At 66.7% G+C, this 55703-nt stretch carries 60 protein-coding genes and 1 tRNA gene (2 of these 61 cut by a window edge); 25 read left to right on the top strand and 36 right to left on the bottom strand.

All coding sequences use genetic code 11. The annotated features are described in order from the left end of the window. Both ROP_RS20305 and ROP_RS20300 read left to right on the top strand, forming a co-directional pair. Positions 1-122 carry the final stretch of an RDD family protein gene (locus ROP_RS20305; RefSeq protein WP_012691286.1) on the top strand. It extends 484 nt beyond the left edge of the window, so 122 of the gene's 606 nt are visible here — the last part of the coding sequence; its start codon lies beyond the left edge, outside the window; it ends in the stop codon at positions 120-122. Between the two features lie 130 nt (positions 123-252). Further along, positions 253-981 carry a queuosine precursor transporter gene (locus tag ROP_RS20300; RefSeq protein WP_005248717.1) on the top strand — a complete coding sequence of 243 codons (729 nt, stop codon included), beginning with the start codon at positions 253-255 and terminating at the stop codon, positions 979-981. Between the two features lie 43 nt (positions 982-1024). On the opposite strand, the gene tgt is transcribed toward ROP_RS20300, so the two are convergent. Then, positions 1025-2269 carry a tRNA guanosine(34) transglycosylase Tgt gene (gene tgt, locus ROP_RS20295; RefSeq protein WP_012691285.1) on the bottom strand — a complete coding sequence of 415 codons (1245 nt, stop codon included), beginning with the start codon at positions 2267-2269 and terminating at the stop codon, positions 1025-1027. A gap of 106 nt (positions 2270-2375) precedes the next feature. Here tgt and ROP_RS20290 point away from each other — a divergent pair, with 106 nt between their 5' ends. Then, positions 2376-4259, top strand: coding sequence for a sulfatase-like hydrolase/transferase (locus tag ROP_RS20290; protein ID WP_012691284.1), 1884 nt, complete (start codon positions 2376-2378; stop codon positions 4257-4259). Between the two features lie 5 nt (positions 4260-4264). Continuing rightward, positions 4265-5506 (top strand): hypothetical protein, encoded by a 1242-nt coding sequence (locus tag ROP_RS20285; protein ID WP_012691283.1) that lies wholly within the window; start codon positions 4265-4267, stop codon positions 5504-5506. Positions 5507-5548: 42 nt separating this feature from the next. Here ROP_RS20285 and ROP_RS20280 read toward each other — a convergent pair whose 3' ends face one another. The 4 genes from ROP_RS20280 to ROP_RS20265 all read right to left on the bottom strand — a co-directional run bounded on the left by ROP_RS20280 (position 5549) and on the right by ROP_RS20265 (position 12362). Further along, the gene (locus ROP_RS20280) at positions 5549-7495 is read right to left on the bottom strand and encodes an ABC transporter ATP-binding protein (protein ID WP_012691282.1); all 1947 of its coding nucleotides are present in this window, start codon (positions 7493-7495) and stop codon (positions 5549-5551) included. Next, complete coding sequence (locus ROP_RS20275; protein WP_012691281.1) at positions 7492-9225, bottom strand: ABC transporter ATP-binding protein; 1734 nt, start codon at positions 9223-9225, stop codon at positions 7492-7494. The genes ROP_RS20280 and ROP_RS20275 overlap by 4 nt, the downstream gene beginning before the upstream one ends. A gap of 129 nt (positions 9226-9354) precedes the next feature. Next, on the bottom strand, positions 9355-11709 hold the full coding sequence (locus ROP_RS20270; protein WP_012691280.1) for an MMPL family transporter: 2355 nt from the start codon (positions 11707-11709) through the stop codon (positions 9355-9357). Between the two features lie 50 nt (positions 11710-11759). Further along, a complete protein-coding gene (locus tag ROP_RS20265; RefSeq protein WP_012691279.1) occupies positions 11760-12362 on the bottom strand; it encodes a TetR/AcrR family transcriptional regulator in 603 nt (200 codons plus the stop codon). A 121-nt stretch (positions 12363-12483) separates the two neighbouring features. Between ROP_RS20265 and ROP_RS20260 the strand changes: the two genes are divergently transcribed. The 5 genes from ROP_RS20260 to ROP_RS20240 all read left to right on the top strand — a co-directional run bounded on the left by ROP_RS20260 (position 12484) and on the right by ROP_RS20240 (position 16474). Next, positions 12484-13299, top strand: a complete 816-nt coding sequence (locus ROP_RS20260) for a class I SAM-dependent methyltransferase (protein ID WP_012691278.1) — start codon at positions 12484-12486, stop codon at positions 13297-13299. Positions 13300-13439: 140 nt separating this feature from the next. Then, positions 13440-14507, top strand: a complete 1068-nt coding sequence (locus ROP_RS20255) for an aromatic ring-hydroxylating dioxygenase subunit alpha (protein WP_012691277.1) — start codon at positions 13440-13442, stop codon at positions 14505-14507. Then, a complete protein-coding gene (locus tag ROP_RS20250) occupies positions 14504-14731 on the top strand; it encodes a hypothetical protein (protein ID WP_012691276.1) in 228 nt (75 codons plus the stop codon). The genes ROP_RS20255 and ROP_RS20250 overlap by 4 nt, the downstream gene beginning before the upstream one ends. Before the next feature lie 15 nt (positions 14732-14746). Continuing rightward, on the top strand, positions 14747-15706 hold the full coding sequence (locus ROP_RS20245) for a PDR/VanB family oxidoreductase (RefSeq protein WP_012691275.1): 960 nt from the start codon (positions 14747-14749) through the stop codon (positions 15704-15706). 15 nt (positions 15707-15721) lie between these two features. Continuing rightward, on the top strand, positions 15722-16474 hold the full coding sequence (locus ROP_RS20240) for an IclR family transcriptional regulator (RefSeq protein WP_012691274.1): 753 nt from the start codon (positions 15722-15724) through the stop codon (positions 16472-16474). Here the strand turns inward: ROP_RS20240 and ROP_RS20235 are convergent. Further along, positions 16440-16937, bottom strand: coding sequence for an RrF2 family transcriptional regulator (locus ROP_RS20235; RefSeq protein WP_012691273.1), 498 nt, complete (start codon positions 16935-16937; stop codon positions 16440-16442). The genes ROP_RS20240 and ROP_RS20235 overlap by 35 nt on opposite strands. 100 nt (positions 16938-17037) lie before the next feature. On the opposite strand from ROP_RS20235, the gene ROP_RS20230 reads away from it, so the two are divergent. Then, positions 17038-18006, top strand: coding sequence for a sterol desaturase family protein (locus ROP_RS20230; protein WP_012691272.1), 969 nt, complete (start codon positions 17038-17040; stop codon positions 18004-18006). Here ROP_RS20230 and ROP_RS20225 read toward each other — a convergent pair. The 5 genes from ROP_RS20225 to ROP_RS20205 form a co-directional block, all read right to left on the bottom strand. Then, a complete protein-coding gene (locus ROP_RS20225) occupies positions 17938-18621 on the bottom strand; it encodes a YceI family protein (RefSeq protein WP_012691271.1) in 684 nt (227 codons plus the stop codon). The genes ROP_RS20230 and ROP_RS20225 overlap by 69 nt on opposite strands. Before the next feature lie 101 nt (positions 18622-18722). Beyond that, positions 18723-18813 (bottom strand) — tRNA-Ser (locus tag ROP_RS20220). Positions 18814-18869: 56 nt separating this feature from the next. After that, positions 18870-19061 carry a CsbD family protein gene (locus ROP_RS20215; protein ID WP_009477222.1) on the bottom strand — a complete coding sequence of 64 codons (192 nt, stop codon included), beginning with the start codon at positions 19059-19061 and terminating at the stop codon, positions 18870-18872. 138 nt (positions 19062-19199) lie between these two features. Further along, positions 19200-19658: a nucleoside deaminase gene (locus ROP_RS20210; RefSeq protein WP_012691270.1), complete on the bottom strand. Its 459-nt coding sequence runs from the start codon at positions 19656-19658 to the stop codon at positions 19200-19202. 11 nt (positions 19659-19669) lie between these two features. Further along, complete coding sequence (locus ROP_RS20205) at positions 19670-20209, bottom strand: tRNA adenosine deaminase-associated protein (RefSeq protein WP_012691269.1); 540 nt, start codon at positions 20207-20209, stop codon at positions 19670-19672. 49 nt (positions 20210-20258) lie between these two features. On the opposite strand from ROP_RS20205, the gene ROP_RS20200 reads away from it, so the two are divergent. After that, positions 20259-21227, top strand: coding sequence for a prephenate dehydrogenase (locus ROP_RS20200; RefSeq protein ID WP_043825045.1), 969 nt, complete (start codon positions 20259-20261; stop codon positions 21225-21227). Positions 21228-21278: 51 nt separating this feature from the next. Here the strand turns inward: ROP_RS20200 and ROP_RS20195 are convergent, their stop codons facing one another. Then, complete coding sequence (locus ROP_RS20195) at positions 21279-21866, bottom strand: putative glycolipid-binding domain-containing protein (protein WP_012691267.1); 588 nt, start codon at positions 21864-21866, stop codon at positions 21279-21281. After that, entirely contained in the window at positions 21863-22960 is a 1098-nt protein-coding gene (locus tag ROP_RS20190) for a hypothetical protein (protein WP_012691266.1), read from the bottom strand. Before ROP_RS20190 ends, ROP_RS20195 begins: the two co-directional genes overlap by 4 nt. A gap of 180 nt (positions 22961-23140) precedes the next feature. Between ROP_RS20190 and ROP_RS20185 the strand changes: the two genes are divergently transcribed. From ROP_RS20185 to ROP_RS20175, 3 genes are all read left to right on the top strand, one after another. After that, entirely contained in the window at positions 23141-24286 is a 1146-nt protein-coding gene (locus ROP_RS20185) for a DNA cytosine methyltransferase (RefSeq protein WP_012691265.1), read from the top strand. 15 nt (positions 24287-24301) lie between these two features. Then, entirely contained in the window at positions 24302-24709 is a 408-nt protein-coding gene (locus ROP_RS20180; protein ID WP_012691264.1) for a very short patch repair endonuclease, read from the top strand. Between the two features lie 97 nt (positions 24710-24806). After that, the gene (locus ROP_RS20175) at positions 24807-25076 is read left to right on the top strand and encodes a hypothetical protein (RefSeq protein WP_012691263.1); all 270 of its coding nucleotides are present in this window, start codon (positions 24807-24809) and stop codon (positions 25074-25076) included. 6 nt (positions 25077-25082) lie between these two features. Here the strand turns inward: ROP_RS20175 and ROP_RS20170 are convergent, their stop codons facing one another. From ROP_RS20170 to ROP_RS20155, 4 genes are all read right to left on the bottom strand, one after another. Continuing rightward, entirely contained in the window at positions 25083-25895 is an 813-nt protein-coding gene (locus tag ROP_RS20170) for an NAD(P)H-binding protein (protein WP_012691262.1), read from the bottom strand. Positions 25896-25973: 78 nt separating this feature from the next. Continuing rightward, positions 25974-27287 (bottom strand): serine hydrolase domain-containing protein, encoded by a 1314-nt coding sequence (locus tag ROP_RS20165; RefSeq protein ID WP_043825041.1) that lies wholly within the window; start codon positions 27285-27287, stop codon positions 25974-25976. Between the two features lie 102 nt (positions 27288-27389). After that, positions 27390-28958 carry an MFS transporter gene (locus ROP_RS20160; RefSeq protein WP_012691260.1) on the bottom strand — a complete coding sequence of 523 codons (1569 nt, stop codon included), beginning with the start codon at positions 28956-28958 and terminating at the stop codon, positions 27390-27392. Next, a complete protein-coding gene (locus tag ROP_RS20155) occupies positions 28955-30193 on the bottom strand; it encodes a cation:proton antiporter (protein ID WP_012691259.1) in 1239 nt (412 codons plus the stop codon). The genes ROP_RS20160 and ROP_RS20155 overlap by 4 nt, the downstream gene beginning before the upstream one ends. A 184-nt stretch (positions 30194-30377) precedes the next feature. On the opposite strand from ROP_RS20155, the gene ROP_RS20150 reads away from it, so the two are divergent. Together ROP_RS20150 and ROP_RS20145 are read left to right on the top strand one after the other, a co-directional pair. Continuing rightward, on the top strand, positions 30378-30806 hold the full coding sequence (locus ROP_RS20150) for a DUF6325 family protein (protein ID WP_012691258.1): 429 nt from the start codon (positions 30378-30380) through the stop codon (positions 30804-30806). A gap of 28 nt (positions 30807-30834) precedes the next feature. After that, positions 30835-31182 carry an SHOCT domain-containing protein gene (locus tag ROP_RS20145; RefSeq protein ID WP_012691257.1) on the top strand — a complete coding sequence of 116 codons (348 nt, stop codon included), beginning with the start codon at positions 30835-30837 and terminating at the stop codon, positions 31180-31182. Between the two features lie 6 nt (positions 31183-31188). Here ROP_RS20145 and ROP_RS20140 read toward each other — a convergent pair whose 3' ends face one another. Next, a complete protein-coding gene (locus ROP_RS20140) occupies positions 31189-32262 on the bottom strand; it encodes a D-2-hydroxyacid dehydrogenase (protein WP_043825038.1) in 1074 nt (357 codons plus the stop codon). 226 nt (positions 32263-32488) lie between these two features. Between ROP_RS20140 and ROP_RS20135 the strand changes: the two genes are divergently transcribed. Genes ROP_RS20135 through ROP_RS20125 form a run of 3 tightly spaced genes read left to right on the top strand, consistent with a single transcriptional unit; the run spans position 32489 to position 35387 of the window. Further along, complete coding sequence (locus ROP_RS20135; protein WP_012691255.1) at positions 32489-33886, top strand: MFS transporter; 1398 nt, start codon at positions 32489-32491, stop codon at positions 33884-33886. Continuing rightward, positions 33883-34623 (top strand): fumarylacetoacetate hydrolase family protein, encoded by a 741-nt coding sequence (locus tag ROP_RS20130; RefSeq protein WP_012691254.1) that lies wholly within the window; start codon positions 33883-33885, stop codon positions 34621-34623. Before ROP_RS20135 ends, ROP_RS20130 begins: the two co-directional genes overlap by 4 nt. Then, complete coding sequence (locus tag ROP_RS20125; RefSeq protein ID WP_012691253.1) at positions 34620-35387, top strand: SDR family oxidoreductase; 768 nt, start codon at positions 34620-34622, stop codon at positions 35385-35387. The genes ROP_RS20130 and ROP_RS20125 overlap by 4 nt, the downstream gene beginning before the upstream one ends. A gap of 4 nt (positions 35388-35391) precedes the next feature. Here ROP_RS20125 and ROP_RS20120 read toward each other — a convergent pair whose 3' ends face one another. Further along, a complete protein-coding gene (locus ROP_RS20120) occupies positions 35392-36291 on the bottom strand; it encodes a LysR family transcriptional regulator (RefSeq protein WP_012691252.1) in 900 nt (299 codons plus the stop codon). A 101-nt stretch (positions 36292-36392) separates the two neighbouring features. Here ROP_RS20120 and ROP_RS20115 point away from each other — a divergent pair, with 101 nt between their 5' ends. Continuing rightward, the gene (locus ROP_RS20115; protein WP_012691251.1) at positions 36393-36758 is read left to right on the top strand and encodes a YybH family protein; all 366 of its coding nucleotides are present in this window, start codon (positions 36393-36395) and stop codon (positions 36756-36758) included. A gap of 86 nt (positions 36759-36844) precedes the next feature. Further along, complete coding sequence (locus ROP_RS20110) at positions 36845-37318, top strand: hypothetical protein (protein ID WP_050785111.1); 474 nt, start codon at positions 36845-36847, stop codon at positions 37316-37318. Positions 37319-37333: 15 nt separating this feature from the next. On the opposite strand, the gene ROP_RS20105 is transcribed toward ROP_RS20110, so the two are convergent. Further along, complete coding sequence (locus tag ROP_RS20105; RefSeq protein WP_012691249.1) at positions 37334-37693, bottom strand: Rv2640c family ArsR-like transcriptional regulator; 360 nt, start codon at positions 37691-37693, stop codon at positions 37334-37336. A 93-nt stretch (positions 37694-37786) separates the two neighbouring features. Between ROP_RS20105 and ROP_RS20100 the strand changes: the two genes are divergently transcribed. The 4 genes from ROP_RS20100 (at position 37787) to ROP_RS20085 (ending at position 39956) form a co-directional block, all read left to right on the top strand. Next, positions 37787-38260 carry an ArsI/CadI family heavy metal resistance metalloenzyme gene (locus ROP_RS20100; protein ID WP_012691248.1) on the top strand — a complete coding sequence of 158 codons (474 nt, stop codon included), beginning with the start codon at positions 37787-37789 and terminating at the stop codon, positions 38258-38260. A gap of 174 nt (positions 38261-38434) precedes the next feature. Further along, the gene (locus ROP_RS43230) at positions 38435-38608 is read left to right on the top strand and encodes a hypothetical protein (RefSeq protein WP_012691247.1); all 174 of its coding nucleotides are present in this window, start codon (positions 38435-38437) and stop codon (positions 38606-38608) included. A 121-nt stretch (positions 38609-38729) separates the two neighbouring features. Next, entirely contained in the window at positions 38730-39548 is an 819-nt protein-coding gene (locus tag ROP_RS20090) for a tyrosine-type recombinase/integrase (RefSeq protein WP_012691246.1), read from the top strand. A 39-nt stretch (positions 39549-39587) separates the two neighbouring features. Then, positions 39588-39956: a hypothetical protein gene (locus tag ROP_RS20085; RefSeq protein ID WP_012691245.1), complete on the top strand. Its 369-nt coding sequence runs from the start codon at positions 39588-39590 to the stop codon at positions 39954-39956. Between the two features lie 54 nt (positions 39957-40010). Here ROP_RS20085 and ROP_RS41380 read toward each other — a convergent pair whose 3' ends face one another. The 16 genes from ROP_RS41380 to ROP_RS20005 all read right to left on the bottom strand — a co-directional run. Next, entirely contained in the window at positions 40011-41144 is a 1134-nt protein-coding gene (locus tag ROP_RS41380) for a hypothetical protein (RefSeq protein WP_012691244.1), read from the bottom strand. Between the two features lie 4 nt (positions 41145-41148). Further along, a complete protein-coding gene (locus ROP_RS20070; RefSeq protein WP_012691243.1) occupies positions 41149-41586 on the bottom strand; it encodes a hypothetical protein in 438 nt (145 codons plus the stop codon). 77 nt (positions 41587-41663) lie between these two features. Next, complete coding sequence (locus tag ROP_RS40540; protein ID WP_012691242.1) at positions 41664-42071, bottom strand: hypothetical protein; 408 nt, start codon at positions 42069-42071, stop codon at positions 41664-41666. Positions 42072-42327: 256 nt separating this feature from the next. Next, positions 42328-43287: a hypothetical protein gene (locus tag ROP_RS44850; protein WP_012691241.1), complete on the bottom strand. Its 960-nt coding sequence runs from the start codon at positions 43285-43287 to the stop codon at positions 42328-42330. Position 43288: 1 nt separating this feature from the next. Continuing rightward, complete coding sequence (locus tag ROP_RS20060; RefSeq protein ID WP_012691240.1) at positions 43289-43636, bottom strand: hypothetical protein; 348 nt, start codon at positions 43634-43636, stop codon at positions 43289-43291. Continuing rightward, complete coding sequence (locus tag ROP_RS20055; protein WP_012691239.1) at positions 43633-44133, bottom strand: hypothetical protein; 501 nt, start codon at positions 44131-44133, stop codon at positions 43633-43635. The genes ROP_RS20060 and ROP_RS20055 overlap by 4 nt, the downstream gene beginning before the upstream one ends. Continuing rightward, positions 44126-44392, bottom strand: a complete 267-nt coding sequence (locus ROP_RS20050) for a hypothetical protein (RefSeq protein ID WP_012691238.1) — start codon at positions 44390-44392, stop codon at positions 44126-44128. Before ROP_RS20050 ends, ROP_RS20055 begins: the two co-directional genes overlap by 8 nt. An 18-nt stretch (positions 44393-44410) precedes the next feature. Then, positions 44411-45505 (bottom strand): N-acetylmuramoyl-L-alanine amidase, encoded by a 1095-nt coding sequence (locus ROP_RS20045; protein WP_043825031.1) that lies wholly within the window; start codon positions 45503-45505, stop codon positions 44411-44413. Beyond that, entirely contained in the window at positions 45502-46044 is a 543-nt protein-coding gene (locus ROP_RS44250) for a phage gene 29 protein family protein (RefSeq protein WP_148222500.1), read from the bottom strand. Before ROP_RS44250 ends, ROP_RS20045 begins: the two co-directional genes overlap by 4 nt. After that, positions 46019-46681 carry a cutinase family protein gene (locus ROP_RS20035; RefSeq protein WP_012691235.1) on the bottom strand — a complete coding sequence of 221 codons (663 nt, stop codon included), beginning with the start codon at positions 46679-46681 and terminating at the stop codon, positions 46019-46021. The genes ROP_RS44250 and ROP_RS20035 overlap by 26 nt, the downstream gene beginning before the upstream one ends. Positions 46682-46700: 19 nt before the next feature. Further along, on the bottom strand, positions 46701-48467 hold the full coding sequence (locus ROP_RS20030; protein WP_012691234.1) for a hypothetical protein: 1767 nt from the start codon (positions 48465-48467) through the stop codon (positions 46701-46703). After that, complete coding sequence (locus ROP_RS40530; protein ID WP_012691233.1) at positions 48464-49387, bottom strand: hypothetical protein; 924 nt, start codon at positions 49385-49387, stop codon at positions 48464-48466. Before ROP_RS40530 ends, ROP_RS20030 begins: the two co-directional genes overlap by 4 nt. After that, the gene (locus tag ROP_RS20020) at positions 49387-53862 is read right to left on the bottom strand and encodes a transglycosylase SLT domain-containing protein (protein WP_012691232.1); all 4476 of its coding nucleotides are present in this window, start codon (positions 53860-53862) and stop codon (positions 49387-49389) included. The genes ROP_RS40530 and ROP_RS20020 overlap by 1 nt, the downstream gene beginning before the upstream one ends. Before the next feature lie 19 nt (positions 53863-53881). Beyond that, the gene (locus ROP_RS20015) at positions 53882-54289 is read right to left on the bottom strand and encodes a hypothetical protein (protein ID WP_012691231.1); all 408 of its coding nucleotides are present in this window, start codon (positions 54287-54289) and stop codon (positions 53882-53884) included. Between the two features lie 38 nt (positions 54290-54327). Beyond that, positions 54328-54720 (bottom strand): hypothetical protein, encoded by a 393-nt coding sequence (locus tag ROP_RS20010; RefSeq protein WP_012691230.1) that lies wholly within the window; start codon positions 54718-54720, stop codon positions 54328-54330. A 107-nt stretch (positions 54721-54827) separates the two neighbouring features. After that, a protein-coding gene (locus ROP_RS20005) for a hypothetical protein (RefSeq protein ID WP_043825029.1) crosses the window boundary here: on the bottom strand, positions 54828-55703 show its 3' portion. The gene runs 63 nt beyond the window's last position; the window shows 876 of its 939 coding nt (coding positions 64-939); its start codon lies beyond the right edge, outside the window — the gene reads right to left on this strand; its stop codon occupies positions 54828-54830.

Genomic DNA, 55703 nt, shown 5'->3' with positions numbered 1-55703 from the left:
TCCTGTTCGGACTGCTCGGTTTCGTCGCGGCGATCGTCATCGCCGTGACGATCAACGGCAGCCCCACCAAGCAGGGCAAGCACGACGAGCTGGCCGGCGGCACGCGCGTCGTCCAGGGTTAGCCCGGGGGTCGGACCTGGCACGACCGATCCGCGCGGGTGAACGTACCTTTCAACGCCTCAGACCGGACAAAAGGTACGTTCACCCGTTCCTGATTCGCGCCCCTCCCCGTGCAGGTGCTTGGATGGCGGCGTGACAGCCTCAGATCAGCAGACCAAGCCAGACGACCACGCGACGTTCGCGCACGTCAGCCGGGGGTACTACCCCACGTTCGTCGCCCTGTTCACCGCGACGCTGCTGATCTCGAATATCTGCGCGACGAAAGGCGTCGCATTCTTCGCCGATTCGTCGCTCACGATCGGCCCGCTGCAGATCCTGCCGGTCATCACGGACGGCGGCTTCTTCCTGTTCCCGCTGGCCTACATCCTCGGCGACGTGCTCAGCGAGGTGTACGGGTTCAAGTCCACGCGTCGCGCGATCTACCTGGGCTTCGGTGCCCTGATCCTGGCCGCGTTCTGCTTCTGGCTCCTCATCGAGCTGCCGTCCGCCGACTTCTACGAGAACCAGGAAGCGCTGCGGTCCGTCGTCGGCGTCTACCCGCGACTGCTGCTCGCCGGGCTGGCCGGCTATCTCGTCGGGCAGATGCTGAACTCGGTGACGCTGGTCCTGATCAAGGAGCGGACCAAGGAGAAGCACCTGTGGGCGCGGCTCATCGGATCCACCATCGTCGGTGAGTTCGCCGACACCCTCATCTTCTGCTCCATCGCGGCCGGCGCGATCGGCATCAGCACGTGGAGCGATTTCGTCAACTACGTGATCGTCGGCTTCCTGTGGAAGACCCTCGTGGAGGTGCTGGTCATGCCGATCACCTACCGCGTCATCGCGTACGTGAAGAAGCGCGAACCCACCTACCAGCTCTGACCCCCACGTGAGTGGGAAAGTGTCCCCGAGGACGCTTTCCCACTCACGTGCGGTAGAAGCGGCCCAGCGTCTCGGCCTTGAAATCGTCGAAGTAACCGCCCTCGATGCTGGCGCGGATCTGATCGACCAACCGCACCGTGAAGCGTTCGTTGTGGATCGTGCACAACGTGGACGCCAGCATTTCCTTCGCCTTGAACAGGTGGTGGATGTACGCGCGGGTGTAGTTCGCGCACGTGTAGCAGTCGCAGTTCTCGTCGATCGGCGTGAAGTCACGCCGATTCTTGCTGGTGTTGATGTTGAACCGGCCGTCCGGGTGGTAGATCGCGGCGTTGCGCGCCACCCGCGACGGGTTCACACAGTCGAACGTGTCGGCGCCGTTCTCGATGGCCACGAAGAAGTCGTCCGGCTCGCTGATGCCGAGCATGTGCCGCGGCTTGTGCTCGGGAAGTTCCTCGTTGCACCAGCGGACGATGGTGCCCAGGTTCTGCTTCTCGAGCGCACCGCCGATGCCGTACCCGTCGAAGCCGCGTCCGCTCTCCCCCGTGATCGACTCCAGGCCCCGGCACGCCTGCCGTCGCAGGTCCTCGTACTGCGCGCCCTGCACGACCCCGAACAGCGCCTGGTACGGGCGGTGGGACCGCTCGGCGGTGAGCTTCTCGTGCTCTGCGATGCAGCGCACCGCCCACGCCTGCGTCCGCTCCACCGACTGCTCCTGGTAGCCGCGGGTGTTCAGCAGGGTGGTGAGTTCGTCGAACGCGAACATGATGTCGGCGCCCAGCTGATGCTGGATCTGCATCGACACCTCGGGGGTGAACCGGTGCCGCGACCCGTCCAGGTGCGATTTGAACGTGACGCCGTCGTCGTCGACGGTCGCGAGGCGTTCCTTGCCCTTCGCGATGACGTCGTCGGAGCGCACGCCGACCGCTTCCATCGCGAGGACCTTCTTGAACCCGACACCCAGCGACATGACCTGGAATCCGCCGCTGTCGGTGAACGTCGGGCCGTCCCAGTTCATGAACTTGCCGAGCCCGCCGGCCTCGTCCACGATGTCCGGGCCCGGCTGCAGGTACAGGTGGTACGCGTTGGCGAGCAGCGACTGCGCACCCAGTTCCTTCATGCTCTCCGGCAGCACCGCCTTGACGGTGGCCTTGGTGCCGACGGCCACGAACGACGGCGTCGCGATGTCGCCGTGCGGGGTGTGAATGGTCCCGGTGCGGCCCAGCTTCCCGTCGAGTCGGGTGCCGACGGTGAAGAACGGATCGGGCGGGGTCGGGACTACGGCATTCACGGGTGTATCCAATCACGCGCGACGTTTCCGCCGACACATCACTACTTCGTTCGAAAGTGGGTACAGAGAGTGAGACGATCCCATCCCCTCGACCGGAGGAACCGCCATGAGCGACGAGAAGACCGGCCATCGGATCGACAGGCGAACGTTTCTCTCGGGTGCCGCGGTCGCGGGCGGGGTGACCGTGATGTCGGGTCTCTTCGACCGTCGGGCGGACGCGTCGGAGACGCCGCTGCGTCGCCAGCCGAACAATTACGTGCAACCCAACATCGTGTTCATCGTCGTCGACGAGATGCGGTTTCCCCAGGTCTTTCCGGCCGGGATCACCACGCCGGACCAGTTCCTGCAACGGTTCATGCCCAACCTCTACAAGTTGTGGGCGCCGGGGGTGAAGTTCACGCAGCACTACACGGCCGGGGTGGCGTGCAGTCCGGGTCGCGCGTGTTTCGTCACCGGCTTGTACCCGCTGCAGAACTGGATGCTGCAGACGCGGACCGGTAATCGCGCCTCCCCCGTCCCGTCGCCCGCGATGGGCCGGGACTTTCCGACGTACGGCAAGCTGTTGCGGCAGGCCGGATACGTGACGCCGTATGTCGGGAAGTGGCATCTGTCGCCGTCGCCCGACGAGGATTCGGGGCTCGCTCCCGGCTACCTCGAGGAGTACGGGTTCGACGGTCTGACCATGCCCGACATCATTGGACTGAACGGTGAGGGCTTCGAATTCGACGGGCACATCGCCGACCAGGCCGCGGCGTGGTTGTCGACGCGTAAACCCTCCGACGGCCCGTTCTGCCTCACGGCGAGCTTCGTCAATCCCCACGACCAGCAGTTCTTCTGGGCCGGAACGGAAGCGGAACGCTATCAGTCGCTGTACGCGAACAACGTTCCCCCACTCAGCCCGGCCCGGACCTGGTCGGTGACCACCGGCGAGAGCGACCCGCCGCGGCTGGGTTTCCCGTCCGTGCCGCCGAACTGGGAACCCGAGAAGGCGCTGCAGTCGAAACCGAGCACCCAGGTGTTCGCGCGGGAGTTCCAGGCGCTGGTGTGGGGCGGCGTCACCGACGACGTGCAGAATCTGTCGAACTACTACCTCCAGCCGTACGGTCAGGGCACCGATCCCGACCGGCACATCGCGTTCGCGCCGTACACGTACTGGGAACGCGCGCTCGACAGTTACACGAACGTGCTGACGATGGTCGATCACCACATCGGCACGGTGATCGACTCGCTCCCGGAAGACGTCGCCGCCAACACCGTGTTCGTCATGACGTCCGATCACGGCGAATACGCCGGTGCACACGGTTTCGTGGCCGGGAAACTGTCCACCGCCTATGACGAGGCGTTCCACATCCCGCTGATCGTCGCCGACCCCACCGGGCGGTTCACCGGAGACACCGACACCCCGCGCGGGCAGCTGACGTCGAGCGTCGACGTGGTTCCGCTGCTCGCGACGCTCGGCCACGGCGACCGGAACTGGATGTCCGGGGACCTGTTCGCCACCTACGCCGAACGCGCCGACCTCCTGCCACTGCTCCGGAGCAACGCAGCGGCGGGTCGTGACCACGTCGTCCTCGCCACCAACGAGCATGCGCCGCAAGGGGTCAACTGGAACAACTCCCCCACCCATATCTACGTGCTGCGCACCCCCGAGGCGAAGGTCGCGGTGTACTCGAAGTGGCTGGGGCCCACGTCCTTCGTCGACCCCGCGTCGTTCCAGTACGAGTTCTACGACTACGCCACCGAACGGGGCCGCGCCGAACTCGACAACACCTTCGACCACGACCCGCGCGGTCCGGCCATGGCCGCCCAGCTGATGACCCAGTACCTGCCGACTCAGCTCGCCGCGCCGCTACCCCCGGCGTTCGCGCAGCAGAGCGCCGACGCGATGGCGCGCTACCTCGCCTACATCCAGCTCATCAACCGGTACACCCCCGGCGAGATCGACCGCGAAGGCATCGAGAAGCTGACCGCGTTCGGGGAGGTGTTCTGACCGCCATGGCAGGGAAAGTCGTTGCTGCCGTGCTGGTTCTGCTGCTGTGTTCGGGCGTGATGTCGGTCGCGTCCGCGCAGCCGGCCCCGACGGCGCAGTGCGCGTGGCAGTTCATGTCCAACTCGACCGTGCTGAACGTCGCTTTCCCCGACGCCAACGCGACGTACTGGGTTCTGCCCTACGCGTTGGCATCCGGCGACACCATCGAACTGAGCGGCACCTACCCGGCCGCCCGCTACTTCTCGCTCAACACGTACGGGACGAACTTCGACACCGTCGACACGTTGCGCGACAACCAGATCGGCCCCGACCCCGGCAGCGGAAACCCGTTCGCCGACGCGGCCGCCGGCGCCCTGCCTCCCACGCAGAAGCGTTGGCACGCGACGGTCATGACCGGTCCGGCCGACCACGCGCGCAACCAGATTCAGGCTCTGCCCACCGGTGCAGGCGCGCAGTCCGTGCCCGTCGGTTTCCTCATCATCCGGGTGTACGTGCCCGACGACCCGGCCTCGCCGACCGGCGGCGTCCCACTGCCCGACGTGACGCTGACGTCCGGGGGCCGCACGTCGCCGGTGCCGACGTGCGGATCCGAATTCGACCCGTCCGCCTACGACAACGGGCCCCTCGGACAGGTCGCGGAAGCCGGATTCGATCAGGTCATCGCGGGCGCCGCATCCGGGGCCTTCCCCGGGAACGTGCCCGAGGCGACCTTCGTGAACCCCGCGAGCACGTCCGGTCTGTTCCCCAACGGCGACAACAAGTACGTCGGGGCGGGGCTTACCTATCAGCCCGGGCGCATCGTCGTCGTGCAGGGCCGGGCGCCGACGTTCCCCGATACCCGTGCGGGACAACCCGTCACGGAACCCGGCCGCCAGGTGCGGTACTGGTCGATGTGCCAGAACGACCAGGTGTCGCCGTACCCGGTCGTCGCGTGCGCCGCCGACTTCCAGACCCGTACCGACAGCGAAGGCAACTACACGTACGTCGTCGCCGCACCGCAGGACGTCCCGGCCCGCGCCGCATCCGACCCCACCGTCACCGTCATCCCCTGGGGATCCACCGACGTCGCGAAGAAGGTGCTGTTCCTGCGGTACATGCTGCCGTCCGACGCCTTCTACCCGCAGTCGGTGCAGGCGTCGCAGAACAATCACACCGACCCCGCCACCACGATGGGTCCGTACTATCCGCGCTCCGCCTACTGCGACACCGCCACCTTCGAGGCCGGGGGCAGCACCGCGTGCCTGTGAGTACTTATTAACGTCCCGCGGTTGATAAGTACTCACGGGCGGTTACGCACTGACGAACTGGCTGTTGTACAGGCGGTAGTACGCGCCGCGGGTGAGGAGCAGGTCCTCGTGGCTGCCCTGCTCGACGATGCGACCGTCTTCCATGACGACGATGAGGTCGGCGTCACGGATGGTCGACAACCGGTGTGCGATCACGAAACTCGTACGATCGCTGCGCAGGACCGCGGTCGCGTGCTGCACGAGCAGTTCGGTGCGGGTGTCGACGGAACTGGTTGCCTCGTCGAGGATGAGGATCGACGGCTGCGAGATGAACGCGCGGGCGATGGTGATCAGCTGCTTCTCGCCGGCGCTGATGTTGCTGCCCTCTTCGTCGATGACGGTGTCGTAGCCGTGGGGCAGCGAGTGGACGAACCGGTCGACGTAGCTGATCCGCGCGGCCGCCTGGATCTCGTCCTCGGTGGCGTCGGGGCGTCCGTACGCGATGTTGTCGCGGATGGTGCCACCGAACAGCCACGCGTCCTGCAGCACCATGCCGATGCGGGACCGCAGGTCGTCGCGCGACATCTCGGCGATGTCGACGCCGTCGAGGAGGATCCGGCCGCCGTCGAGTTCGTAGAACCGCAGGATCAGGTTGACGAGGGTGGTCTTACCGGCGCCGGTGGGTCCGACGATGGCGACCATCTGGCCGGGTTCCGCGACCAGCGACAGGTTCTCGATCAGCGGCTTCTCCGGCGAGTAGCTGAACGACACGTCCGCGAACTCCACCCGGCCCAGCGGATGCGTCGGGGTCGGGGCCTCGGTGAGGTCGGGCTCCTCCTCGTCCTCGTCGAGGACGGCGAACACCCGCTCGGCGGACGCCACACCCGACTGCATGAGGTTGACCATGGCCCCGATCTGGGTGAGGGGCTGGGTGAACTGCCGCGAGTACTGGATGAACGCCTGCACGTCGCCGAGGCTCATGGTGCCGGACGCCACCCGCATGCCGCCGAGGACGGCGATGGCCACGAAGTTGAGGTTTCCGAGGAACATGATCGCGGGCATGATCAGGCCCGAGATGAACTGGGCCCGGTAGCTGGCCTGGTAGAGCGCCTCGTTCTGCTCCTCGAACCGTGCCTCCACCTCGCGGCCGCGGCCGAACACGGTGACCAGTTCGTGGCCCGTGTACGCCTCTTCCACGTGCGAGTTGAGCTCGCCGGTCGACTTCCACTGCGACACGAAGTGCGTCTTGGACCGTTTCGCGATCTGCGCCGTCACCAGGATCGACAGCGGCACCGTCAGCACCGCGATCAGCGCGAGCAGCGGCGAGATGACGATCATCATCACGAGGATGCCGATGACCGTCATCGCCGACACGATCAGCTGGCTCATCGTCTGCTGCAACGACTGCGAGACGTTGTCGATGTCGTTGGTGACGCGGCTGAGCAGGTCGCCGCGGGAGTGGGAGTCGAAGTAGCGCAGGGGAAGCCGGTGGATCTTCCGTTCCACCTCGGCGCGCAGGTTCTTCACGACGCCCTGCACGACGATGTTCAGCAGGAATCCCGACAGCCACATGAACACCGACGACCCCAGGTACAGGGCCAGCACGATCGCCAGCACCCGGCCGAGGGCGCTGAAGTCGATACCGACGCCGGGCACGACGGCCATCCCGGACACCATGTCGGCGAACGTGTTCTGGCCGTCGGCCCGCAGTGCGGCGACGGCCTGATCCTTCGACATCCCGGCGGGCAACTGCTTGCCGATGATGCCGTCGAAGATCAGGTTCGTGCCCTGGCCGAGCATGCGCGGCGCAATCGAGGTGAGGACCACCGACACGGCGGCGACGAGGAAGACGATGCCGACGATGATCCGGTGGGGACGCAGCCGCCGCAGCAGCCGCCTGGTGGACGGCCACAGGTCGTGCGGCTTGGACCCCGGGGCGCCCGGTGCGACCGGTCCCGGAATGCGGGGGCCTGCGGGCCGTTCGGCGGTGGTGGTTGCGCGATCGCTCATAGTGCTTCCTGGACCGATCGTTGGGATTCGACGATCTCGACGTAACACGGACAAGTCTCGAGTAGTTCTTCGTGCGTGCCGATTCCGACCACCGCGCCGTCCTCGAGAACCACGATCTGCTCGGCCTCCACGATTGTCGAGACACGTTGGGCGACGACGATGACGCACGCGTCCGAGGTCTCGGGCTTGAGCGCGGCGCGCAGCCGGGCGTCGGTGGTGAGGTCGAGGGCGGAGAAGGAGTCGTCGAACAGGTAGATCGACGGGCGACGCACCAGCGCCCGCGCGATGGCGAGCCGCTGCCGCTGACCGCCGGAGACGGTCGTGCCGCCCTGCGCGACCGGGGTGTCGAGGCCCTCGGGCATGGCGCGCACGAAGTCCGCGGCCTGCGCGATCTCCAGCGCCCGCCACAGTTCGTCGTCGGTGGCGTCGGGTTTGCCGTACCGGAGGTTGGTGGCGACGGTCCCCGAGAACAGGTACGGCCGCTGCGGGACGAGTCCGATTCCCGACCGCAGGACGTCCAGGTCGATGCGGCGCACCTCGGTGTCGGACACCGTGACCGCGCCCGACGTGGCGTCGATGAGACGCGGGATCAGCGACAGCAGCGTCGTCTTGCCGGATCCGGTGCCGCCGATGATCGCGGTGGTCTTGCCCGGTTCGGCGCGGAAGCTGATGTCGCGCAACACCGGTTCGTCGGCGCCGGGGAACTTGAACTGGGCGTCGCGCAGCTCCACCACACCCGGGTTCTCCAGCACGGTGACCGGTTCGGCCGGCGGGACCACGGTGGAGTCGGTGGCGAGCACCTCGCCGATGCGTTCGGCGCAGACGGTCGCGCGGGGCGCCATCATCGCGATGAACGACGCCATCATCACCGACATCAGGATCTGCATGATGTAGCTGAGCATCGCGGTGAGCGAGCCGACCTGCATGGTGCCGCTGTTGATCTCGTGCCCGCCGAACCAGATGACGGCGACGCTGGTGATGTTCGCGATGACCATGACGAGGGGGAACATCACCGCGGTCAGCCTGCCGACCCGCAGGGCGGTCTGGGTGAGTTGCTCGTTGGCGTCGCCGAACCGCTCCATCTCGGAGCGCTCGCGGACGAATGCCCGGACGACGCGGATACCGGTGATCTGCTCGCGCAGCACCCGGTTGACCCCGTCGATGCGGGTCTGCATCTCCCGGAACGCGGGCACCATCCGTGAGATCACGAAGCCCATGGACAGCGCGAGCACCGGCACCGTGACCGCCAGGATCCAGGCCAGCCCGGCGTCCTCCCGGATCGACATCACGACACCGCCGACGCACATGATCGGCGCCATCACGAGGATCGTGCAGCTCATCACGACGAGCATCTGCACCTGCTGCACGTCGTTCGTGTTGCGAGTGATCAGCGACGGCGCACCGAAGCGGCCGAACTCGCGGGACGAGAAACTCCCGACCTGATGCATGACGGCGCGGCGCACGTCGCGCCCGAAACCCATTGCGGCACGGGCACCGAAGTACACCGAACCGATCGAGCAGACGATCTGCACGACGGTGACGAGCAGCATCATGAGGCCCGTGGACAGGATGTACGCCGTGTCGCCCTTGGTGACGCCGTTGTCGATGAGGTCGGCGTTCAGGCTGGGAAGGTAGAGCGCGGCCGCGGTCGCGACCAGCTGGAACAGTACGACCGCCGTGAGTTCCCGCTTGTACGGGCGGAGGTACGTGGTGAGCAGGGCATTCAACATGGGCAGCAGCGATCCTGGCGGGTCATCATTATGTCCGAAGGTTACCAACAGAAACGACCGCAGGCCCGCGGATTTTCGGGGGCCTGCGGCCTTGTGAGTGGTTGAGGAGTCCAGGGACTCCTCAACCACTCACGGGCGCGAAGCGCCTACGAGCGACTCGTCCGACTCGTCCAGCACCTTCTCGAGCTTCTCGCCCTCGATGTCGACGTTGGGCAGGATCTTGTCCAGCCACTTCGGCAGCCACCACGCCTTGTCGCCGAGCAGTGCCATCACCGACGGGATGATCACCATGCGCACGACGAAGGCGTCGAAGAACACGGCCGCCGCCAGGGCGAAGCCGATCGACTTGATGAACGAGTTCGGCTCGGCGATGAAGGCCGCGAACACGGAGATCATGATGACCGCGGCGGCGCTGACCACCCGGGCACCGTGGTTGAAGCCGACGGTGACGGCCTGCTTCGCGGTCGCCCCGTGCACGTATTCCTCCCGCATCCGGGTCACCAGGAACACCTGGTAGTCCATCGCGAGACCGAACACGACACCGATCAGGAAGATCGGCATGAAGCTGACGATCGGCTGTGGGTTGGAGATGATGCCGCCCCAGCCTTCCTGGAACACCGCGACCGTGGCACCGAACGTGGCCGCGACGCTGAGGAGGAAGCCGAGGGTGGCGGTCAGCGGCACCAGCAGCGAGCGGAACACCAGCAGCAGCAGGAGGAACGCCAGGCCCACGACCACCGCGAGGTACGGGATCAGCGCGTCCTGCAGCGTCTCGGACACGTCGCCTTCGAGCGCGGTCTGCCCGGTGACGCCGTAGTTGACGCCGATCGAGTCGTGCAGATCCGCCTCCGCCCCGCGGATGTTGTTCACCAGATCCATCGTGGCGGGATCGCTGGGGGCGCTGCTCGGCGTGACCAGGATCTGCGCGGTATCGCCGGCCTTGTTCATGCCGACGACCTGGGCGTTGGACACGTCGTCCTGCGCCCTGATGGCCTTCACGACCTCACCGAACGCCTCCGACGGTGTGCCGGTGGTGATGTCCTTGGCGTCGACGACGACGAGCAGCGGGCCGTTCTTTCCGGGACCGAAGCCCTCGCTGACGAGGTCGTACGCCTGCCGTGAACTGGTGGCGGGGTCGCCGGTGCCCTCGCTGGGCAGGGCCAGGCTCAGGCCGGTCGCGGGAATGGCGAGTGCCCCGAGCAACACGACGCCGGCGATCAGCGGAATCGCGGGCCTGCGGACCACGGCGCTGATGTAGCGCAGGGCGAGGCTCGGCTTGCCCTCGTCGTCCTCGAGGTCACGACTGCTGAGGAACGGGATCTTGCCGGCGAACGCCTTCTTCCCGAACAGCCCGAGGATCGCGGGCAGCAGGGTGAGCGCGATGGAGACCGCGATGAACACCGTGAACGCGGCGGCCGCACCCATGTCGGAGAGGAACGGGATCCCGACGACGCGCAGGGCGATCAGCGCGATGATGACGGTGAGGCCGGCGAACACCACGGCGGAACCGGCGGTGCCGACAGCACGTCCGGCCGCTTCCGAGCGGTCGTCCGTGAGCGTGAGTTCGTGCCGGAACCGGGACACGATGAACAGTGAGTAGTCGATGGCGACGGCCAGGCCGATCATGATCGCCAGCGTGGGCGTCATCGAACTGAGGTCGGTGAAACCGGTGGCGACGGTGATGCCGAGGCTGCCGATCATGATGCCGATGATCGCGGTGATCAGGGGCAGACCCGCGGCGACGAGCGAACCGAACGTCAGCGCGAGCACGACGGCGGCCACACCGATGCCGACGAGTTCGGTGGCGCCGCCCGGCGGTTCGGCCTCGTTGGCGACCGAACCACTGATCTCGACAGTCAGGCCGGCGTTGCGGCCGGCGTCGGCCGCGGCGGAGACCTGATCGCGCAACGCCTGGTCGACGTCGCCCATGGCGCCCGTGAACGGCACCTCGACATAGCCGACGGTCTTGTCCGCGTTGAGCGGGGACAGCGCCTGCGCGTTCGCGACCGCATCCGCTTCGCTGATTCCCTTGTCCGCCGCGGTGGACTTCGCCATCTCGACGAGCTGCTCGTTCGCGGTGACAGGGTTGACCAGCGCCTTCGCGGCGTCGGCACCCGAAGCGGTGGCGGGATCGACCTTGGCCGCGTCCTGGACCTGTTCGATGCCCCGGACCTTGGCGAGGACGGCGTCCATCGCCTGCTGACTCTGCTCGCTCTCGAGCGTCTGCCCCTCGGGTGCGGCGAACACGTAGCGTGCGCTGACCGCGTTCATCGGGTCGCTGCCCGCGGCCTCGGGGAACCGTTCGGCCATCAGGTCCTGGGCCTGCTGCGCGGGGGTGCCCGGGATGGAGAACGAGTCCTTGGTGGGTCCGGACAGCGTGGCCGCGCCGACGCCCATGAGGACCAGGATCACCAACCAGACGCTGAGGACCGCGCCTTTTCGCCGGTAGGCGAATCTGCCGATCCGATAGAGATAGGTGGCCACGAGAGGCTCCTTGTGAGTCGGTGGAAACGAGGGGTGGTTCGGGTAGCCGGCTACGGCTGCGGGATTCCTTGCCGGAGTTGGCGCATGGCGTCGCGGACCAGTTCTTCGGGTCCGCTCGCGCCGGTCTTGCCGCTCCGCCACAGGTCGATCGACGCCTTGCACGCCGATCCGACCGCCATGTGCAGCAGGTTCGGGTAGAGGTCGGTGTCGATGTTCGTGCCGGTGCGTTCGGCGATCACTTCGCCGATGAGGCGGGTGACCCGGAGGTGCACTTCGAGCTTCTTCGCGAGCAGCGCCGGGCTGGACTCGACGAGTTCCATCATCACGGCGGTCTCTTCGAGCGGCTTCCCGGGAGCGGTGACGATCTGGACCACCACGTGCTCGAGAGAATCCCAGATCGGCTCGTCCTCGGGGCGCGCACGGAGGAGGTTCACCCAGTCGTGGACGGACTCCTCGAAGTGGGCCAGTACCGCCTCCTCCTTGCTGGAGAAGTAGTTGTGGAACGTCCGGGTCGAGACCCCCGCCTCGGACGCGATGGCGTCGGCGGTGACGCATTCGATGCCCAGCGCGCGGGCCAGGCGTGCGGCGGCACCGCTGAGGGCCGCACGCGTGGCGGCCTTCTTGCGGTCCCGCAGTCCGATTTCCGAAATCACTACTCCGACGGTACAGAAATTGCACAGCTCTGCAAATTTGCGCGAGTGTGCAATTTTTATGTCCTTGCCCACAGTGTTCGCGGCACTGTGTCGGGGGTCACCGCGGCGTTACGGTGGAAACATGTCCGATCCGACGGCGCCGCTGTCGTTCCGGGCGGACGAGATCGACCGCGCCGCCCTGGACCAACTCGCCGCCGTCCTCGACCTCCAGGCCGCGCGCCCGGGCATCCGGCGACTGCGCGAGTGGTCGCATGCCGCCCTGCACGTGCAGCCCGGCGAGAGCGCCCTCGACCTCGGCTCGGGCACCGGATCGGAAACGCGGGCCCTCGCCGAGGCGGTCACCGCGTCCGGTCGGGCGATCGGACTCGACCCGAACCCCGGCATGACCTTCCTCGCACAGGAGCGGGCCGCGGCGGAGGGCTCGACGGCGCAGTTCGTGATCGGCGACGCGTACTCGCTGCCATTCCCTGACCAGCGACTCGACGTCGTCCGGAGCGAGCGGGTCTTCCAGCACCTGAGTGAACCGGACCGCGCGGTGGCGGAAGTGGTCCGCGTTCTGCGGCCCGGTGGGCGCGGTGTGATCGTCGACAGCGACTGGGGCACGGCGATCATGCACCCCGGCGACCCCCTGGTCCTGCAGAAGATCATGGACGTGATGCTGGCGCACACCGCCAACCCGCACTCCGGGCGACTTCTCCCGGGGCAGCTCACCGCCGCCGGACTCACCATCGAGGACGTCGGCACCGAGGCGTTGATCCAGGACCCCGACGACGCGACGGGCCCGCTCGTCCAGATGATGGCCGTCGCCGCCGTCGCGGAGGGGGCGATCACCGAGGCGGAGCGCGTCGCACTGCTCGAGCAGCTGAACGCCGCCGCCCGCAGCGGCGACTTCCACATGTCGGTGACGATGTTCGCCTATCTCGTTCGCAAACCCTGACGGAATTCATTCTTCCGGCATTCGGAAACCGAGTGTGGTGGATCACCTCCGGTGCCGCACAGTGGTGGGGACGACGCCGATGCCTCGCCGAGTCCGGCGTCACGAATAAGGCAGCAGCCCAGCATCTTCCGGAGGCCCTCATGTCCACGATCGCCCGCAACCAGTGGTACGTCGCAGCCTACGGCCGTGAGGTCGGACGCGAACTGTTCTCCCGCACCATCTGCGAGGAACCGATCCTGTTCTGGCGCACCGAGGCCGGCGAGGCCGTCGCGATGAGCGACCGCTGCGTGCACCGCCGCTACCCGCTGTCCGAGGCGCCGAGCCGCCTCGACGGCGACACCGTCGTCTGCGGCTACCACGGATTCACCTACGGCAGCGACGGCGGCTGCGTGTTCGTGCCCGGCCAGAAACGCGTCCCCCGCACCGCCCGGCTGAGGCAGTACCAGGTGGTCGAGCAGGATTCGTTCGTGTGGGTGTGGATCGCCGACCCGGACAACCCCGAGCAGGGCGACCCGACCCGCATCCCCCGCGCACCGTGGATGGACTCCCCCGACTACACCGTCGTGTCCGGCATGGAACCGATCGACTGCAACTACGGTCTGCTCGTCGACAACCTGATGGACCTCTCCCACGAGACGTACCTGCACGGCGGCTACATCGGCACCCCAGAGGTGGCCGAAACCCCGATCACCACGGAGATCGACGAGGACCGGAACGTCATCTACGTCTCCCGCCACATGGACGACGCCGAATGCCCGCCGTTCTACTCGAAGTCCACCGGCATCGAGGGACGCATCACCCGCTGGCAGGACATCGAATACACGCCGCCGTGCCTGTACCTGCTGCACAGCCGCATCGCCCCGATCGGCGCACCCCTGCCCGGCGACGACGGCACCGACCCGCACGCGTTCCACAGCGAGATCGTCTACGCGATCACCCCGTCGACGGAGAATTCGACCCTCGACTTCTGGGCCGTGGCCCGCGACTTCGCACTCGGCGACGACGCCGTCACGACCTTCCTCGCCGAGAACAACCGGACCGTCGTGATGCAGGACGTCGTAGCGCTGAACATTCTGCAGCAGGCCCTCGACACCGAACAGGACGGCTACCAGGAACTGTCGATCAACATCGACGCCGGCGGCCTCGGCGCACGCCGGATCCTGAAGAAGCTCGTCGCCGACTCCCGCACCGCGGTGCCCGCGTCATGACCATCGAACCGACCCGGATGCTCCGCGGCGCGAACGTTCTGCGCATCGTCTGGCTGCCGGGCACCGACCGGCTGCGCGGGGTTTGCCACTGCGGAGCGGCACACGAGGCCGACGACCCCGCCGCCCTGTGGGAGTGGCTCCTCGCGCACCCGGTCGGACACCGCGCCGTCGACTCGCCCGCACCCGACGATGCCGCACCGCCCCTCGTCGCCGTTCCCGTCTGACCCGGAGAGACCGCCATGCCTACCGCCCCCGAACCCGTACTCGAGCTGGAGCTGACCGCCAGGACCACCGGCGCCGACGGCGTCGTCGTCCTCGAATTCCGTGACCCGTCCGGCGCGGCCCTGCCCGGGTGGACGCCCGGCGCGCACATCGATCTGCTGCTCACCCCGGAGCTCACCCGCCAGTACTCGCTGTGCGGCGACCCGGCCGACACCGGCACCTGGCGCGTTGCCGTGCTGCGGGAGGCGATGGGCCGCGGCGGTTCGCAGTTCGTGCACGACAAGCTGAGCGAAGGCGACACTGTCACCGTCCGCGGACCGCGCAACCATTTCGCGCTCGAGCCGTCACCGCGGTACGTGTTCGTCGCCGGCGGCATCGGGATCACGCCGATCCTCACCATGGCGCACGCCGCGGAGAACGCCGGCGCCGACTGGACCCTCGTCTACGGCGGACGCAGCCGCAGCTCGATGGCGTTCGCCGACACGCTCGCCGAGCGGTTCGACGACCGGGTGGTGATCCACCCCCAGGACGAGCACGGGCTCATCGACCTTCCCGGGCTGCTCGGCAACGTCCGGGAGAACACCCTCGTCTACTGCTGCGGGCCCGCACCGCTGCTCGACGCCGTCACCGCCCACTGCGACGACTGGCCGTCCGGCACGCTGCACCTCGAGCGGTTCGCCGCCAAGGACCTCGAGGAACCGGTCCGGGCCGAGGGGTTCGAGGTGGAGCTGACGCTGAGCGGCAAGACCGTCACCGTCGCCCCGGAGCAGTCGATCCTGCAGGCCGTCACCGCCGCCGGCGTCCAGGTGCTGTCGTCCTGCGAGGAGGGGACCTGCGGAACCTGCGAGACGCCCGTGCTCGGCGGTACTGTCGATCACCGGGATTCCCTGCTCACCGCGGACGAGCAGGCGGCCAACGACACCATGATGATCTGCGTCTCGCGTGCGAGCTGTCCACGCCTGACGCTGGAACTGTGAGACGGAGACCGAGCAATGGCGATCACCGGTTCGGTGACCATTCGCTCGCTGCGGCTCCTCGAGCTGTTCACCCCCGCGTCGCCACGGCTGACCCTCAGCGACCTGTCGCGGAAGTCCGGGTACCCGCTGAGCACCGTGCACCGGCTGACCAGCGACCTCATCGAATGGGGCGCCCTCGAGCGTGACAGCAGCGGTCGCTTCACGGTCGGGCTGAAGCTGTGGGAGATCGCGTCGCTCGCGCCGCGCGGCACCATGCTGCGCGAACTGGCGATGCCGGTGATGGAAGACCTGTCGCAGATCACGCGGGAGAACGTCCAACTCGGCATCGCGGAGGGCACCGAGGTCGTGTTCGTCGAACGCATCGCCGGGCAGAAGGCGGTACCCGTGCACACCCGCGTCGGTGGCAGGTTCCCGCTGACGGCGTCCGGCATCGGGCTCGCGCTGCTCGCGTACATGCCCACCGACGTGCAGGAGCAGGTGCTGGCCGGGCCGATCGAAAAGTTCACCGAGCGGACCGTCACCGACCCCGCCGTGCTGCGGCGAACCCTCGCCGAGATCCGCCGGTCCGAGGTGGCGATCAGTGATCGTCAGGTGACCATGGACGCCGTCTCCGTCGCTTCGCCGATCTTCGAACGCCCCGGAACGGCGGTCGCGGCCGTGTCGCTGGTGGTGTCGGCGGAGAACGCGTCGGTGAACGCGCTGGTCCCGCTGGTGCGCGCGGCCGGCCGGACGATCAGCCGAGCGCTCCGCCCTCGTCAGCCGTCGTAACCGGGCGGGTGCGACGCTCCCAGGCTCCCGGGTCGGACGTCAACGCGCCGAGGAAGCCGGGCAACTGCCCGTTCGCCACGTCCGCGAGGCTCACGTTCTCGAGCACGGCGCGCAGGTTCACCCGCACCGCGATCCACACGTCCTGCAGTTTGGCCGCGGGACCGCAGTAGTCGACGTCCTCGGGGCGTTCACCGCGCACCGACGCCAGCGGACCCTCGACGGTCCGGATCACGTCGGCGATCGTGATGTCCTCGGCGGGACGCGCCAGCCAGTAGCCGCCGTCGGGGCCGCGCCGGCTGTTCACCAGTCCGCCGCGCCGGAGGTCGGCGAGGACGGCCTCGAGGAACTTGTGCGGGATGGTCTGCGACTGTGCCAGGAACTCGGCCTTGGACGGGGACGGTCCGGCAGCGGCCAGTTCGATCAGCGTCCGCACGGCGTAGTCCACCTTGGCGGTGATGTGCACACCGAATTCCTACCACTCGAGTATGAAAACGGGCAACTCGGTGATGCCCGTCACGTCGGGGTACATTGAACTGGACGCTCGTCTTGTCGTGGAGGAAGCAATGTGGGACACCGTGACGTCGGCCTGGAACTCGGCGCTGCTGACGCCACTGCACGAACCCGTGACACTGGCCATCCCGGCGTTCGTCCTGTTCCTGGCCATCGAATGGTTCGCGGCCCGGCACCTCGAGGACGCCGCCACCGACCCCGACGGCCGGTCCCGCCCGGTGCGGGGCGGCTACGAACGGCGCGACGCGCGGGCGAGCGTCGCGATGGGCGCCGTGTCGATCCTGACGACCACGTTCTGGAAGCTCCTCGCCCTGATCGGGTACTCCGCCATCTGGGTGTACCTCGCGCCGTGGCACCTGCCCGCGGACGCCTGGTACACGTGGGTGATCCTCATCCTCGGCGTCGACGTGCTGTTCTACGCGTATCACCGGATGTCGCACCGCATCCGCCTCATCTGGGCCACCCACCAGGCGCACCACTCGAGCGAGTACTTCAACTTCTCCACCGCGCTGCGCCAGAAGTGGAACAACAGCGCCGAGATCTTCATGTGGATTCCCTTGCCGTTGATCGGCATTCCACCGTGGATGGTGTTCATCGGGTTCTCCGTGAACCTCGTCTACCAGTTCTTCGTCCACACCGAGCGCATCGACAAGCTGCCCCGGCCCGTCGAGTTCGTGTTCAACACACCCTCACACCACCGCGTCCACCACGGCTGCGACCCCGAATACCTCGACCGCAACTACGCCGGCATCCTCATCGTCTGGGACCGGATGTTCGGCACGTTCCAACCCGAAACCCACCGCCCCACCTACGGGCTCACGAAACCGGTGGGCACCTACAACATCTGGACACTGCAGACCCACGAATACGCCGCCATCGGCCGGGACTGGCGCCGGGCTTCGTCGTGGCGCGACAGGCTCGGCTACGTGTTCGGCCCGCCCGGCTGGACGCCGTCAGGAACGCGCGAAGCTGACCAGGAAGTCGACCGTGCCGTTGCCGTCCACGGTCACGAAGCCCAGTGACGGGGGCGTCACACCGAAGTCCGTCCACGTGACCGGGATGCTCCCCGACGCGATGAGGTCGTCGCCGGAGCGCAGCACATCGATGTCGACGGTCACCGGACGCGACTGGCCCTTCAGCGTCAGCATGCCCTGCGCGGACACCGTTCCCACCGAACCGTCCGCGGGCAGCCCGGACAGATCGACCGGCGAATCGAGCGTGAACGTGGCCGTGGGGAACGTCGCGGTGTCCATCACGTTGCCACGGAACTGGTTGTCGCGACGGGACTGATCGGTCGCGATCGTCGCCACCTGTACGGTCACCTCGCCGGCGGTGAGTTTCCCGTCCTCGACGGACGCGTTGCCGGTCACGTCGCCGGTCGACCCGACCACGGTGACGCTGGCGCCGTTGAGGATTTCGTGGACGGTGTACCCGGCAGCCGTCTGGTTGGAGCCCTGCCCGGGTGTGACGGTCCACTGACCGTCGACGGACCCGGTGGCAGCCTCCGCGCCCTCGGTCGACACCGAGGCCGCCGGAGCGTCGTCCTCTGCGATGAATTGGCCGTAGAACCACGGTCCCACCAGCACCGCGAGTACGACAACGACTACTGCGCCGACCAACCACCACAGCTTTTTCATGAGCTCAGGCTAGTTGCAGCTTCAAACGCTGTCACCCGATATGACCTGCGAGAGTCCTGTGAACAAAAAGCTCCCCACCTGCGTGTGCAGGTGGGGAGCTTTGGCGGTGGCGGAGGGATTTGAACCCTCGGACGGGGGTTACCCGTCACACGCTTTCGAGGCGTGCTCCTTAGGCCGCTCGGACACGCCACCGCCGGTGACTTTACCGGATGTGGCGCCCGAGCCCGAAATCGCCAGGTGAAGCCGCCTTACGTGAGCTTGTCCTTGAGGTTCTTCGCGGCGTCCTTGACCTTCTCGCCGGCATCCTTCACCGCCGAGGACGCCTGGTCGGCTTTGCCCTCGTCGCGCAGGTCCGGGTCGCCCGTCGCCTTACCGGTGGCTTCCTTGGCCTGGCCCTTGAGGTCTTCCGCCTTGTTCGAAGCTTTGTCTGCGATTCCCACGAGATACCTCCGTGAATCCGATTTCGAACCCGGTGACGGGTCCGGCGGCGCCTCGTCGGCGCCTGTCTCCAGAGAAGCACGGGTCATGGCGACCCGGCCACAATGTGTCGAGTACCCCACGAAAGCGTTTGAAACCGGTCAGCGTCGCTCACGGAAGAAGTCTTCGAGGATGCCGGCGCACTCGTCCTCCAGAACACCGCCCCTGACCTGCGGGCGGTGTGTGAGACGGCGGTCGCGGACCACATCCCACAACGAACCGACAGCACCGGTCTTCGGCTCCCACGCCCCGAACACCACCCGGGAGATCCGGGCCAGCACGAGCGCGCCCGCGCACATCGTGCACGGCTCCAGCGTCACCGCCAGCGTCGCCCCCTCGAGGCGCCAGCCGTCTCCGTACACCCGCGCGGCGGCCCGCAGCGCGATGATCTCCGCGTGGGCCGTCGGATCCGCCATCGCCTCCCGCGAGTTCACGGCCCGCGACACCTCGACGCCGTCCGCGTCGAACACCACCGCACCCACGGGCACGTCGGCGTCGGTGGCGGCGCGGGCCGCCTCGATCGCCGCGCGGATCATCCGCTCGTCGTCCTGAAGAGTCACGGCGTGCGGGACTACCGGGGAAGCTTGTCGAGGACCCCGGTCAGTTCCGTGGTGAACCCGAGCCGCTGCGCGATCATCGCGAGCTGCTCGTCGGGGTAGAGATCCGTCTCGGACGTGATGACCGCCAGCACGGGTTCGGGCAGACCGAGGTCGGCGAGCAGCGACAGGTCGCCCTCCTCCCATGGCTCGACGTCGTCGAGGTCGTCCGGATCGATGTCCGGGACCTCGACGTTGAGCGCCTCGAGGACGTCGGCGGCGATGTCGTAGTCGATGGCGGCGGTGGCGTCGGAGAGCAGCAGACGCGTTCCGGACGGCGCCGGACGGAGCACGATGAAGAACTCGTCGTCCACGTCCAGCAGACCGAAGAACGCGCCCGCGCTACGGAGGGCCCGAAGCTCCTCCTCCGCGACGCTCAAACTGGTCAGAGCAGCCGACGTGAGGGCCTTCACCTTCCACCGGCCGTCCTCGTGTACTACTGCGACACCGAAGCCCTCCAGATCCTCTGCCCGATCCGTGGAGGCGCTGTTGTTTTCCGCGCGCTGTGCACCCATGAGCGCAACGGTAGCCCGCTGGGTGCCGGTAAATGAAGTCCACCGCCGAATGTGCCAACCTGTTCGGGTGTCTGAAACCCCTTCCACACCTCCGGTGTGCGTGCTCGGCCTGGGATTGATCGGCGGTTCGCTGCTGCGTGCGGCAGTGCGCGCGGGCCGCGAAGCGTGGGGTCACAACCGGTCCGCGCCGTCCGTCGACGCCGCCCGCGCGGACGGATTCGACGCCGACACCGATCTGGTCGCGGTGCTCCAGCGTGCGTCCGCCGCATCCGCGCTGATCGTGATCGCGGTCCCGGTGCCCGCCGTCGCCCCCACCCTCACCGCGATCGCCCTGTACGCACCGAACTGCCCGATCACCGACGTCGTCAGCGTCAAGGCCGAGGTCGCGGCGGCCGCGGCCCGCCAGGGACTCGCCGACCGCTACGTGGGCGGACATCCGATGGCGGGAACGTCGGCGTCCGGGTGGAGCGTCGGCAGTGCCGACCTGTTCCGAGAGGCCGTGTGGGTGGTCGGCACCGACGACGGCGTCGACCCCGGCATCTGGACGCAGGTCGCGCAACTCGCCCTGGACTGCGGTTCCGTCGTCGTGCCCGCCGAGTCCGCCGAACACGACCGGGCGGTCGCGCGCATCTCGCACCTGCCGCACCTGCTGGCCGAGACCCTCGCGATCACCGGCGCCCGCGGCGGACCGCTGGCGCTGGGCCTGGCGGCCGGCTCGTTCCGGGACGGCACCCGGGTGGCGGGCAGCGCGCCCGGACTCGTCCGGGCCATGTGCGAGGGCAACCGCGACGCCCTGCTGATCGCACTGGACGAGGCGTTGACGCTGCTGCAGGACGCGCGAACCGAACTGTCGGAACAGTCGTCCGCGGCGACACTCGTCGACGACGGTCACGCCGCCCGCCTGACCTACGACAACCAGGAGACGTGGGAGATCAGCGGCATCGTCCCCGGCCGCGCGGGCTGGATCGAGGAGATGCGAGACGCCGGCCGGCGCGGGGGGCGGCTCCGCCGCCTGTGAGCCTTTCTGGTTGCTGGAGCTACCAAAAAGGCGCACGAGCGGCGAAGCCGCCTAGATCCGTTCCGCCAGGCCCGGGTAGTCGATGATGAACCCGTCGCGGTCGACCGTCACCGAGGAACTCGATACCGGCGACAGCACGTGGATGCCGTCCGGACCGCTGCTGTAGGTGAGGATCGCGCCCTCGACCCGCAGGTCCAGGAGGTTCACGTAGACGACGGGGACCTCGATGTCCTCGGACCCGAGGTGCAGGCCGTACCGCCGGATGGGCAGGGCGTTGAAGAAGGGGCTGAGCACCATGTCGACGTCGAGGGCGCCGTCGAACGTGGACCGCTGATGGTTGGCGCCGTGCTCCACCATCCACGTGCCCTCTTCGTCCCGGCTGATCGACATCTGCCGCTCACCGGCCGCGACGGACGTCCGCAGCGACAGCCTGCGGGTGACGCCGCTCTCGTCGGTGACGAGGTCGTAGGACGCGCTGAACGCGGGATGCTCGGGGCACTCGCCGCCGATGATCCGGCCTGCGGCCTTGATGCGGTCGCCGTTCAGCTGGACGCGCACCGATTCCATTCGGGGTGCGTTGTCCGCCCGCCACGTCAGTACTGCGGGCCAGGTCGAGGCACCGGAGGCTTGGATGCTCACCTGTCTACGGTAAGCGACGACGGCTCCCGGGGTGGCAACGGGCCGAGTTTCGTTGCAGCAGAGTTGTCGAGAGTCAGGGCTCGGGCTCGTTCCGTGACCGCGATGCGCGACGAGAAGACGACGAGGGCGCCGAGTCCGACCGCGACGTTCAGCAGTGCCCCGAATTCCTGTGCGACGAAATCGAACACCTCGGTGAGCAGGATCGTGACCAGGGCGGCGGCCCGCAGGAACTGCAGCGGCCACAGCTTGCCGTTCCGCAATCGCACGACGGCCGCCCAGCACAGCACGAACGCGATGGCGGACCCGGTGAGCTGGCCGATGGTGGTGATGTCGGTTCCCTCGTCGCCGCGCAAGTCGTCGCCGAGGGTGGCCACGGCGTTGAGCAGCCCCAGGGTGGAGAACAGCGTGAGCAGTACGGCCGCGGTCCAGAGCATGCCCGGACCCTTGGCGAAGGCGGGGGTCGCGCGCCGGGCCAGTTCGCGGGCGGTGGGGACGGTGCGGCCGGTGCGGTCCGGGCAGCGGGCGAGCAGGTCCCGCACGGACGTCAGGGTCGCGTCGTCGGCCCCCGCCGCGGCGGCCCGGCGCAGCTGGGCCAGCGCCTGATCCCGGCGCACACGGTCCAGTCCGCGGTCCAGTCCGCCGAGCGCGATGGCGGCGGCGTTGGCGACGTCCTCCGTCGGGGTCGGCGGCCGCACGTCGTGCAGTGACCGGTTGACCAGCAACAACACGACGATCACCACGTACATGATCGCGATGGACGGTCGGTAGAAATAGTCGTTGGTCTTGGTGACGAACTTGCCGATCTCGTCGAGGAACAACCCGAACCCGATGCCGCCGATCACGACACCGAGGACCCGCGGTTTCATCCCGAGGAACGAGAACACGGTGACGAGGGCCACGACCATGCCGAGCCCGCCCCACAGCACGTGCGCGATGTGCAGCGAGGATCCCCCGACCTGCGGGTATCCGGTGAGGTGGAGGTAGGCGCGGGTGAGCAGGATCGTGACGATCCCGATGATGACGAACGCCTCGACCAGGCCGCTGCCCTGGGCGTCACGCACGAGGTGCGACCGGTTCCGGAAACCCGAGATCATGCCGCCTCCCTGTGCTCCCGCCTACAGGAAGTCTAGGTGCGCTTCGCGCCCGTGAGTACTTATTAACCGCCCGACGTCAATAAGTACTCACGGGTGGTTGGTCATCACAGGCTCAGATCTCGAGTAACGTTCTCGGGTGACTGGTTCGTGAGGAAGGGTGCCGTGACGTCAACCGGGAGCATGGTGGGCCTGTTCGCCGGTATCGGCGGGCTCGAGTTGGGTCTGAGGGAGCACGGCTGGAACACCGAACTGCTCTGTGAGATCGATCCGGGCGCCCAGGCGGTTCTGCGTACCCGATTCACGGACGTCCCAGTGCATTCCGATGTCACCAAGCTGCGTTCCCTCCCCCAGAACATCGAACTCGTCGCCGCCGGATTCCCCTGCCAGGACCTCTCCCAGGCCGGCCGGACCGCAGGCATCACCGGTGCGCGTTCCGGTCTCGTCGACGAGGTGTTCCGGTTGGTGAAGCGGAAGAGGGGCCCGCGCTGGCTCCTGATCGAGAACGTGCCGTTCATGCTGCAGCTGGGTCGCGGGGCGGCTATGAGGCACATCACGGACGCCCTCGAGGACCTCGGCTACATGTGGGCGTACCGGGTGGTCGACGCGCGCGCCTTCGGCCTCCCTCAGCGCCGGCAGCGGGTCCTGATGCTCGCGTCGCGGACGGAGGACCCGCGCGCGGTCCTGTTCGGTGAGGATGCCGGGGAACGCCCCGTCGACGATCCCACCGATTTCCCGTGCGGTTTCTACTGGACGGAGGGCACCCGCGGCCTGGGGTGGGCGGTCAACGCGGTGCCCACGCTCAAGGGCGGTTCGTCGGTCGGGATCGCGAGCCCGCCCGCCGTGCGACTGCCGTCGGGCGAGATCGTGACCCCCGGCCTGGTGGACGCCGAACGCCTGCAGGGCTTCGACCCGGACTGGACGGCGCCCGCCGCGCTGGTGCCCGGTCTGCGGAACAGCCATCGGTGGAAGCTCGTCGGCAACGCGGTGAGTGTGCGGATGGCGTCGTGGGTCGGTCGGCGGCTGCTCGAGCCGGCCGAGTACGAGCGGGGCATCGAGACGCCGATGAAGCCCGGCGACGCGTGGCCGGTGGCGGCGTGGGGCAGCAACCGGCAGGCGTTCCGCGTGCACACGTCGACGTGGCCGGTGCAGGAACCGTACGAGGATCTCAGCGGATTCCTGGAGGACACCCGGCTGCTGTCCGCGCGCGCGACCGCCGGTTTCCTGAAACGGGCCCGGATGGGCAATCTGCGTTTCGTGCCCGGTTTCATCGACGACGTCGAGAGCCACCTCGACCGCATGGGCGGCTTCCCCGAGGCCGCCGCGTAGCCGGACAGACCTGCGATGCCCGTCACCGACCCCGCGACCAGCGCCCGGATGCGGGCGCAGCGGCGCCGCGACACGGCACCCGAACTCGCTCTGCGCCGGGAACTGCACCGGCGTGGGGTCCGGTACTTCGTGGACCGGGCACCGATGAAGGGTGTTCGGCGGCGCGCCGACCTGGTGTTTCCGCGTCGCAAGGTGGCCGTGTACGTGGACGGGTGTTTCTGGCACAGCTGCCCGCAGCACGCGACGTTCCCGAAGAACAACGCGCAGTGGTGGGCCGAGAAGCTCGCCGGGAACGTCACCCGCGACCGGAACACCGACTCGACGCTGACCGACGCCGGGTGGACGGTGGTGCGGATATGGGAGCACGAGAATCCGGTGGTCGCCGCGGACCGGGTCCAGGCCGCCCTGCGCCGCGGACGGTGAAGGTGTTGCAATTCCCACCCCTGGGGGGTCTGGTCGCCGACCGCGGATCGGTGCAGGATGGTGTCATCAGCAACCGTTCGAACCACTTCGGAGGCGCATGATGATCCGCCGTATCGTCGCGGCGGCCTCCATTGCGATTGCAGCAGCGGCCGTCCCACTCGTCGGAGCGGCGCCCTTCGCGGTGGCTGCTCCGGGCGACACGTACATCAGCAATCCCCCGGCCAACCCTGCGGACCAGGGTTTCTGCGAGGACCAGGCCGCCCTCGCGAACAATCTCTCCGCCAAGGGTGACTTCGCGCGCGCCGACGGCGTCGTGTCGGCCGCGAACATGAGCGGGTGCCGGATCTACACGTTCTCCAGCCCGTAATCGCACTCACCCCGGACCGCTGAACTCGCCGGCGTGCGCCGACGCCCACTGCGCGAAGGTGGTCGCCGGGCGGCCGGTGAGTTGCTCGACGAGGCGGTTCGCCTGCTGCGGGGCGTCGACCAGGCTCGCCATCCCCTCCAGGTACCAGCGGGCGTATTCACCCATCGCCGGCGTCAGGACGTCCACCGCCTCGTCCAGCGACACCTGGCGGTACTCGATGTTCCGGCCGAGGGCGGCGCCCAGTTCGCGGACGAGGTCGGCGCGGGTGATCGTCTCGGGACCGGTGAGTTCGTACGACTTCCCGACGTGTCCGTCGTCGAGGAGGGCGACGGCGGCGACCTCGGCGATGTCGTCCATGGCGATGGGTGCGTTCGCCGCTGTCGGATACGGCTCGCGCACGGTGTCGCCGGCGGCGATCTGCGGTGCCAGGATTCCCGCGTTCTCCATGAACTCGCCGGGCCACAGGTGTGTCCATTCGATGCCGGACGCCTCGACGGCGCGTGCGACGTCGCCCCAGTGGCCGTCGTGGGGACCGGAGAGGTCGACGACGTGCCGGACTCCGGCCCGCTTCGCCAGGCGCAGCGCGTCCGGGGCGGTGTCGGGAGTCGGTGCGAGATACAGGGAATCGACGCCGTCGAACGCCGCGGGCAGGCTGTCGAGTCTGCGGAGGTATCCCTCGACGACGGTGACCGAGTCTGGAAGTTGCGCCCTGTCAGGATGATTCGTGAGTGCCCGGACGTCCGTCGCACCCCGCGCGAGCAGGTGGTCGACGAGCATTCGGCCGATGTTCCCGGTTGCCCCCGTCACGAGAATCGTCATGGCTGCACGCTACTACCGCGGCCGGGCACGTGAGTGGCAAAGTGTGCCCCGGCACGCTTTGCCACTCACATGGGGGGGTCAGCTGGTCGGCGGGGCGGGGGTCGTGGAGGGCGCCGGTGTCTCCGACGGCGTCGGGGTGGCGGGGGGCGACGCGTCCGGGTTCTGCACCCCGGGCCGGAGCCGGTAGATGTGCTCGGGCGTGATGACTTCGGTGACGGCTCCGGCGAGCGCCGTGCTCGGTTCGCTGTCCTCGTACGGGACGTCGGTGTTGAGCATGATCGCGACCGTGGTCTCCTTCTCGGGAAGGTAGATGCACACCGTCTGGTAGCCGGGGAGGCTGCCGTTGTGCCCGATCCAGCCCGCGATGTCGAAGATACCCAGGCCGTAGCCGACATCGGATGCCAGACCCGGCGCGGTCACCGTCTCGAGCCGCTGCGCCTGCGTGGCCGGTTGCAGCAGTGTTCCCGTGGCCAGTGCGGGCGCCCAGATGCGCAGGTCGTCGAGGGTGGAGATCATGGCGCCTGCCGCCCAGCCCCAGGACGGATTCCAATCGGTGGCGACGGCTTCCTTCTCGTCCAGGGTCTGCTCGGTGTAGCCCTGCGCGTGCGGTTCGGGGAACGCGTTGGTGGTCGGGAAGCTGGTGTCCGCCATCTTCAGCGGCTGGATGATCTTCTGCGAGATGTACTCCGGGAGCGGCATTCCGCTGACCTTCTCGACGACGAGCCCCAGCAAGACCGTGTTCGTGTTCGAATACTCGAACCCCTGGCCGGGTGGGAAGGACGCGGGCTGGGTGAACGCGTAACCCAGCAGTTCTGGAGGCGTGAAGTTCCGCATCGGGTCGGAGAGCAACGCCTGCTGGAAGTCCTTGTTTGCCGTGTAGTTGGGCAGCCCGCTCTGCATCCGGGCGAGTTGGCGCAGCGTGATCTGGTCGCCCGCCGGCACGCCCTCCACGTACTTCGAGATCGGGTCGTCGAGGGCCACCTTGTCTTCGTCGACCAGTTGCAGCAGACCTGTCACCGTGAACGTCTTTGTCACACTGCCGATCCGGTGATAGAAATCGGCCTCCATCGGCGCGCCCGTCGACTTGTCGGCGACGCCGAACGCCTTCACGTAATCGCCGTCGGGCCCCCACACGCCCACGATCGCGCCGGGAATCGCCGCCATCGACATCGCCTTCTCGATCGCCTCGTCGAGTCGGTCCGCGACCCCCGGGTCGATCTGCGCGGGGCCCGCCTCGGCCGCCGGCGATCCCGTCTGCGTCGTCGTCGAGGTCGCCGAGGCGCCCGTCGAGGACGAGTCGTCGGAGCACGACGCCGTCACCAGCAGCAATGCCGCCGCGACCGCCGCGAGGCCTCGTCGTCGATACATCTTGGTCACGACCTGAGCTGTCATCGTGCGTCCCGTCGTCGAGGTGCCCCTCTCGGGAATTTACCCCGCGACCGCCGGGCGAATGTACCTTTCGGCGCTTCCGAGGCGCCGGACGGTACGTTCGCCCTACTGCGCACTCTCGGTCGCGTATTCGGCCAGCAGCCGCTTCTCCTGGTCGCGTCGCGGGAAGAAGAAGAACACCACCACGGCCCCGGCGCACACCACCAGGATCGCGGCGAGGTACGCACGGTCGTCGCCGTCCAGGAACGCGCTGCGGGCGGCGGCGATGATCTGCTCGGCGTACTGCGGATAGCGTTCCGCCAGCACCTCGGCGCTGGAGTACGACTTCGTGAGCGCCGCTTGGGTTTCCGGGGTGATCTGGCCGGCATCCGGCGACGAGGCGATCGTGGCCGACAGCGACTTCGCGTAACCGGCGGTGAGCACCGCGCCGAGGATCGACTGCATGATCGCGCCACCGAGGTCGCGCTGCAGATCGGACGTGCCCGATGCCATGCCCGCCCGCGACACCGGCACCGAACCGGTCAGCGACCGCGACGCCGGAGTTCCCGCGAATCCGACCCCGATGCCGACGAACGCGTAGGCCAGCGCCACCCACCAGTACGTCGCGTTCTCGTCCCACCACACCAGCGCGACGACCAGTCCGAGGACGACGAACAGGTAGCCCAGGAGCAGTGTGAACCGGGCGCCGTGCGATTCGACGAGTTTCGCTGAGCGGGGTGCGACGACGACCATGGCGACGGCGGCCGGGATGATCGCGGATCCGGCGGCGAGCGTGGAGTACTCGAGCACGTTCTGGAGGAATTGCTGCCCGATGAACATCGCTCCCATCAAGGCGCCGAACACGATCACCCCGCCGACGGCGGCCACCCAGAACGTCGGCCGAGCGGCGACGTGCAGATCGAACAGTGGGTGCGCCGCCCGCCGTTGCTGCAGGAAGAACGCGGCGCCCGCGGCGAGGGCGATCAGACCGAGACCGACGGCGAGTGCGCCGGAGCCGTCGACGGGCGCGAAATTGATCGCGAGGATGAGGGCGGCGATGAACACGACGGAGATGATGCCGCCGAGATTGTCGACGGGATCGGTGGTTTCGTTGACGTGGGCGGGCACCCACAGGATGGCGGCGACGAGAGCGAGGCCGGCGAGCGGAAGCGTCACGAGGAACACCGAGCCCCAATGGAACTGTTCGAGGAGCGCGCCCGACACGATCGGTCCGAGCGAGGAGATCGCACCGCCGAGGGCCGACCACAGTGCGATCGCCTTGGTGCGGGGCGGTCCCGACCACAGCGCGGTGATGATCGCGAGGGTGGTGGGGTAGGCGAGCCCGGCGGAGACGCCACCGAGAACTCGTGCGAGGAACAGTATTTCGAAGTTCCCGGCGAACCCTGCGATCGCCGATGCCGGCAGCGACAGCGCCATGCCGAGCACCAGCATCTGCTTGCGCCCGTAGCGGTCGCCGAGCGCCCCGAGGTAGAGGACCGACGCGGCCAGCCCGAGGGAGTACGCCACCGCGATGAGGTTCAGCTGCGTCTGACTCGCGTCGAACGCGCGACCGATATCGGGGAGCGCGACGTTCGCGACGGACAGGTTCAGATTGGCGACGGCGGCGACGAGGATGAGGGTCGCGAGGGTCAGCGTCGCTCGGGCCGGCGCCTGCGTCGATTCGGTTCGAGTCACTGTCTGCTCCCGGGGTTCTCGTCTCCTCGTAGGCCCGCGGTGTCGACCGTCGGTTCGGGACTCGACGCGAGCAGCGATGCCGCGAGCGGGAAGAGGAGGACGGTGATCGCACCCGCCGCGACGAGCACGGACGCATTGGCGGACGTCATGTCGCCCGAGTCGACGGCCACTCCCGTGACCGCGACGATCAGCGGCAGACCGGTTCCCGCGTACAGCGCCAGCTGGGTGCGTTCGCGGACGGTGAAGGGTGGGTCCGTGCCGTCGGCGCCCCGGTCGAGTCTTCCGGCGAAGTAGACCGGGCCCGACCGTACCAGCAGGATCAGCAGGACGAACGCGATCAGGACGCCGGGTTCGGACGCCACCGCGGCAACGTCGATGGCCATGCCCGACGTCACGAAGAAGATCGGGATCAGGAAACCGAACGCCAGGCCGTCGAGTTTGGTTTCGAGGGTCTCGTCGCCTTCGGGCGTGGCCCGCCGCAGGATGAATCCCGCCGCGAATGCTCCGAGGATCGTGTCGAGCCCGAACCCCGCTGCGAGCACGGTGAGTGTGACGAGTAGCAGCATCGTCAGCCGGACCGTGGTCTGCGACGTCGTCTCCGACCCCGACCGGATGATCGCCGTGATCCGGGACCCCTCGCGCCGCACGCGGGCGGGGATGAACGCGACCAGCACGGCCGCGGCCGTGAACAGTCCGAGAACCACGATGGATGCCACCGACCCCCGGGACCCGAGGAGCACCGCCATCGCGACGACCGGCCCGAGTTCGCCGAACGCGCCGTGATTGAGGATCGTCCGGCCCAGCCGGGTGTCGAGCCCGCCCGCGTCGCGGAGGATCGGCAGGAGCGTGCCGAGGGCGGTCGACGTCATGGCGATGGCCACCGCCGTTCCCGCGTCGACCACGTGGGCCAGGCTCAGCAGCGACACCACCGTGAACGCCAGCGCCAGCGAGATCAGCCATGTCAGCAGTGCCCGCCTGCCGCCGCGGCCGGTGATCTCGGCGGTGTCGATCTCGTATCCGGCCAGCAGGAACAGCAGGCCCAGCCCCAGTTCGCGCAGCAGGTCGATCTCGCTGCCTGCCACCGCGAGATCGAAGACGTGCGGGCCGACGACGATCCCGGCGACGAGGAGGAGCACGACCTCGGGCACGAGTTTGCGGGGGAACAACCCGGCGAGCAGCGGGGCGATCACGGCGCAGGCCACGATCCAGAACAGCGAGGCTCCCACGGAAGGCATGCATCACCCCGTTTCTCGAACCGCCGGAAACAGCACTGGGCTCGAGCCTCACAGAGCCCGGATCGGGAGACATCATCCGTAAGGGATGAACGCCACCACCCGGAATCACCCGTCGTGGATGATGCGGCTCTCCGGGCCGGTGGCGATCATCGACATCAGGGCACCCCCAGCGCAGGGAGAGAAGATGTCGAATTCAGCTGAAGATGTCGGTCCGGTCGCGTTTCTCTTTCTCACGTTTCCGGGCGAGCAGGCCGATCCCGAAGTGGTCGAGACCTTCCGGGACGCAGTCGACAAGGGCCTGGTCACCATCCTCGACCTCGTGTTCATCTCCAAGGGAACGGACGGCACGATGCGTCAGGTGGAGGTGGACGAGGACCTCGACAGCATCGGTCTCGCCGCGCTGTCGCTCGAGGCCAAGGAACTGATCAGCGACGAGGACCTCGAGGTGGTGCGCGAATCGCTGGAGCCGGGCTCGTCCGCCGTCGCGCTCGTCTACGAGCAGACGTGGGCGCGCAAGGTCGCGGCCGCCTCCCGAAAGGCCGGTGGCGAGGTCGCTCTCCACCTGCACATCCCGCGCGAGGTGGTCGAGGCGGCCATCGCCGCGGCGACCTGACTCGTCACGCACAGAAACGGAGAACGACATGGTTTTCAGGGGTCCACGCCGCATGGGACGTCCCGGGCTGCTCGGCACGGTCGCCCGGACCGCGGTGATCACCGGCACCGCGCGGGCGACGTCGAACGCGATGAACCGGCGCGCCGCCGATAAACAGGCGGAGGAACAGGAGCGGATCGACCAGGCCGCCCAGCAGCAGTACGCGGAACAGCAGGCAGCGCAACAGCAGTACGCGCAGCAGCCGCCCCCGCCGTCGGCACCCGCGGGCGGCGACGACCTGGTGTCCCGCATCCAGGAACTCGCCCGCCTGAAGGACGCGGGCGTGCTCACCGACGAGGAGTTCGCGGCGGCGAAGGCGAAGCTGCTCGGATCCTGAGCAGCCTCAGTAGAACTCGACGGTGTCGACGCGGTTGATCAGTTCCTCGCCGTCGAGGAACCGGGTGGCGTTGCGCGCGAACAGTTCCGCGATGAGGCGATCCTCCGCGGGATTCAACGCCGCGGTGTGCGGGCTGACCAGCACGTTCGGGTGAGTCCACAGCGGGCTGTCCGAAGCCAGCGGCTCGGACGCGAACACGTCGAGCGCGGCGAACCCGACCCGCCCGTCCTCGATCGCCGCGGTCATGGCGACCTCGTCGACGACGGTGCCGCGGCCCACGCTCACCACCGTCACCCCGGGTTTGACGGCGCCGAATACCTTTGCGCTGACGAGGCCTTCGGTGGCGCTGGTGCCGGGCAGCGTCACGACGATGCCGTCCGCGTCGCCGACCACGTCGGCCAGGCAGTCGGGGTGCACGATCTCGTCGACTCCCTCGACCGCGGTGTCGCGCCTGCTCGTTCCCACGACGGTGGCGCCGAGGGCCTTCAACTTCAGCGCCGTCGCCCGGCCGATGCTGCCCAGCCCGACGATGACGATGCGCTGCCCGGACACGGTTCCCATGGCCCACCGGCCGCTCCACGCCTTGTCGCGCTGCTGGGCGAGTAGCCGCGGGAGGGTCTTGGCCCCGGCCAGCAGGCCGAAGACGGCGAACTCGGCGAGCGGTTCGGCGTGCACGCCCGCGGAGGTGCTGAAGGCGATGCGGCCGAGTTGCTCGTCGGTGAGTCCGGCCGCCTTCACCTGGGCTCCGCCGCCGGCCGGCATCGTGTGCACCCAGCGGAGGCCGGGGTTGACGCGCGCCGTTCTCGTCAGCGCCGCGGGAGTCTCGTCGGGCACGCCGTACAAGGCCTGCGCCGAATCGACAAGGTCGTCGAAGGCCCTCTGCTGCTCCGCGGTCCGGGTGAACGACGGGTCGCCGGAGTGATCACCCGGGAATCGGGAGGGCGGCAGCAGATCCTGCTCGCGGATGAAGTCGATGCGCGGTTCCGCCCGGGTGACGAGACCGATGAGTTCCTCGCTCACGGGGGTCGCGGCGACTACGCGGAGTCGCCCGTCGTGTGGCTTCGAGTCGTGTGCGCTCACTGCAGATTCCTTCGGTACGGGCCAGGTCCGTCGGCAGGGGCCGAGACTGACCATATGTTCAGGACAAAAACTCTGCACTAGTCATGTGATTGAGTCAACACTTTCAATTACGTATGACAAATCACGCTGCGCGCGGTAGGGTCCTCGCCATGCCAGTGACCTGGGTCACTACACCGACCTGTTTGTGACCGCGATGAACGTGGTCCCGTCCGCAACGGAGCAGAAGATGTCCCCAGAATCGAAGAGCGCACCCGTCCGAGCCTCCGACGACCCGGACTACGCCGCGAACCTCAAACGCGCGACGCTCGCCAGTTCCATCGGCAGCGCACTCGAGTACTACGACTTCGCCCTGTACGGACTGGCATCGGCGCTGATCTTCGGTGAGCTGTTCTTCCCCGCGATGGGGGCGTCGGCCGCGCTGATGGCCAGCTTCGGCACGTACGCCGTCGGATTCCTGGCCCGCCCCATCGGCGGTCTGTTCTTCGGCGCCCTCGGCGACCGCCTCGGACGCAAGGCCGTCCTGATGATCACGATCGCGATCATGGGCGGGGCGAGCACCCTGATCGGCGTGCTGCCCACCGGAGCCCAGGTCGGCATCTGGGCGCCGATCCTGCTGGTCGCGCTGCGACTGCTGCAGGGCTTCGGCGCCGGCGCCGAGCAGGCCGGTGCCACCACACTGATGGCCGAGTACTCCCCCACCTCGCGCCGCGGGTTCTTCTCCGCACTCCCCTTCGTCGGGATCATGGTGGGCACCCTCATGGCGTCCGGGGTGTTCGCGATCCTCGGCCAGATCGATCGTGAACTGCTCCTGGCCTGGGTGTGGCGGGTGCCGTTCCTGGCGTCGATCTTCCTCATCGCGGTCGCCGTGTTCATCCGGCTCCGCATGCAGGAGAGCCCCACGTTCATCAAGCTGGAGAAGCAGGACCAGATCAGCGAGAGCCCGTTCCGGGAACTGATCGGCAACTCGATGCCCAGCGTGCTCCGCGGCATCGGCCTGCGGATGGCCGAGAACGGCGGCTCCTACATCTTCCAGACCCTCGGCATCAGCTACGTGACGACGGTGGTGGGCGTCAGCAAGTCGATCGGACCGCTCGCCATCGCGTGTGGCGCCGCCATCGGCATGCTCGTCATCCCGTTCTCGGGCGCGCTGTCGGATCGCTTCGGGCGGATGCGGGTGTACCGGTTCGGTGCGGCGCTGCAACTCGTCCTCGCCGTCCCGTCGTGGTGGCTGCTCTCGCTCGGCAACCCCTACCTCGTGGTGGCGACCCTCGCGGTCAGCTACGGCATCGGCGTCAACGTGATGCTCGGCGCGCAGTGCGCCGCCCTGCCCGAGCTGTTCGGAAACCGTCACCGCTACATCGGCGTCGCGGTCGCGCGGGAGACGAGCGCGATCCTCGCCGGCGGAATCGCCCCCTTCGTCGGCGCGCTGCTGCTGTCGCTGATGAACAACTCCTGGGTGCCGCTCGCGATCTACGTGCTGGTCCTCAGCGTCATCACGTTCGCCACGACGTTCGTGACACCCGAGACCCGCGGCCGCGACCTCGGGCTCGCGTGGGACGCGATGGCCGACCCGGCGCACGGCCCGGATGCCGTCGTCCCGTCCGACAATCGGGTCGACGCATGAGGCTGGCCCGCATCGCCACCGATTCGGGACCGCGGCCTGTCTGCCTGCGCGACGGTCGCTGGCACGAGGTGGCCGATCCGTTCGCGGACACGATGACGTTCACCGGACCGGCGCACGACGTGGACGGGGCACGACTGCTCGCGCCCGCCGAACCGCGGGTCCTGCTCGGGATGGCACACAACGGCGCGCCCGGAGACCGGAACCTCCCGTTGCAGGCGTTCATGAAGTCGGCGCGCACGGTGATCGGCCCCGACGATCCGATCTTCGCCGACGAAGGGTTGGGGAAGGTCGTCGTCGAGGGCGAACTGGCCGTCGTCATCCGGCGCACGTGCCGCAGGCTGCGCCCGGAGGACGTCCCGTCCGCGATTCTCGGCTACACGATCGGCAACGACGTCACCGCCGTCGAGCAGATCGCGCTGGACGACAAGCTCACCCAGGCGAAACACGGCGACGGCTTCACACCGCTGGGCCCGTGGATCGAGACGGACCTCGACCCCGGCGACGTGCCGATCGCCGTGGGCGTCAACGGCATCACCGTTGCGGAGGCGTCCACCCGGCAGCTGGCGTGGAACGTCACCGAGCAATTGGTCCACCTCACCCGGTATCTGACCCTCGGGCCGGGAGACGTCGTGCTCACAGGTTGCCCGTTGACGTCGGGCCCGGTCGAACCGGGCGACCGGGCCGACATCACGCTCGACGGCATCGGCACGCTGAGCAACCCGGTGAGTGCGCTGTGAACCTCTTCGATCTGTCCGGGCGCATCGCTCTGGTCACCGGATCGAGCCGGGGAATCGGCTACGCACTCGCGCGGGGCCTGGCCGGTGCGGGCGCCACGATCGTCCTCAACGGGGTCTCACAGGGACGTCTCGCGCAGGCACGTGAGCTGCTCGGCGCGGAGTTCGGCGACACCCGGGTTCACGCGTACGCGTTCGACGTCACCGATCCCGAACGGGTGACGGAAGCCGTCGAACGGATCGAGTCGGAGGTCGGGCCGATCGAGATCCTGGTGAACAACGCTGCGCTGCAACACCGCCAGCCCCTGCTCGACGTCACTCTCGACGACTGGAACAGGGTGCTCACGACCGACCTCACCAGCGCCTTCCTCGTCGGGCGTGCGGTCGCCCGGTTCCAGATCGGCCGTGGGAGCGGAAAGATCGTCAACGTCTGCTCGGTGCAGAGCGACCTGGCCCGGCCCACCATCGCGCCGTACACCGCCGCGAAGGGCGGGCTGCGGAATCTGACCCGCGCGATGACTGCGGAGTGGGCGCGTTCCGGGTTGCAGATCAACGGCCTCGCGCCCGGCTACATCCACACCGAGATGACGCAGGCTCTCGTCGACGACGCCGAGTTCGACGCCTGGCTCCGCGGCCGCGCGCCGGCGGGCCGGTGGGGCACCCCGGACGACCTCGTGGGCCCGGCGGTGTGGCTGGCGTCGGACGCCTCCCGCTACGTCAACGGTCAGGTGATCTTCGTCGACGGCGGGATGACCTCGGTCGTGTGAGGAACTATCGGGCCGGTTCGGTCTGCAGTTCCCCGAAAGATCGGCGGGTGTGCCGGACGAGTTCGCGGAGCGCAGGACCCCCGACGCTCTTCCAGACCAGCGCGAGGACGGCGGGGATGTCGACGCCGTCGAGCGCGACCGCCGTCAACCGGCCCCGGTAGTCCGTGGCCATCGACTCGCTGAGGATCGCGACTCCCAGCCCGCGGATCGCGAGGTCGGCGACGGCGTCCGGCGCGCTCGCCTGCAGGGCGATGCCGGGACGCAGACCGGCGGCCGCACACGCCTCGTCGAACACTGTCCGGATACCCGTTCCGGTCGGCATACATACGATCGAATGGTCGCCGAGTTCGGCCAGCGTGACGCGCGACCGCCCCGCCAGCGGGTGGTCCGGCGCCACGGCGGCGACCAGCCCCTCGCTGATGATCGGGTAGGCGTCCAGTCCGTCCGGCGGGGCGGTCGAGGTGGCGACGAGCGCGAGATCGATCGCACCGGCGCGGACGCGGTCGACGAGCCGGTCGGAGCTGTCCTCCGTCAGCGTGATCTCGATCCCGGGGTGCGCGACGTGGAACGCGGACAGCGCGTCGAACAGCGGCTTGATCGTGCACGCGGTGACCATCCCGACGACGAGCCTGCCGCGGATCAGCTGGTTGACATCGTCGACGGCCTGCCGCATCGAGTCGGCCGAGGCGAGTGCCGCGCGGGCGTGCCGCAGCGCCGCCTCCCCCGCCGCCGTGAGCGTCGCCGTCCGGCTCGAGCGGTCGATCAGGGTGGCGCCGAGGTCGTGCTCGAGCTGCCGGATCTGCGCGCTGATGCCCGACTGGCTGATGTGGACCCGTTCCGCGGCGCGGGTGAAGTTCGCTTCCTCGGCGACCGCGACGAAGTACTCCAGCTGCCTCAACTCCATAACCAATAATTCTAGTATTCAGCAGAACTATCTGTTGGACTTCCGGTTGCGGCGGCACCACCCTGAAAAGGGACAGCAGTTCACTCACGAAAGGATTCCCGGTGACCGACTACGAGAAGGCCCAGAACCCCGAAGACCTCACCCGACTGTTCGTCGAGCGCAGCAACTCAGGCGACGCGGCCGGAGTAGCTGCCCTGTACGAGGAGAACGCCGTCATGGCGTACCCGCCCGGCAGCCGCACGGTCGGCCGGGCCGCCATACAGAAACTATGGGAGTCGGTGCTCGCGAACGCGCCGCACTTCGAACCGGAGACACCGCTCCCCACCCTGATCAGCGACGACATCGCGCTCACGTCCACCCCGCCGAAGGACGGATCGGGCGCGCGGGCGCAGGTGGTCCGCAGGCAGCCGGACGGAACCTGGCTCCGACTCCTCGACCAGCCGGAGTTCGCCCCGCCCACCAGCTGAGACCCGGTCTGCGCCGACCCCTACACGGCATGAACTTCGTTGTCCACCATTGCATCTGCATTCGGATGAGTGGGATCATAGGGGTCATGCGCAGACCGCGTTGGCCGGCAGTAGCACCACCCACCACCGGAGGACACCGGGTGCACGGCCCCCTGCTCCTCACCGCCGAAGACCACCTCACGCTCGAGCTGTTCGAGATCGTGGCATTCCCGGACGGCCTCCAACTCCGGATGGCGCTGACCGCGACGGGCAGGCCCGCCGAGCTGGCGCAGTACGAGACCCGCCCACTGTCCGACCCCGACGATCCGTCGACGCGGTGGTCCTATCTGTCGGTGCGGGCGCGCGTCGACGACATCGAAGGCGAAGCCGACCCCTACCATCCGGCGGCGGCGTCGAAGCCGTGCGGGAGCGGGCCGCCCGAGTACCGGACCGAGCCGCACTACTGGCTCGACGCGATCCCCGTGTCGGGTTTCATCTCGGTCACCGCCGGCTGGCCGCGGATCGGCCTCGGTTCGACCACCACCACCATCGGGCTCGAATCGAGCACGCGAACGTCGTGATCGTCCCGGCCTGCGTCAGGAGCAGCAGTGGGGGTCGAGGACGACCCGCAGGGCGTCGAGGGCATCGGGCCGCGCGCCGTAGAAGACATTCATCCCGCGCCGGACCGACTGCACCATTCCCGCCTTCTTGAGCTGACCGAGATGGTGGCTGACCGTCGATTCGGACAGGCCGACGCCGGTCGCGAGATCGCAGGTGCACACCTCGCCCCCGCTCGCGGTCAGCAGGATCGACATCAGCTTGAGCCGGACGGGGTCGGCCAGGGCCTTGAGACGAAGCGCGAGATGCAGGGCCGCATCGTCGGTCATCGGGGCGGCCGAGACGGGCGCGCAGCAGATCGGTGCGGACACGTCTACGACCGGCAACGTCTTGGGCATGAACCCATCCTCCCACCTTCTTGACATATGTCAAAAAGGTGGGATTCTGAGAGGGCAAGTAATTCGACATATGTCACACAGGTGGAGGTTCTCATGTCCCGCGCACAACTCGCCCTCAACGTCGACGACCTGGAGGAGGCCGTCATGTTCTACTCGAAACTGTTCGATACCCGACCCGCGAAACTGAAGCCGGGATACGCGAACTTCGCCATCGCACAGCCACCCCTCAAACTGGTGCTGCTGGAGAACCCCGGCAACGGCGGCACCATCAACCACCTCGGCGTCGAGGTGGAATCGAGCGCCGAGGTGCAGTCCGAGATCGCCCGGCTGACCGGGGAAGGCCTCTTCACCGACGAGGAGATCGGCACCACCTGTTGCTTCGCCACCCAGGACAAGGCGTGGGTCACCGGCCCCGCGGGCGAGAAATGGGAGGTCTACACCGTCCTCGCCGACTCCGAGACGTTCGGGTCGAGCCCCCGGCACCCCGACCCCGAAGCCGAAGAGAGCACCTGCTGCGGCACCGCCGCAGACGGCGAGAAGGCCTCCGCCGGCACGTCGTGCTGCTAGGTCGCACGACAAAGAGAAACCCCGTCACCTGTATGGATGACGGGGTCTCTTGGTGCGCCCGAAGGGATTCGAACCCCTAACCTCTTGGTCTGATACACGCGGCACGTCTACAGGCGACGTTGTCGACTTCCGGCCTCGCCCGGTTAGTAGCCCCGTTCCGGATCGGATCGCGGCATGATCGCGATCACCTACGCGGACCGCGATGCGGCGATTGAAGCATGGCGAACGCTCACCGACGATCAGCAGCAGTTTGCAGTCGGGGTGCTTTCACACGCAAATCCCGAGGCGCTTCTGGCGGCGATCGCGTTCACCCGGGACCACCCCGACGCGCCTCGCGCCAGTGCCTAGCCCGAAGACAATCGTTAGGTTCGCGCAACACGTTACGCACTGTGACGAGACACGCTGACCTGCACCGATACAGGTTCGGGGTGACTCGCTGGTAACTGAATAGAGGGGGGAACATCGCGCCATGACCAAATCCGTACCAGTCGGTTGGGTTCCATACCTGGACGACTTCGCTACCGCACTCCGCGCTGGCGGCGCACCCGAGACGACCATCGGCACACGGCTCAACCACCTCCGCCGAGTGGCCCGCACGTTCGGCGCGCCGTCACCGCTCGAGGTCGACGGCGACCAGCTCACCCTGTGGGCGGGTCGGCAGGATTGGTCGATCGAGACGCGGCGGGGATACCGCGGATCACTGCTCGCGTTCTACCGCTGGATGGTCGGTTCGGGACGTGCGACCGAGAATCCAGCGGCTGCACTGCCCCGCGTCGCACCGGCCAAGCCGAAGCCACGCCCGGCACCGGACTCCGTTTACGCAACCGCGCTCATGAAGGCGACACCCCGCGAACGCGTCATGCTCCGCCTCGCGTCGGAGTGCGGCCTACGCCGCGCCGAGGTCGCCCTGGTCCACAGCCGGGACCTCTCCGAAGACCTGTGCGGATGGTCGCTCGTCGTCCATGGCAAGGGTAGGAAGGACCGCGTACTGCCACTACCTGACGAGATCGCGGCCGAACTGCGTCGTCTCCCGCGCGGGTGGGCATTCCCCGGCAACGACTGCGGCCACCTGTCGCCGCGTTGGGTGGGCAAGCTGATGACGGAACTACTGCCGGACGACTGGACGATGCACAAACTGCGGCACCGGTTCGCCACCCGCGCCTACCGGAACACCCGGAACATCCGCGCCGTCCAGCAGCTACTCGGCCACGAGAGCGTCGCTACGACACAGGTCTACACCGCGGTCGACGACGACGAACTGCGGGCAGCGATGAACGCAGCTGCCTGATCACGTAACGAACTGTCCGGTTCGTGCGACGATGCAGGCATGAGAATCACGCACGCCCTGGTCAGTGCCGCCGTTTTGTGCGCGGCCTTGGTCGGCTGCTCCAACGCCGACGACACCACCACACCGTCGACGCCGACCGCCGAACCGTCGCCTGCATTCCCTGGTGCGCCGGTAGACAACCCCGCCGAACAGGTGGCCGACGTACCGACAGAATTCGACGTGCACTGCGACGACCTGCTGATGATGCTCGACAACATGCGCAAACTCGATCCAAACGTCAACGCCAACGAGGTGCTCGACTACTACCTGACCGAATCCCAGTCGTCGCCCGCATGGGATACCACCCCGGCGCTCGAACAGAAGATGGTCATCGCAGCCTTCGAGCAGGCGAAGACAGGCAGCTGCTGAACGCACAAAAAATGGACCCCCCACCCGGTGAAGGTGAGGGGTCCATTCGTTTGATCAGTTCGGTGTCACCGTCAGGTAGGTGACACCCGCTGCCGTATCCAGCACACGACCCGAGGACGTACTCGCAGTCGAATACCCTTCGACGGTCAACACATCCGACGCCGTCAGCGTCACGTTGTTCACCGTCACATCCAACGTGGTGTGCGTGCCGCTCGAGATCGTTTCGCCGAGCACCGTCGACCCGTTCTTCACGATCCTGATCCGCCGCTCCGACGCCGAATTCAGGTTCCATGTGATGCGCGCAAACAGGTTGCACACCCCACCACCCGGCATGACCAGACCATCCGAGGTGATCGTCGATTCGTACCCCGACTTCGCCTGCATCGGCGTGATCTTCGTGTACGTGTTCTGTGCCAACGTCAGCGCTGCTGTGGTGCGCTGCATGCCCTGCGGGTTCATGCTGCCCGACACCACCGGGGCGTTCATCGCCGCCGACCCGGACATCTTCACGGCCGCGATGTTCACGTTCCGCTGCGCGAAGATCACCGGCACCGGCATCAGCGCGTTCACCATCTGCTTCACCGCCGCCACGTTCACACCCGCAGTCACCGCGGGGGCCGGCATCGACACCGACGCCAGCATCGACACCGCCGGCACCATGCCCGTCGACGACACCGTCACAATCGGTGTGCCCATCGCAGCCGACACCGACATCGACACAGCAGCCACGAAGAACCCCGTCGCCACCACCGGCACCGGCATCGCAGCGGCGACCGTCATCGGTGGTGCGGACACCACACCGTCGAAGTTCTCCGACGCCGTCGCGGTCAGCATCACCACCGAGATCTCAGCCGGCAGCACGTCGACTTCGGTGTCGGTGATCAGCCCGGGCGTCGGTAGCGCGACCGTCGTCTGCATGCGCGGGGCCTGCACCACCGCGCTACCGACCACCCCCGACGGGGCCGGCATCGCAGCACCGATCGTCGACAGCACCGGCACCGTGTCGGGTACCGCGTCGGCGCGGACCACCGGGGCGGGGAACGCGACCGTCGCACGCAACCTTGCCAGCTGCACCAGCGCCGGCCGTGTCCCATCCCACACCACGACCCCGTCCAGGATGACCCGCAGCACCTGCTGACCACCGAGCACCATTCTCAGGGGTGCCTGCCCCCTATTGAACAGGGGCATCAGGTCACGCTGCCGTCAGTGTCAGCAGACCCGCTGAATCGATGGTGATCTGGAAGGTGCCGGCCGTCGACGACACATCGGCACCGAAGTCGATGTACCCGATCAGGGGGCGGGTCGCATCCGTTGCGGGGGTGTTGTCGTACACGATCGCGTACCGGGCGGTGATCGTTGCTGTCGACCACGACGGGTCGGCGCAGTCCAGGGTGATGGTGTTCGTGCCGCTGGTGTACGTCACCGTCTTCGATGCCAGCGCCACACCACCCGCGGTGTACCCGGTGCCGGACACTTCGTTCGTCACCTGGTTCTTGTACTGGTGGGTGTCCTGGTCGGGGGTGTGCCCGGCAGTGACGAGCATGATACGAATGTCGTCGCTGTCGAAGTCAATTTCCTTGTTCAGCAACGACTTCAGGAACAGCCCGTATGCCTTCGCGGTAACAGCCATGATGGTTCCCTTTCAGGTTTTGGGTACGAAAAACCCCCGACCGCGGATCGGCCGGGGGTTGGTTGGAACTCGGGGGGTTAGGGGTTGGGCATGACCACGTAGAACGTTTCGGGATCCTGCTCGAGTTCAGCGATCTCCGCTTCGGTGACCCGGGCGATGCGGCTGACGCCGCCCGCGTTGCGGACGAACCCGGCGACCATCGTGGGCACCGTCATTCCGGCGTCGATCAGCGGCCACAGGTTCACTTCCCCGTCGACATCGGGGATCGTGATCTGGTGCATCTGGTCGCGCCATGCCACCACCGCGGGGCCGGGTTGCAGGTTCGACGTTTCCAGTTCGCCCGCGATCAGGGGGAAACCACGGCGAACGTTGGTCACGATGTCGCGTTCGGTGGTGCCCTGCCGAATCGTCTTGCACCAGAAGTCAACTGTCTCGGTTTCGTCGACATCCGCGATGTCGCCGAAGTGCGCAACGAGGATAGGCATCATGCACCGCCTTCTTGATATCCGCACGCCGCCAACGCTTCCGTGTGCGGAACATACGGTGAGTGGTAAATACCCTGCATAGTGGGTTCTTCGACTAGACCATCAGAGTTGCACCCAACGATGAATGTCTGATCCACTTCTGGGAACGCGCACACCGCGAGGTAGCCGAACCCGTAGAGCGGCTCATCGAGTTGGTAGATGTTCGTATGGGGGGGCATCCCGCCCACATCTTGGATCAACAGTGTTGCTTGCATTCTCATCCCCTCACTGTCACGAAGACAGCGCCCGGGGCACCCGCGCCGGGCGCATGGCGGGACAGGTTGCCGCCAATGCTGGTCTTCCAAATGCCACCACCGCCACCGCCGCCCCCGGGCCATCCGCCCGGTCCCCCTCGTAGATCTGTGCTGTCAGTGAGGCTGCTGAAATAGCCACCACCGCCGCCGCCGCCGCCGCCAGCAATTGCAACTCGATTCGTTGGTGCATTCCCACCCTGGCCTCCGACGCCAGATGGGCTGTACACACCCGGAGCGGATAGCGCGTTGCCAGTACCCGAAGTCCCGGACACCGACGAACCATCAACATAGTTCGCCCCGCGACCGCCATCACCCGCGCTGCCGTTGGTCTCCATGATTCCTTCAGGGGTCAAAATGCCACCGCCCGAATACGATCCAGACAACAGGTTGCCGAACTTGGAGGTCTGACCGGCAGCGGTGCCAACGTCGATTGACACGGTTGCAGGCAACTGCTCAGACTTCCATTCCTGGTAGACGTACTTCGCGCCTACGCCGCCTAGCATCGCATTCCCGGACATACCTGCATTCAGGATGGCAACGCCGATCATTTTTCCAGGGCCGGGATTCGTCCACGTGCTGTCAATCATGTACGTGTAGCGAGTGCCGCCAGAAAGCAACTGCTCGATGCGGTTCTCCAGTGCGATCTGATTAGTGCGCTGCTCAGTTGTGTACGTGGAAGCACCACCGATTGTGAAGAACCGGCCCCCAGTCAATGCGCCGATCAGGATCCCCAGAAACCCGCCCGCGATCCCACCCCACAGACCGCCTGACGCTGCTCCCCAGCCACTGTTATAGAGGTCAGCCCGTTTCTGATTGACGACATTCTCTTCTGTTTGCTGGGCGAGACTCGGCACAGAACCATCGTTGCCGGTGATGGACCCTGGCCCCGGGGTTGCACCCCCGGGGCCGTTGGGAATCGTCATGTCACTCCCCTTCCCAATCTGGAACGGGTATACCGTGATCGATCAACGTTCGTTCCAGCTGCCGGATACGACCCTTGTTCTGCCGTTCCCGCTGCTCCGATTGCGTCACAAGGTTGTTCACCTTCGATTCCAGTTCAGCTACCTGTGCGCGCAACCCCGCGATCTGCTCACGCCAATACCCGGCCGCGGACTCGTACGCTTCCTGCTCCGCCTTCGCGCGGATCGGTTCGACCGCCGACTGCACGGCAGCCTGCTGCGACGATCGACTGGTGGTACGCGCGACCAGGATCGTCACAATGCCTGTGACGATGATGCCGGCCAGCGTCCACAGGGGACCGTTTGCGTTCATTCATCACCGTCCAGGGGGTGAGGCATCACCCGAAACATCGGAGTCACTTCGACCGCGTTCGGCCACGACGACACCAGCACCACGATCGATGCCAGCGCGAAATACGTGACCGACGACAGCCACCCTGTCTGCGAATACTCGAGGACCCACGAAATCAGGAACAGGCAACCCCACAGCATCGGCACCACGGCGATCGCCATGAACCCGAAGCGGTCGGTGCGCGGCGGTACCCGTTTCCACGCCGACAGGATCGCGACACCTGCTGCGATCAGCCACGGCCAGGCGAGCACACCCATCGACCATTCCGGTAGCCACCCGAACGTTTGCCGCCTGCCCGCGGTGATGACCACCAGGTACCCGTAGCCGACGAACAGATAGATGAACGCGAACAGCAACAAGAACTTTCCGCGGTGCCCGTTGACGCGGCGGGTGATCGGGCCGGTGATGCGCTCCGCGTGCAGTCTGCGGAACACGAAGCGCACCAACCGGTCAGGCATCAGCTTCGTGTGCGCCGCGGTCGCTGTTCTCCCACGTCTCGATGACGGGGGTAGCGCGCTTGAGGAACACGCCGATCGGGGTCAGGAATGCAGCCGCAACGGCAGCCCACACCCCCACCTGCGCGAGCGGTCCGTCAGCGAACTCGACAGCTGCGAGACCCAGGATGATGACCAGGGAACCGATCACCGATACCAGGAACTTCGCGATCTGCGATGCACTGTAATTCAGGGGGTTCAGGGACAGCTTCGTCGTACTCATGATGTGGTGCACCCTTCTTCAGTGGATGTCCGGCACGATGGTGTCCGGACCGTCGACAGGCTTCAGCGCAGTCGTGCCGTCGGGGGACCACACGATCAGTCCCCGCTCGAACTGCTGCTGCTTCGACCCGTCGCTGTTGGTGACTTCGACGCCGGTCGGCCAGCCGAAGGTTCCGTTCTCGAACCCGCTGCGGTTCCACCGCTCACGGATCGCACCCCACACCGCGAACCCGGGCTGCCCGTACCGTCGGTACAGGGCACCGCCTTCGAACCCCTGCACGTCACCCCACGGCGCACCGCTCGAGTCGACCAGCACGGTGTGGTCACCGATCGGGAAGCCAAGCGCACCCGTCTCCCACCCGTACTGCGAGTACGCATCCATCAGCGCGGACGGCACAGCGATCGCACGTTGCGCGTTCTGCTTCCAGTACACCGACCCGTGCTCGAACGTGGCGATGCGCCCGGTGTCCCCGGGCAGCGGCTGCTCCCCCGCGGTGACGCGGGCACCCAACCAGGCACCGGCCCGGACCGCTTCGGCGTCGATGAGGTTCGGGGCCGGGGGTGCCGGCTGCACCACAGCCTGACCGTGCGCGTGCTTCAGCACCGCGGCGGCGAACACATCCCACGGGAAGTTCGGGCCGCAGTCGGTGTGGGTGCCGATGCCCAACCCTTCGGTGATGCCCTGGTGGTCGGTGCCACCGGATTTCCCGCGGCCGATCTCGTCCCACCCGATGACCCGAGCCTCGAGGTTGTACTTGCGGGCATCCTGCACGAACAGGAACGCGGCGTAGTCGATCGCGTCACCGAACTGCCGCAGCCACACATCGCGGGACTGTGATGCGCGGGACCCGGCGAAGCACAGGTTGATGCAGTACGGGTTGGCGTCGAGGACGGACCACGATGCGTAGTCGGTGTCGATCACGTCGATGCACGTGCTGTTGTCCGCAACATAGTGGTAGCTCACTTCCGCCGATCGGAAGTAGTTCGCCAACGACTGCGCGGTGCCTGGTCCTTCCTGCGTGTGCAGCACGAACAGCCGCACCCGCGAACCCCACCTGCTCGAGTAGTTCGCGTACTCGCCGGTCTGGTCAATCTCGTTGACAGTCACTCTCATTCCTTCTTTCCATCTGCATCCAACACGGTCAGCGCGTCGGCAAGTTTCTTCATCTGGTCCTGCAACTGCTTCTTCAGGTCTTCGGCAGCGGCAGCGCGTTCTTCGTCGGACAGCCCTTCGAGGCGGCCGACGACATCGGGCATCATTTCGGCGACCTGCTTCCGCATGGCAGCCAGCTGCTCCGCCTGGATCGCTTCGTTCTTCGCCTTCAGTTCGACGGCCTTCGCGGTGTCCACCCATGTGCCCGTCGGACCGAACGGGCTGTGCCCCATCGCCGGCGGCACGTACTCGATTTCCTGAAGGTCGGGGTTGTGCCGGTACCCGGCTTTGTACTGCCGGGCCGACCACTTCCGCAGAATCTCCGGCTTCGTCAGCAACGGCACACTGTGACCGTGCGTCAACTCGAGCGCCACATACGACCACAGGAAATGTTCTTCCGGGTTGTTCATGTCGCACTCATGCTGAAGCAGCAAACCTGTTGGCATTTCAGTTCTCCTGGTGAACGATTCGGATTCAGTACCAGCGCACACCAGGCGCACCGTCAGGTGTCGCCATGATGCCGCCGTAGTTCGGGTGCCGGGTGAAGTAGCCGGCGACACTGTCGACGGTTCCGGCGACGTTGCGGCGCATGTCGCACACACCGTCCCCGCGCAAGCAGTCCTGCTCCACCGGGACCGGGAACGGGGGCCGGCCCCCGAGCATGCTGATGCCGGGGACGATCGTCGGCCACACCGTTTCCACACCCCCGGGCTGCCGGGGATCCGCATACAGGCGGGCACGGAACCGGTCACGCACCCACGTGACCTGCACCGCATCACCCATCACCGACGCACCGAGCGAATACCCGGTGCCCACGATCTCCGCCCGCGGGCACTCGAGGCGGGCACGCTCGATCGCGTGCACCGCGGCGGGGACCCCTTCAGCGCGGGACTGGTCGTACGACACCGGGCCGAGCGGCCACACACTCGCCGGGTACGGGACGACCCGCACGTCGGCACCGCCCGCCCGGTACCGGTCCAATGCAGGGGACATCGCGTGCGCACCAGGGTCACCGTTGCCGCCGACAGCGACCACGATCTGATGGGCACACGACGCCGCCTGCGCCGCCGCCGGTGCGACCACCACACCGACGACGACCATTGCGCACGACAGAACAACAGCAGCGAGACGACGCATCGACCCGCCCCCTTATCTGTTAGACGATGGAAACACCGAGGTTCTGCAATGTGGCAAGCGCCTTCGACAGCAGCCGGGAACTGCGTTCCGCCCACGTCATCATCGCTTTGTTCTGACCGACCTTGACCTCCCACGAATGCGGGGCGTCCGAGGTCCAGTCGAAGGCGAGTGTCATTTCTTCCACCTGGTCGACGAAGATCGGGTCGGTGGAAATGGAATCGGTCATGCCCTGCACCGTGGAACCGACACGGTCCGCGGGCAGGATGTGGATACCGGGAATGTAAGGGCCGCCGTCGTACAGTTCGATCGCATGCCCGGTGGTGGATTTCGTTGCAGCCAAACCTGTTCGCAACGCCGCGATCGCGGACAGCGTCCAGGCGTTGTTCGCGCCCTGCTGGAACATCTCCATCAGGTGCACCCACCCGAGGTTCTGCACCCGCGCGGACGACTTGTACTTGTTCCAGGCGAGGATGGTTCCGCGCAGCATCGGCATGATCACCGTCGCCGCGATGTCACCACCGGACGAGAATCCTGCGAGGAAGAAGTACGACAGCAGGTTACCGACGGTCTGAATCGCGAGTTCGACGGCAGTGTCAACGAATTCGTTGCCACCACCTACCACGACTTGGACAGGGCCTGCGGGTGCCCACGACAGTTCGGATGATTCGATCCCCGAATAGTCGCTGTCGGTGAGCACGATCCAGGGGTGCGACGGTGCCTGCCGACCATCCCAGTTGGGCACGAAGTACGACGACGGGAATGCCTGGTTGTCGCTGACGAACGTGTCCACCTGCTCGATGAATCCGCCGATGAACTGTGTCACCGTGCGACGGAACCCGTCGAACGCGTTGCCGCCAGTGCCTGTGCCCTCATCAGCGAAGTACCCTGAACGGTCCAGCACTTCGAACACCAGCACACCATTGCGCGGGTTCGTCACCCCCGCAATGCCGGTGACGGTTTCGCCCTCGCTGGTGAACACCCGCCGATATGACAGGTACAGCTGCCCGTCGTCCAGCGCGTCTTCGATCACCTTGTCGATCGGATCCATGCGCGAGGCAAGCAGCGTCCACAGTGAGCTGTCTTCCATGAACGTGGGCGACTTGATCAGCACCTGCCAGTCGTTCATGTCGAACGGGCCGTCCCAACCGCCCCCGTCGAAGGGGTCGTCGGGTAGGCCCAGGCTCCACAGTGAAGCCTGGATGCGCAGCAGATTCAGCCAAATTATCAAACTGATTGCCCAGCATGAGGGACCGATGATTGCGAAAACCCTTGGGAACTGGAAGATGTCGATCGGCAGCACCGGGTTCGGCGCACCCAACAGGTACTGCAAGAACTGGATGTCATCGACAAACGTGACCTCGAGGAACCGCACGCCGTCGCGTTTGCGTAGCGTCCAGTTCTTCAGCAGTCCCGTCCAGCGCATCTTCTTCCCGACCGCATCCACCCGAAGCACACAGTTCTTCTTCAGGGTGTTGTCGTTCGGCATGCGCATCAGCCACCGCGCGATGTGGTGGTCTGCGCGCAGCAGCACCGTCGCTGTGGCTGCGCGGTTCTTCTTCCAGGAAGCCTTCAGTGATGTGCAGTCGCTGATGTTTCCGCGTTCGATCAACCCGTCGTTGGGGTTCTGGCTGTTCGTCCACAGCGACACGTCGGGTGGTTGCCTGCGCAGGAACTGGTGTTCCTGCCTGATCACATCACCCTGCCGGTACGCTTCTTCGAACGCATCCATGTTGATGGTCGGCGCGGTGGGTGTCGCCACGCCGATAATGTCCTGCATGACGGTCATCGCTTCCCCATTCCGAACGGGCGGGTGAATGCGGGGGTGAACCGCACCTGCACACCGCAGCCAGGCTGTGCGCCGGTTACCGACACCGGCAGGTACTTCGGGTTCAGCGCGGTGCCAGTGTGTTTCGGCACCGGGTAGATGAACCGCTTACCCGCTGCGCGCGGCCAGAACGCCGTCTTGTTCGACGACACCAACTGTTCCTGCGATTGCCGGGTGCGGACCGTCACCGTGCCGTCGGCCTGCACTATCTGCGGCAGGGTGACCGTCCGTGCTGCACCTGCATCGTTCTGCCAACTGAAGTCAGGCAGGGTCCAGATGCCTTTGTTGCCCGTCGGCGGCCCGATGATGACGTATTCCAGCCACATCTCCACGTCGCCTTCGTTCCAGAACGGCAGCATCGCGGAACCCGATGTGCCCGACTGCAACGTGTACGACGAAGCCAGCGTTCGCCCCATGTAGTGCGGGTTCTCGCACGCACCGGGAACCAGCAGGGACGCATCACCGAATAGGTGCGGGTCCTTCCCTTCCCACGGCATCGTTTCGTATGCCTTCGGTTCAGACAGCAGACGGACCCCGAGATAACGGGATCCGTCTGCTGTCTTGTGTTCCATCACCGTTTCGGATTCGTAGTCGAACGACTGCCGAAACTCGCTGTCGATTTCCCGCCAGTGACCGGGACTGTTGCCGTGAATGATGAACGTGTAGATCGGATCGCGCCGCAACCACTTCTTCCCCTGGTACGCCGACGACTGCGCCGACGGGATCCAGAAGGTTTTGACGGGTGCGTCGATCGTGTTCTTCATCTTCGGTGACAGTTCGACACCTTCTTCACCTGCGCGTGGACCAGACACGTGCCACTTCCGGCCGTTGACGCCGTGCGCGATGATCTCCTGCATGTCGAACGTGCCGTCAACCAGCATCAGTGCCACCCCATTTCTGCCTGGTTCTCGCGCGCCTGCTGAAGATCGCGAAGGCGCATGAACTCTTCGCTGGTGCCGACGTTGACAACGCCGTAGTTGGTCGAGTGATCCCGTGTCACAGGGGCACTCGTCGCCATGGCGTTCTCGCGCAGGTTCCGCATCGCACCCGAGACACCCGACGTGACGAACCCGGCATCGTTGTTGATCGCCTCGAGCAGCGGACCGTTCGCGTTGGCAGACTCCGCGTTGACCACGAATTCGTCATGCGACAGCGCCGCGAAGATGCTGTCGCTGATCGACGAACCCTTACCCTTGACCTTGCCGCCCATCCAGTACCCCGCCGTGGTGGGGAAGATGTTCTGCGGTCCGCCGTAGCGGTCGTCCGTGTAGTTCAGCGCGGCAGCGATGTTCGGTTCCGGGTCGGTTTGCGTGCCCGGGTACCGCACATCCATGTTCGCGTCGAACGTTGTCTTGATGACCTGAAGCAGACCGATCGGCAGGCCGGCCGCCTGACCTTCGGGGGTGTTGTTCACTGCTTCGGGGTCACCGCCCGACTCGATCTTGATCTGCGACACGACGATGTTCGCGTCACCGACGTTGCGGCCCGTGTTCTGCAAGATGCTCTGCACGGTCCCCAACCACTGTTCGGCACCGCCGGCGGGGTCGTAGACGTGCGAGCCGGGGGCTGGCGGGTTGGCGCTACCACCGGGTGGCTTCACGCCGTCCTGTGAAGGTGGCATCGGTGCCAGCTGCAACGGTTCGATGGTGATGCCGGGGTCGCTGTACGACTGGTAGTTGTACCCCGACGGACCGGGCGCGGTGCCCGTACCCTGCCCCTGCCCCTGCTTCGCGCGTTCTTCGTTCAGCCGCTGCTGCTCCGTCAACCCCATGTTCAGTGCGCGGTTGTACGTGTTCGACTCCGACAGGATGCTGTCCTCGAGTCCGAGCGCCCCAAGGAACCAGTCGGCAGCCAACCGGCCGGCCTTCTCGCCGGCACCCTGCAACGAAGTGGTGACGAAGTCCTTGTCTTTCTCTTCCTTCGTCTTCGGCTCCGTCGAGTACTGACCTGCCTGATCCCACGACTGCCCGTAGTTCTGGCCGAGCATCCCCGACCCGTACGTGTCACCGGGGTTGCCGCCGCTGTACGGGTTGAACGTGCCGTTCCCTGCGCCGCCGTACGACGGGTCACCGCCGAAGTCGGCACCGGGGATGTTCCCAAAGCGCGAACCACCGAACGACCCTGCACCGCTGTCGTCCATCGGGGGACTGAAGCGCGAACCCGGCAGGTGGTACTGCAACGGGAACGATCCGTCGTCGGCACCCAAAGCGGGACCGCCCCAACGAACACCGTTGGACCCCGACGATTCACCGTTCGTACCGTCCAGGGTGAACGCCATGTGCCCATCAGCACCGGGCAGCGGGTTGACGCCGACGCTGAAGTACCCGCCCAAACCGGGTTCGAACCCCATAGCGGCAGCCGAACTGGTCGTCGCGAACTTCGTCGTGTCGAACGCGCGGCTGTCTGGGTCGCCGCCGGTGAGGATCTGGTACACGCCCGACGCGTACATCGAGCAGTCCAACCCGCCGAGCACGTAGCCGATGCCGTCCTTCGACGCCGCCCACGATGCCGCTTCACCGACGACACCACCGGCGGCCAGACCCTGCACGCGCCCCTTATTGATCGCGTTCAGCAGGGGCAAGTTCGCCGCCGTCGCATCAGCGTTGACGACGAACTCACGATCGGACAGCAGCACCAGGTTCGCATCGTCGCGGGGGCCGCCTTCGCCACGGAACAGTCCGCCGTCGGCCTTCGCCTGCAACTGCTTGCCGCGACCAGCACCCAACCCGACACCCTTCGTGCCGTCGGTTTCGGGGGCTGCTGCACCCGCGGTGATGTTCGGATCGTTCGCCCAGTTGATCATCGACTGACCGAAACGCTGCGTGTTCTGCTTCGCGTTGCTGAACGGGATCGACGGCATTCCGTCACCGATTCCCTTGATGATCTGGCCCAACGCACCGATCGAACCCTTGATGACGAGGATGATCCCATCCCAAACGCGACCGACGTTCTGACCCATCGACACGAACCAATCGCCGATGAGCATGATCGGGTTGTACATCGATCCCATCGCGTCGAGCAGTGGTGGGATCACGTTCGTCGCCGCCCATGTGAACGCATCGAGAACGGTCACGATATGCGGAAGGATCAAGGTGAAAGCGTCGGTTAGCGGTGGAATCACTTCCAGCGCAAGCCGTGTCAGTTCCGGTAACAGAGGCGACAGTTCCACCAGCAGATTCGAGAACGACTGAAGAATCTCCGGCAGGTACGGCATCAGCTGATCCAAAGCCTGAACCAGCGCCTCGCCTACAACACCCGCGCATTCAGCGAACAGGGGTGCCAGTTGCTCGAAATGCTTTGCCAGGATTGGGATTACCGGGGTCAGTTCTTCAGCGAACTTCTGCACTACCGGGGCGAGTGCGATCATCAGGGCACTGAAGTTCTGAGCCATTCCGACTAGGATCGTGCCGGCCAAGTTCGCCAGCACCGGCACAACAGGTGCGAGTGCGGTAAACATGTCAGCGAAAGCCTGTGATATGACCGGTAATACAGGTTCCAGTGCGACGAAGATGTCGACGATCATCTGACCGACGGTGCCTGCGATCTGGTTGAACGACGGGGTCAGTAACTCGAGGCTGCGACCCCACGATGCGAACAGGTCCCCGAGGATCGGGCCGACGGTCACACCGAGTGTCGTCATCATGACGATCAGTTCGTTCAGCCAGGGGCCGACGCCCTTCAGCATTTCCGCGAAGCCTTCGATCGCCTGCGTCATCACACCGCTGTTGTTCAGTTCGGTGAACGCCGCACCGAACTGACCCATCAGTGCGCCCATGCCTTCGCCGAGCGCACTCATCGCGGGTGCGGCTGCCGCACCCATGTCGATGAACCCGGTGATCATCTGCTGGAAACCGGGGGTGGCAGCTGCGAAGTACTGCGGGATCGAATCGAGCAGCGACACCAGTCCCTGCAATGCCGGCCCCTGCAACACCTGCGCGATCGAATCGACGATGTCACCGACTGATGTCGCGATCGCCGTCATGCCGGGGGTGATCGCAGGCAGCACGGTGTTCGCCATGTTCGTGACCGTTTCGGCCATGCCGTCGAACAGCCCTTCCTGCACGGACTGCTGGAAGGTGTTGAACGCGCCGCCTTCGGCGTTCAGGGCACGCATCGCGAGCACGAACGCCTGCGCCGATGGGGACAGCTTCGCCATGGCTTCGGCGGCCTTGTCGACGGCGGCAGGCGTCTTCTCCTGCTCGATGTTCAGGCCGGCCTGCGCGTCACGCAGTTCCTGCTGCGCCTGCGTCAGCTTCTCCTGCGACTGCGTCAGCCGTTCGTTCGCCTGCTGAACCTGCGCGGAACCTTCGATGCCGACACGGTTCGCTTCTTCAGCTTTCGCGCGTGTGTCCTGGTTCCGTTCCTGCACCTCGAGCAGCCGTTGTTCGGACTCCGCGACCCGCTGCACCGCTTCGGCACGATCCAGCCCTGATGCTTCGCTGTCGTGCTCTGTTTCGTTCAGATCCTGACGGGCGCGTGCCAGCGCGATAACCGCACCGCGTTCGTCGATCGTGTTGCCCCGGAGGGTCAGCGACAGATCTTCGAGCTTTTCCCGCTCGTCTTCGCGCGCGCGGATCACATCTTCACGCGCGTCTGTCTCGTCCTTGATCGCGTCGCGGACGCCCTTCTGCGCGCTACCCAGCTTGCGGTACGCCTGTTCCTGCTTCTGCGCACTGTCGTCGACTTCGTCGCCGGCAGCCGACGATGCGGCACCGACCGCGCTGAACGCGTCGGACACGCCCATCATGCCGACACCCAACGATGCGACTACCGGGACGCCGACAGCACCGAGCGCACCCAAGCCTGCGGTGAGGGATCCGACGGCACCGATCGCCACAGGCAGCAGCGCCACCAGCGCGGTGACAGCGGCGGTGACCATGCCCAACGACCCGGCCGCCGACGATGCGCCACCACCAAGCGACGACATGCCCGACCCTGCGCCGCCGACACCGTCGCCCAACTGGTTCATCTGCTGAAGCAGTCGCCGCACAGCCGCGCCGTTCAGGTCCACATCGACACCGACGGTTCGGTCGCGGGTCAGGTACGCCAGTTCAAGTTCGGCGAGGTTGCTGTCGATGTCGATGCCGACGGGCACTGTGAAGTCACGGGCGATCGCGATTGCGTTGATGCGCGCCTGAAACTCCGACATGTCGGGGTTGACGCGCACGTCGACACCCATGTCGACACCAGCGAGTTGTGCGCGAAGGTTCGTGGCGAACGTCTGCACGTTCGCGGGGAACAGGTCGACACCGAGGTTGGCGTCGATGTCACGAAGCCTGGTATCCAGTTCAGTTGCGAACCCGGTCAGGTCGGGGCCGACCTTCACCGACGCACCGCCAGCATTGAAATCGACCACCGACCCGCCTCCAATCTACTTACGGTGCATAGGCACCAGGTATCAACTGCGACACTCGATTACGCAGCCGTTTGCGCTTACGTTCGCGCCTGATCAACACGTGCTTCGGGACGGGGCGGGGTGCGGTCGGGGCCGCGTTGGGGTCGTTCCCCGCCGACGCGTAGACCACCTTCACCAGCAGATCGATCATGTCGGTCAGCCGCTGCGCCGTCGGATCGAACCACCTGAACGGGATCGGATCGTCGGGGTTGGCAGGCGGTGACTCTGGTTGATTCGCCAGGTATTCCGCGATCTCGTCGTCTTCCATCAGCGCCGACTTGTACGCCGAACCAGGCGGGAACTGGTCCTTCAGTTCGAACAGTTCCCGCCAGTCGCGTTCGTCGCGGAACCACTGGTTCAGGTCATACCCGTGCAGGTAGTACGCCAAGTCCCACCGGAGTTCAGAGCCGTAATCCCACAGAAGGTTTACGACTCCTGCGACCCCCCCGGTGCCTCACTTGCACCGCGGCCGAAGAAGTGGTCGATGACCTTGATGCCGAGCGCACCGAGCATGGCCGGCGCATCGTCGCCGTACTCGTTTAGACGCTCGAGGATCCGGCCGAAGGACAGGGGGTCACCGACCGCGGCTTCGAGCACACCGAACCCGTCGTTCTTCTGCTGTGCGACCGAGATCAGTCGACGCTTGAACAGGTCGGGGGATGTGATGACGATCGGCGGGTCGAACCCTTCGGCTTCCCCGAGGATGAAGTCGGCGCGGCGCTTCTCGCCCTTGCCCTTCGCCCGGTCGTACAGTTCGTCGAACAGTCCGTGCTTCTTCTCGTCACTGGTCTTCGATGCGGGTGTCTTCTTCTCAGCCATGCTGATTCAGCCTTCTTTCCCTGGGTTTCCCTGGTGATGGATACAAAAAATGCTGGCCTGCACCACCACCAGGAAAGTGATGCAGGCCAGCTGTTTTCGGGGTGTGATCAGGAAATGGTCACACCAGGCGACGTGCCGCCCGTGAGGGAAGCAGTCGCGGTCACCGTGGTGACGGGCACGAAGAAGTCGAAGTCGAAGCCGTCGGTCGCGTTGCCGGTGACGTTGACGCCGTTCTCTCCGACCGTGGTCAGACCCTCGAGCGCGGACTTGATCTGGAACCGTGTTGCGTTCCAGGGCAGCGCCGACGTGACCTTCGAATCGACGGTGATCGTGAACGTGCCGCCGGTCGGACCACCCGTGATCGCGAGGTGCTTCACGACGGTGCCGACAGTCTCACCGAAACCGTTGTGCTGGTTCAGCGCCTGGTTGCCCTTGCCGGCCATGCCGAACGCCACGTACCCGCCGAACTCGTTGTCCTCGTACGCAGACAGGCTGATCGGCGTGGACAGCGCACCGTCCATCTGAAGGCTGATCTTGCCCGACTTCACGACCGACATCTTCGGGAAGATCCAGAACGGGATGACTTCGTTGTCCTCGGGGCCGTCGATGCCGAACAGCATGATCGACCAGAACTGAACCGTGGTGGTCGCACGCTTGATCGCGCGCCACTCGCCGGTGGTCTCGTTCGCCTGAATTTCGGACAGGTCCATTCCCCAGAACATGCCGAAGTTGATCTTGCGTACTTCCTGCGCGGTGAAGTCGAGCATCACCGATTCGGCCGTCTTGACGGTACGGCGGGGAACCAGCGAACCGTACCCTTCGATGTCGGCAGTCTTGCTGTCCGGGCTGATCTCGGCACCAGACTTCTTCTCGATCTCGCCGACCGACTGCCACCCGACGGGAAGCGCGTTCAGGGCACCGTCGGCACCCGTGGTCAGGCTGTCGGGGATCTCCGCCGTACCCCACGGGCAGGCGACGATCGC

The sequence above is a fragment of the Rhodococcus opacus B4 genome (genome assembly GCF_000010805.1).
Classification (GTDB): Bacteria; Actinomycetota; Actinomycetes; order Mycobacteriales; family Mycobacteriaceae; genus Rhodococcus_F; species Rhodococcus_F opacus_C.
This window is presented reverse-complemented; position numbering and strand designations above follow the sequence as displayed.

What these genes read in the sequence shown, in the direction of transcription:
- ROP_RS20290 (WP_012691284.1), top strand. Translation starts at nt 2,376, where the DNA reads ATGAGCGACGAGAAGACCGGCCATCGGATCGACAGGCGAACGTTTCTC.
- ROP_RS20285 (WP_012691283.1), top strand. Translation starts at nt 4,265, where the DNA reads ATGGCAGGGAAAGTCGTTGCTGCCGTGCTGGTTCTGCTGCTGTGTTCG.
- ROP_RS20280 (WP_012691282.1), bottom strand. Translation starts at nt 7,495, where the DNA reads ATGAGCGATCGCGCAACCACCACCGCCGAACGGCCCGCAGGCCCCCGC.
- ROP_RS20275 (WP_012691281.1), bottom strand. Translation starts at nt 9,225, where the DNA reads ATGTTGAATGCCCTGCTCACCACGTACCTCCGCCCGTACAAGCGGGAA.
- ROP_RS20260 (WP_012691278.1), top strand. Translation starts at nt 12,484, where the DNA reads ATGTCCGATCCGACGGCGCCGCTGTCGTTCCGGGCGGACGAGATCGAC.
- ROP_RS20255 (WP_012691277.1), top strand. Translation starts at nt 13,440, where the DNA reads ATGTCCACGATCGCCCGCAACCAGTGGTACGTCGCAGCCTACGGCCGT.
- ROP_RS20250 (WP_012691276.1), top strand. Translation starts at nt 14,504, where the DNA reads ATGACCATCGAACCGACCCGGATGCTCCGCGGCGCGAACGTTCTGCGC.
- ROP_RS20245 (WP_012691275.1), top strand. Translation starts at nt 14,747, where the DNA reads ATGCCTACCGCCCCCGAACCCGTACTCGAGCTGGAGCTGACCGCCAGG.
- ROP_RS20240 (WP_012691274.1), top strand. Translation starts at nt 15,722, where the DNA reads ATGGCGATCACCGGTTCGGTGACCATTCGCTCGCTGCGGCTCCTCGAG.
- ROP_RS20230 (WP_012691272.1), top strand. Translation starts at nt 17,038, where the DNA reads ATGTGGGACACCGTGACGTCGGCCTGGAACTCGGCGCTGCTGACGCCA.
- ROP_RS20225 (WP_012691271.1), bottom strand. Translation starts at nt 18,621, where the DNA reads ATGAAAAAGCTGTGGTGGTTGGTCGGCGCAGTAGTCGTTGTCGTACTC.
- ROP_RS20205 (WP_012691269.1), bottom strand. Translation starts at nt 20,209, where the DNA reads ATGGGTGCACAGCGCGCGGAAAACAACAGCGCCTCCACGGATCGGGCA.
- ROP_RS20200 (WP_043825045.1), top strand. Translation starts at nt 20,259, where the DNA reads ATGTGCCAACCTGTTCGGGTGTCTGAAACCCCTTCCACACCTCCGGTG.
- ROP_RS20190 (WP_012691266.1), bottom strand. Translation starts at nt 22,960, where the DNA reads ATGATCTCGGGTTTCCGGAACCGGTCGCACCTCGTGCGTGACGCCCAG.
- ROP_RS20185 (WP_012691265.1), top strand. Translation starts at nt 23,141, where the DNA reads ATGGTGGGCCTGTTCGCCGGTATCGGCGGGCTCGAGTTGGGTCTGAGG.
- ROP_RS20180 (WP_012691264.1), top strand. Translation starts at nt 24,302, where the DNA reads ATGCCCGTCACCGACCCCGCGACCAGCGCCCGGATGCGGGCGCAGCGG.
- ROP_RS20175 (WP_012691263.1), top strand. Translation starts at nt 24,807, where the DNA reads ATGATGATCCGCCGTATCGTCGCGGCGGCCTCCATTGCGATTGCAGCA.
- ROP_RS20170 (WP_012691262.1), bottom strand. Translation starts at nt 25,895, where the DNA reads ATGACGATTCTCGTGACGGGGGCAACCGGGAACATCGGCCGAATGCTC.
- ROP_RS20165 (WP_043825041.1), bottom strand. Translation starts at nt 27,287, where the DNA reads ATGACAGCTCAGGTCGTGACCAAGATGTATCGACGACGAGGCCTCGCG.
- ROP_RS20155 (WP_012691259.1), bottom strand. Translation starts at nt 30,193, where the DNA reads ATGCCTTCCGTGGGAGCCTCGCTGTTCTGGATCGTGGCCTGCGCCGTG.
- ROP_RS20150 (WP_012691258.1), top strand. Translation starts at nt 30,378, where the DNA reads ATGTCGAATTCAGCTGAAGATGTCGGTCCGGTCGCGTTTCTCTTTCTC.
- ROP_RS20145 (WP_012691257.1), top strand. Translation starts at nt 30,835, where the DNA reads ATGGTTTTCAGGGGTCCACGCCGCATGGGACGTCCCGGGCTGCTCGGC.
- ROP_RS20135 (WP_012691255.1), top strand. Translation starts at nt 32,489, where the DNA reads ATGTCCCCAGAATCGAAGAGCGCACCCGTCCGAGCCTCCGACGACCCG.
- ROP_RS20130 (WP_012691254.1), top strand. Translation starts at nt 33,883, where the DNA reads ATGAGGCTGGCCCGCATCGCCACCGATTCGGGACCGCGGCCTGTCTGC.
- ROP_RS20120 (WP_012691252.1), bottom strand. Translation starts at nt 36,291, where the DNA reads ATGGAGTTGAGGCAGCTGGAGTACTTCGTCGCGGTCGCCGAGGAAGCG.
- ROP_RS20110 (WP_050785111.1), top strand. Translation starts at nt 36,845, where the DNA reads ATGCGCAGACCGCGTTGGCCGGCAGTAGCACCACCCACCACCGGAGGA.
- ROP_RS20105 (WP_012691249.1), bottom strand. Translation starts at nt 37,693, where the DNA reads ATGCCCAAGACGTTGCCGGTCGTAGACGTGTCCGCACCGATCTGCTGC.
- ROP_RS20100 (WP_012691248.1), top strand. Translation starts at nt 37,787, where the DNA reads ATGTCCCGCGCACAACTCGCCCTCAACGTCGACGACCTGGAGGAGGCC.
- ROP_RS43230 (WP_012691247.1), top strand. Translation starts at nt 38,435, where the DNA reads ATGATCGCGATCACCTACGCGGACCGCGATGCGGCGATTGAAGCATGG.
- ROP_RS20090 (WP_012691246.1), top strand. Translation starts at nt 38,730, where the DNA reads ATGACCAAATCCGTACCAGTCGGTTGGGTTCCATACCTGGACGACTTC.
- ROP_RS20085 (WP_012691245.1), top strand. Translation starts at nt 39,588, where the DNA reads ATGAGAATCACGCACGCCCTGGTCAGTGCCGCCGTTTTGTGCGCGGCC.
- ROP_RS41380 (WP_012691244.1), bottom strand. Translation starts at nt 41,144, where the DNA reads ATGCCCCTGTTCAATAGGGGGCAGGCACCCCTGAGAATGGTGCTCGGT.
- ROP_RS20070 (WP_012691243.1), bottom strand. Translation starts at nt 41,586, where the DNA reads ATGGCTGTTACCGCGAAGGCATACGGGCTGTTCCTGAAGTCGTTGCTG.
- ROP_RS40540 (WP_012691242.1), bottom strand. Translation starts at nt 42,071, where the DNA reads ATGCCTATCCTCGTTGCGCACTTCGGCGACATCGCGGATGTCGACGAA.
- ROP_RS44850 (WP_012691241.1), bottom strand. Translation starts at nt 43,287, where the DNA reads ATGACGATTCCCAACGGCCCCGGGGGTGCAACCCCGGGGCCAGGGTCC.
- ROP_RS20060 (WP_012691240.1), bottom strand. Translation starts at nt 43,636, where the DNA reads ATGAACGCAAACGGTCCCCTGTGGACGCTGGCCGGCATCATCGTCACA.
- ROP_RS20055 (WP_012691239.1), bottom strand. Translation starts at nt 44,133, where the DNA reads ATGCCTGACCGGTTGGTGCGCTTCGTGTTCCGCAGACTGCACGCGGAG.
- ROP_RS20050 (WP_012691238.1), bottom strand. Translation starts at nt 44,392, where the DNA reads ATGAGTACGACGAAGCTGTCCCTGAACCCCCTGAATTACAGTGCATCG.
- ROP_RS20045 (WP_043825031.1), bottom strand. Translation starts at nt 45,505, where the DNA reads ATGAGAGTGACTGTCAACGAGATTGACCAGACCGGCGAGTACGCGAAC.
- ROP_RS20035 (WP_012691235.1), bottom strand. Translation starts at nt 46,681, where the DNA reads ATGCGTCGTCTCGCTGCTGTTGTTCTGTCGTGCGCAATGGTCGTCGTC.
- ROP_RS20030 (WP_012691234.1), bottom strand. Translation starts at nt 48,467, where the DNA reads ATGACCGTCATGCAGGACATTATCGGCGTGGCGACACCCACCGCGCCG.
- ROP_RS40530 (WP_012691233.1), bottom strand. Translation starts at nt 49,387, where the DNA reads ATGCTGGTTGACGGCACGTTCGACATGCAGGAGATCATCGCGCACGGC.
- ROP_RS20010 (WP_012691230.1), bottom strand. Translation starts at nt 54,720, where the DNA reads ATGGCTGAGAAGAAGACACCCGCATCGAAGACCAGTGACGAGAAGAAG.